This is a genomic window from Verrucomicrobium sp. BvORR034 (assembly GCF_000739635.1).
Classification (GTDB): Bacteria; Verrucomicrobiota; Verrucomicrobiia; order Verrucomicrobiales; family Verrucomicrobiaceae; genus Verrucomicrobium.
The window spans coordinates 1-56,847 of sequence record NZ_BATQ01000020.1; the positions used below are offsets into that span (position 1 = coordinate 1).

Sequence of the window (56,847 nt, forward strand, 5' to 3'; positions counted from 1 at the left end):
CGAAGCCTATGGCAAGCGGCCGGTGGAAACGGGGACCAACCCGGACCGGCAGCGGGCCAACACCAAAGAGGAAGATCCGACCGGGCTGCTCAACGAAGGGTTCCGCTACCGTGACATTGAGACCGGCGTGTGGCTGAGCCGCGACCCGGCGGGATTTGTGGATGGCCCCAACGTCTATGCGTACGTGCGGCAGAATCCTTGGACGAGCTTTGATCCGGAGGGGTTGGACACCAAAACTGTCACAAAGCCGGAGCAGCCGGCTCAGAGACAAGAGTGGGAAGTGTCCAAGACGAATGTTCCGACTATCGTATTGTACGACGGTTCGGACCAAGGTCAACGCAGGCAAGCCGCAGGAGGTGATCAGTTTAGAGACTCAGGTCGCTACTATACCACCAACTTAATCAATATCGGAGTAATTGTTGATTCGAAGGGCGATCCTGTCTTGGACAGGAACGGCAATGTCCAGCACCTTGCCAATCCGGAAATGATTACGAAAGCATTCCAAGAAACTGGGGCTACGCGAGTCTTCATCAACGACCACTCAACCTTTGCCTACTGGCCTACAAAGAAAGATCTAACTCTTGTCCAAGAGTTTCACAACAAACCTCTGACTCCAGAATCGCCGCATTGGAAAAGTTTGGTGAGCACTTTTCCATCTGATCGCAAAACAACGGTGGTACTTTGTGCATGTGATGGTGGGAACGGAGGAACGGGAGGGCCAGCGAAAGCATATCTCCAGGGCCTGTATGAGGTCGCGAAGCAGGCGGGAAAGAATGTCGAAGTTGTTGCTTATGGCCAAACCATGTATCACACTCCTTCAGGGGTCTCGGGCACCCCGATAGTGAATGGACGGATTGATCCGAAAGATCGTGAGAGGGGAAGCGAGTTTCGGGCTCCGCAGGATACGCAATAGCATTTACTTTCAAGACTATGAACTGTAAGCATTCAAGTTGGAATCCGTGTTGCGTCGTATTGCTGATGGCGGTTCTGATTGGGGCAGGGTGTTCTGACAATGCTGGCTCAGTCAAAAAAAACGCCGATACGAGTAGTGAAGAGCTTTTTCTAACCAAGTTTCTTTCCTTCAATGATCGTTTTAGCATCTCTGTTGAAGGGGGATACAAAATCGATGGAAAAATGGTGGGAATCGACTTCGTTAGACAGAGTGAAGAAAAGGAATGTGCCGAGCTAGTTAGATTTTTGAAGGGACTTAAGCAGGTAGCGGTAGTAGCAGAGGTTGACTCCAACACGGAATTGTCGCCTGGAACTGCCTCCACAATGACAATTACTTTCGAAAGCAAAGGTGAATCTAGGCAACTCTCGATCTTTGGGGATGATACTGTGGTGCGCCGAGAGAAGGTTAAAAGTATTGTCTTCCGGATTCAAAACCCGAACGCCCAGCCGCTGATTTTCCAGGTGCTATCTATCTGTGGCCTCAAAGAGGGGGAAAAAACGGTGCTCGAAGAGAAAGACGATAGTGATCCGTTTGGAGCGGTCGGTGCGTGACCTGAAGTGCAAGGAGGGAGGCTGGCGCAGTACAAATAGACGGGCAAGAATGGCACTGACTTAACTCCCCAGTTTCAAAAAATCCGACCTCTGCAGAGGCCAATTGTCGGGGAACCCTCCTGCAACAAGGCGCAGACCGCCACGACGCGGGGTTCTTTGCCATTTCCAAACGTTCACCAAAGGTGAGAGTTGGAAATGAGGCCAAAATGCTGTCCGTTGCCCATGCAGCAGGGGTTTGACGGCCAATGGTTCGATGTATTATGAAACATTGAGGTTAAGCCGCATTCTTTTTCCGGAATTGGCGCTGGGCCGGTGCGGAGTCTCCCTCATTTCGTGCTTGGGTTTGCTCATGAGTTGGTAGTTCTTGGGCCGTCGTTTCTTGCATCGCGGCTCTCGTCGATGCGGTCTCTCCAGGAATGGATTGTCGGCAATGCTTTGCAGCATTTCAGTCAGCCTCATTCGCGATTGGCGGGCGCTGGAGGGCTCCACATGTACCATTGCCACTGATCAAGCCGGCCTCTGGTCCTTTTGATGTAGTGTCAGAAGACGAGCTATTCCGGCGACTATAGCCAGGGCAAACCGCTCACGGTGACTGAGGGCGGGCGCACCACGGTCTATCATTATGACCTGGCCAGCCGGGCCGTGGCCCAGACCCAGCCCAATGGGTTGTGGCAGTACAACGCCTATGACGACCTGGGCCGGTTGGAATCGCGCCAGACCTACACCAGCGCCGACGCCCTGCAGGCCCAGTTCCTGTGGACTTATGATGCGGTGGGCAATGTCACCGTGCAGTCAGAACGCTGGCCCGGAGAGGGCACCCGTGGCGCAGCAGTACAAATAGACAGGCTATTTGTAAGAAAAGAAATTGACGATCCATCGTGAATGATCGACATCGTGGCATGGCGTCTCCCCGCTTCTTTGCCGATCCGATGGTTCCGGTTGCGTACTACCACTGCATTTCTCGGGTGGTGGAGAGGCGACTGGCGTTTGGGCCGGAGGAGAAAGAGCAGTTTGTGCGATTGATGCGGGCCTATGAGGGGTTCTGCCAAATGCGAGTGCTGTCTTATTGCGTGATGTCCAATCACTTCCACATCATGGTGGAGGTGCAGAAGCGGCCTGAAGGGGAGGTGTATTCGGATGCTTGGCTGTTGAAGCAGGTGGCGTTGATCTACTCCAAGCCGGCGGTGAGGGCGATCAAGGAGGCGCTCGAAACGTTTCGCAAGCAGGGGCATGATCAGTCGGCGGATGATCTCAAAGAGAAGTACCTGATGCGCATGTGGGATGTGAGCCAGTTCATGAAAGAGCTGAAACAGCGCTTTAGCTTGTGGTTCAACAAGAGGGAGAAACGCAAAGGGACACTCTGGGAGGAGCGCTTCACCAGCGTGTTGCTGGAAGGGGAGTTGGCGACGCTCTCGGTGATGAGTGCGTACATCGATCTCAATCCGGTGCGGGCGGGGCTGATGCAGGATCCCAAGGACTACCGTTGGTGTAGCTATGCCGAGGCGGTGGCGGGTGGTCGCAAGGCGTTGTCAGCCCTGGACACGATCACGCGGGAGCATCGGGCGCACGAGGCCAGTCTGCCGGTGGAGCAGAGGCGGATGCCCAAGCCCGAGAAGGTGCTTTCGGAGTATCGTGTGTGGCTCTTTGGCCAGGGCGAGGAGGTTCGAGATGGCGACGGGGCGGACAGTCAGGTGGTGCGCAAGGGCATCCGGCGTGAAGTGGTGGAGCAAGTTCGTGGGCAAAGTGGCAAGCTGACTTTGGCCGAGACGTTGCGTCATCGGGTGACGTACTTCACCGCTGGGGTGGCGTTGGGGCGGAGGTCGTTTGTTGATTCGTTCTTCGACGTTCACCGCGAGCAATTCGATCCGCGACGAAAGCAGGGCGCACGGCCGATGAGAGGCGGGAGTTTTGCAGGGATGTTCACGTTTCGTGCGCCACGGGTGGGGGTGGTGTGAGGCGTGGTTGGAGACCACGGCTTGAGACCGTCGGGGACAACCTGCTCTCGAGTTTCTGGTGACAGGTCCACCGGGAGCCGTTAGTTTTCCAGGCAGCTTCGAGTAAAAGAAGGAAGAGGCTGCGTTTGTAAGAGCGGAATCAAGGACAAGCCTATGAAGTTCAAATCAGTCCTATTGCAGGCGATGGCCATTTTCGTTTGCCTGGTGCTGTCAGGTTGCGCAGTGAGTTCCGCGCAGAGTCTTGCGGTCAGTGACGTCACCGTGCGTTCTGGATGGCGTCCGTTGTTTGATGCCGATCTGCAAGCTGCCGTCGAGGCTGCCATCATTCGCCATTTTGCAGAAAGCTCTGATGGCCCCAAAGTGACAAGTGTGGTTGGAGGCGGCTGGGTTATCAAGAAGCGCACCAAGGATGAGATCATCGTGCAAGGCCAGTTGAGGCTTGTTTGCAAGCAGCACGTTCAGGTGCCTCTTCTTTATGAGAGCCGATCCAACAAGGTGGTCGACCTGGGATTCAGGACGGTGTCCATTCGATTTGCTCGGCAGTAGGGGGGTGTGTCGGTGCGCCTGAATGCCTTGCATGGCCCATTGTATTGGGAACGGTGTCAACGGATCGACAATGCCAATGAGTTATCGAATTCTAGTTTTGGCGTGGTGCGCATTCACCGCAATCGTGCCAGGGCAATTCGGCATGGCGCAGTGCTGGAATACGGCCTATGGTTGGAGTGCCTGATGATGGAGCATATCATCAGTGGACGCCAATCCGTTGACTGACATGAACCTCCGAAGTTGCTTTCGCCTTGTGGGCGGTTCACTGCTGGCAGCAGGATGCATCGTCGCCTTGTATCTTTATCTCTTTCCCAATGAGAAAGACGCGATCTATCTTTTTGGACATTGGGTTGATGTCACATGGGGGTTGATCATTCCTGGTGCTTCTTTGGGTCTTCTGCTTCTTCTTTGTTCGTACAGCGGGAAAATAGGGGCAGGCGACAAATCTTGATGAGCATTTTAGGATGCGAGGGGAATCTGGGCTGCGCTTCAGCAGTAGGTGATTTCTGCGACCCGCTTCGGGGTCGGTGGGTATTTTTGATTCTACCGGAGGTGGCGGTCGCTACGCTCCCGCGACCTCCGGCTACCTTCTGGGATGCCTTCGGCATGGCCCGCTGCGCGGGAGACACAAGACATAAGACCTGAGTTTAAGATGAGAGGGGGGGCAGCTATTTAGATGGCCCGTCCTGTCGTGCTTTGATGGGTATGGGAAACTACAGCGCCGCTATTCCAGCATGATCAGCGCGGAACTCACATCTGGGGTCGCGGGTGGGCTGTCGTCGTTGACCTGGAAATTGTAGTCCACCAGGCCGCTGCGATCGATCACCTTGAACTGGTGGTTGGGCGGGAACAGGATCTCTTTTTCCTGAGGGTGTTTGGAGAGGAAGCTGATGTCGCGTCCGCCCTTGCTTTTGATGACGAACTGGTGGGTTCCCGGGAAGGGGCCGCCGGCGGAGGTGCTGGTGAAGCCGGCGTCCACAATGGTGGCTCCGCGCACGCAGGCTTTGTCTTTGCCGAGGGGCAGGTTGGTGCCGCGCAGCACCCGCCCATCGTACTCGGGCAGTTTGTTCATTCCTTGAACGGCCAGGTCGGTAATGGTCCGGGTGAAGGTGGTCATCGGGCGCTTGCCGCGAAGCTCCTCGTTGATCTGCACATAATCGCTCTGCGTGTAGGTGTGCAGGGCAATGAGTTCCTCCGTGGACAGGCGGTCCGCACGGGGATCCCAGCCGTTGGCGATGATGCGTTTGAACGTGGAGCCGAAGTATTCCGGAAACTTGGTCTCCGGACTCATGAGTTCCTTGTAGAGGGCGGTATTGCGGCAATCCTCGTATTTCTGGACCAGCTTCTGAGCGAGGGCCACGTGCTCTGGGGACACCTCTTCGTTCTCTTTCAGATTGAGCGCTCGGAGGATCTCGTGGGCGGCGATGGCGTTTTCCTCTGCGCCTCCCTTGAGTTGATTCCTAATGCTGGTCCGGAGGGCCAGGGCAGAATCGCTGAACGTCACGCCGGGATCGACTTGCTGCTGGTAGTCTGTTTCCAGCTTCTGCAGCATCCGGTCCGCCTTGTTGATGATGCGGTCGAGCTTGCGGGCGCTCAGTGGTTTGCTCGTTGAGATGTCCAGCTCGTCGAAGACCTTCTGCACGGCTTCAGCACTGCCCAGCTTGTCTTTGAGCGCCTCGGTCAGGACTTTCTGGTAGTGTGCTTCCTTGGGGGAGATGCCGCCCTTGTTCTTCACCCAGGCGACGAAACGTCCTCCGATACTGCGCTTCCCGAGATGGTCACGCAGGCCCCGGATGCGATCATCGGGTGGGGCACCGGTCGTCGTGCCAAAGTCAGTGGCACGGGTGGTGACGGCGGTGGCGTTGTTCATGGAGGCGAAAGCGAGAGCGGAGTCGAGGCTCTAGATGAGTGGGGCGTCATCGCCATCGTCAGCGCGGCCCTGATCGTCATGGTCACGGGGTGCCAATTCGGCGGGCTCGTCAGCGGCCCTCTGTTGGAGCTCCTTGGAGACGAGGGGGCGATCCTTCATGGACTCCCAGAATTTCTTTGATTCCTCGACCAGAGCTTCCTCCTCGGGCGTGAGGGGAAGGGGAGGGGTGCTGGGGGCGGTGATGTTCATGGTGGGTGGTGGAAAGATGCAGGGTTGAAAAGCGGCAGGCAAATTTTCTATTCCAGCGTGATCCAAGCCGATCCTACGCTGGCTTTCTGGGCGTCATTGCCCGTGTCGATCGACATGGAGTGATCGATCTCTCCGACCCGTCCGACCACCTTGAAGGTGTGGTTTGGCGGGTAAAGAATTTCCAGCTCATCAGGTTGATTTCACCACCTCGTCGCTGCCCAGCTTGGCTTTGAGGTCCTTTTGAAAAAGATTGTGGTAGTGCTTTTCTTTCTGAGAGAGGCCATCCTTGTTTTTCACCCAGGCAACGAACCTTCCTCCGACGCTGCGCTTTCCGATGTGATCCCTCAGCTCCTGCATGTTTTTGTCATGAGGGGCGATCGGGGTGGAATTCGAGCTCGAGTCGGATACCCGGGGAGACGTTGGTGAGGGCGTGAACATGACGGAGGGCAGGGTGAAAGGCTCGCACCTACACTCTCGCCGTCTGGCGGAGGGGGTTACGGGGAAAGTTGAGCGACTGACCCGCTGCGCGGGAGAAACAAGACTGCAAGACACAAGACGTGAGACCTGAGTTTTATTGAGGGGCGGGGGAGGCAGTTTCTTTCGCAAGAGCCTGTCTTGCCATATTCTGTCTTGTCGTATTCTGGCCAAGGAATAAGGGGAGGCTGACTTGGAGGTGTTGATGGCGGTGGGGAGAAAACGGATGCTGTCGGCTTTCCCACCTGATCTTCCTCTGCGGAGGTACCCAGGGTTGACTCGCTTAAGGCTCGTCCAACCACTGGGCTGTGGTAGAGATCCCCGCTGGGGATCAGCTTCGAACTTAGTCGGCCAGCTCCAGGTGGTTCGTTGGCGGCCACCCCAGTCGCGTGCCAGAGGTTCGTTCTGCCAAGGGACTTAGGATGAGACTGCCGGTCAGACCGCCACAACTCCTTCGGAGTAGAGGCCCTGACACCCGGTACCCGACGTAGGCTCGCTGGAAGCTCGCCAACGTCGGGCTTGTAGCCGCATCCTCTTCGAGGAAGAGCTTTCTCTGAACTACGGGGCAGCGTTGGATCCGTTGTGGCCACCCCAATGCTCTCGGTCGAAGATTTCGTTTTCACGCTCGACCGAAGGCTGCAACCCGTGCCAACAGGACAAGCATGGCTGCTGCTGTTGTCGCCATCCCGCCCGTGAAGACCCAGAACGACTTTGGAAGTCGATGTCGTCCCCGGCAAAAGTCTAGCAGTCGCGTTGCGTCTTCGATCATTTCCGTGCCCTTGTAGAGGAACTTTATCTGGACCGGCTCAACTCCATGTTTTCGAAGGAAGCAGCGTATTCCGAACATCCAGGCGGACCAAGCAAGGAGGATTGCCAGTATCGGTAGGAATGCGTAGAGGGGGAGCCCGGCGATCATGATATTGGCTGCCTCAACATACGGTTCAATTTGTCCCATCTCCAACGGTTCAAGCAATAGGCCAGTCAGATCCCAAGCTGGCTTTGTTGATGGTGCACCCTCCTGGATACAACTCGATGCGTGGATGCGTTTAGGCTGTTGAGGAAGCGGAATCCCTCTGTTCTCCTGACGGCGGTTGTGCTTGAAGCACAAACCGCCGCTCCTTGGGGAGCGGGGCTACACGTGATACAACTGCGCTCCAACCAAGAACCAAGCACTCAGCACCAAGAATCATTTCATCAAACCGCATTCGCGCACACACCGTCGCGCTCGAGGGCGGTGAGGTTGCCGAGGGTGGTGGTGGCGATGCCCATGAGGGCTTCATGGGTGAAGAAGGCTTGGTGGCCGGTGATGAGGACGTTAGGGAAGGTGGTGAGGCGCATGAAGACGTCGTCGGTGATGACCTCGCCGGAGTGATCGGTGAAAAAGAGTTTTTCCTCTTCCTCGTACACATCCAGGGCCAGGCCGCCGATGATGCCGCGTTTGAGCCCCTCGATGAGGGCCTGCGTGTCCACGAGGGCGCCGCGGCCGGTGTTGACGAGCAGCATGCCTGGCTTGAGCAAAGAGAGCTTGCTCTCGTTGATCAGGTGGTGGGTTTCAGGAGTCAAAGGACAGTGCAGGCTGACCACCTCGCTCTGGGGCAGGGCCTCCTCCAGGGAGACGTAGGTGCCGCCCAGCTCTTCCACCACGGGATTGCGGTACATGTCCACGGCCAGGATGCGGCAGCCGAAGCCGCGCATGATGGTGGCGAAGAGGGCGCCAATCTTGCCGGTGCCGACCACGGTGACGGTTTTGCCATGCAGGTCGAATCCCAGGAGGCCGCGCAGTTCAAAGTTGCCTTCGCGCACGCGGTTGTAGGCCTTGTGGAGATGGCGGTTGAGCGCCAGGAGCATGGCCACGGCATGCTCGGCCACGGCGTGTGGGGAGTAGGCAGGCACCCGCACGATGGAGAGCCCCAGAGACTTGGCGTGTTTCAGGTCCACATTGTTGTAGCCAGCGCAGCGCAGGGCGAGGTGCCGCACCCCGTGGGAGACAAGGCGGTCCAGCACGGCCTGATTTACCACATCGTTGACGAACACGCATACCGCCAGGTGGCCTTTGGCGAGATCCACCGTGGTCTCATCAAGCCGGGCGGCCAGAAAGGTGAACTCATGGGCCTGGTCCGCATTGGCCAGAGTGAAAAAATCCTCGTCGTAGCTTTTGCTGCTGAAGACGGCTGTTCTCATGGGGGAACCCTTACCGTACATCAGGCACATTGCCAGCGGTAAACCCTGATGAAGCAAGATGCGGGGCGGCTTGGCCAAGATGCGCGGAGCGACAGAGGTCCCGCTGGCGGATCATGGAGCACATGGAAGTGCTCGCCGTCACCCTCTTTCTCAGCCTGCTGCTGGCGGTGTTCTTTGTGGTGCTCTTTCTCGGCAGCCATCGGGCCTCCCGCCGCAGTGTGGAGCAGGATGCGCTGATGCCTCTCGATGATTCGGGCTCTCCGCGTCGTGCGCCTGCACCTGGAACCCACCCTCAAGCCCGAGGTTGATCCGGCTCCAGTCCCTTTTCTCTCATCATGAACGCCCCCACCAAGACCGTCGTTATCGAGTACGAAGACCGCACTGTGCGCCATTTCATGCTGGCCTCCGTCATCTGGGGGGCGGTGGCCCTCCTGGTGGGAGTGGTGGTGGCCTCGCAGCTCAACTACTGGCAGATGAACTTCGACCTGCCGTGGCTCACTTTCGGCAGGCTGCGCCCGCTGCACACGAATGCCGCGATCTTTGCCTTCGTGGGGAACATGATGTTCGCCGGCATCTACTACTCCACGCAGCGCTTGTGCAAGACTCGCACGGCGTCTGATCTGCTCTCGCGCATTCACTTCTGGGGCTGGCAGCTCATCATCCTGGCGGCGGCGATCACGCTGCCGCTGGGCTACTCGCGCAGCAAGGAGTACGCGGAGCTCATCTGGCCCATCAACATCGCGGTGGCGCTCATCTGGGTGGTGTTTGCCATCAACTTCTTCTGGACGCTGAAGCGGCGCAATGAGCCCTCGCTCTATGTCGCGCTGTGGTTCTACATCGCCACCATCATCACGGTGACGATGCTGTATGTGGTGAACCACCTGCAGATCCCCACCTCCTGGACGCATGCGTATCCTGTGTTTGCCGGGGTGCAGGATGGTCTGGTCCAGTGGTGGTATGGGCACAATGCGGTGGCCTTCTTCCTCACCACACCCATCCTGGGCATCATGTACTATTTCCTGCCGAAGGCGGCAGAGCGGCCCGTGTACTCGTACCGGCTGAGCATCATTCACTTCTGGTCGCTGGTCTTCATCTACATCTGGGCGGGGCCGCACCATTTGCTCAATACCTCCCTGCCGCATTGGCTGCAGATGCTGGGCATGCTTTTCAGCCTCATGCTCTGGGCCCCGTCCTGGGGCGGCATGCTCAACGGCCTGCTCACGCTCCGCGGAGCGTGGGACAAGCTGCGCACCGATCCAGTGATCAAGTTCTTCGTGGCTGCCATCACCTTCTACGGCATGGCCACCTTTGAAGGGCCGCTGCTTTCCATCCGTGTGGTGAACTCCCTGTCCCACTACTCGGACTGGACCATCGGGCACGTGCACAGCGGTACTTTGGGCTGGAATGGTTTCATGGCCGCAGGTCTCTTTTACTGGATGGCGCCGCGCCTCTGGGGCACCAAGCTGCACTCCGTGGCTCTGGCCAACTTCCACTTCTGGATTGGCCTGGTGGGCATTCTCTTCTACGTGGCCTCCATGTGGGTCTCCGGCGTCATGCAGGGGCTCATGCTGAATGCCACCACGGACGGCGGCACGGTACTGGCCTATCCGAACTTTGTGGAGACGCTCAATGCCATCCGCCCCCTCATGCTGCTGCGCGTGCTGGGCGGGTTGTTCTACCTCACGGGATTCCTCATCATGGGGTACAACCTGTGGCGCACCATCCGCAGCGGGCACCCCGTGGTGGAGAGCCGCGAGGTGCATGCGGAAGTTTCCTCCAACCAAGACCGCATGAGCTGGAAGGAGGTGGTGAACAACGATCCCGTCATCTTCACCGTGGTCGGCCTGGCCTTCATGTGCGCGTGGTTCTTCCTCCCCAGCTATGCCAACCTGGCGGCGCTGATCAGTGGTGTCATCCTCTGCTGGCTGGGCGTGCAGCGCTTTCAGGCCAGTGGCAAGTCCTGGGGCTACTGGTATGACCGGCTGCTGGAAAACTACCTGCCCTTCAGTGTGCTCACCCTGGTGGCGGTGGCGATTGGCGGGGTGATCCAGATCCTGCCCACGGTGACGGTGAACCGGGCGAAAAACGTGGAGGACCGCATCCAGAAGCCCTACACACCGCTGGAGCTGGCGGGGCGTGACCTTTATGTGAGCGAGGGCTGCTACAACTGCCACTCGCAGATGATCCGCACCATGGTGCCGGATGTGCTGCGCTACGGCGACTACTCCCGCCTGGGGGAGAGCATCTATGACTACCCCTTTCAGTGGGGCAGCAAGCGCACCGGCCCGGATCTGGCCCGCATCGGCGGCAAGTATCCCAACGTGTGGCACTACAACCACATGAAGGATCCGCGTGCCGTGAGCCCTGGCTCCAACATGCCGAACTACGCCTGGATGCTGGACAAGAAGACCGACATCAAGGCGCTGCCGGCCAAGATCGCCGTGCAGCAGCGCCTGGGGGTGCCATACCCTGCGATGAGCCGGGATGAGATCCAGCAGCAGGCCATTGAGCAGGGCATCACCATTGCCGCGGATCTGAAGAAGGCGGGTGCCTTTGCCCTGCCGGACTCCCAGATGGTGGCACTCATCGCCTATCTGCAAAAGGTGGGCCAGTCCGAGGCACCGGAAGAGCGCCCTGCTGAGACGCCATGGAATGAGAAACCCTTCCCCGTGGTGCCGGCCCTGCCGGACAAGCATCGCACAGCGCAGACCGTGCCCCAGAACAGCCAGCCCAACTAACCGCCCTATCATCCCATGTTCCGACGCATCATTCATGAGCACTGGCATGACCTCGTTCCGGTTATTGCCTTTATCCTGACGTTTGCCGTTTTCATCGTCGCTTTCATCCGGGCCCTGCTGGCGCGGAAAGAGCTGGTGGCCCACATGGCGGCGCTGCCGCTGGATGAGCCCCTGCTGGTGCCTGCCACCGAGTTGCCATTGGAAAAGCAGGATGAGGGGGCGGGGTGTTCCGACACTTGCCGCCGCTGTCCGGGGTGCCGTCGCAAAGAGGGCGGCCACTCGCATGAGTCCGCCCATTCCCATGCCCCTTCTCATCAGCACACGCCTACGCACTGAAGCCCATGTCCAAGTCCACTGAGGAAAACACGCCTGAACTCCGGCCGCATGTGTATGACGGGATTCAGGAGTATGACCAGAAGCTGCCGAACTGGTGGCTCTTCACCTTCTACATCGCGATTGCCTTCTTCGTCATCTACTGGCTGGCCTACTACCAGTTCCAGCTCATCCCCACGGATGAAGAGCGCATGCACGCCGCCATGGCGCAGATCGATGCCGCCCGGCTGAAGCAGCTGGAGTCCCTGGATGACGCCAAGCTCTGGGCGATGGCGAAGGATGTCAAGGCGATCGAGTCGGGCAAGGCCACCTATGCCGCCAGTTGCATGGCCTGCCATGGGCCCACTCTCGCGGGTGGTCCCGGGCTGCCGGGGCTCTCTCTGGCGGACAAGGTGTGGAAGCACGGCGGTCAGCCCTCGGAGATCTTGAAAGTCATCCGCAAAGGTTCGCCGGACGTGTCCAAAGGCATGCCCGCCTGGGAGCCGCAGCTGGGTCTGCCCCGGGTGCTGGAGGTGTTGGCTTACGTGCTGAGTCATCACCAGGAAGGCGAGACCTTCACGGTGGATCCGAACGACAAGCCGACCTGGATGGCCGCGGCCCCTGCCACGGGTGCCCAGTGATTTGTGGGATAACTGAAACAACATGAGCCGCTCCCTGCCCAACCTCATCAGCGTTACCACCATTGCCCCGGATGGATCCCGGCGCACGGTGCAGCCGGCCGATGTGCGGGGGCGGTACACCTTCTGGCGTCGGGTCACGGCGGTGCTGCTGCTGGCGGTGTACATCCTGCTGCCCTGGATCCCCATCAACGGCAGCCCTGCTGTGTTCCTGGATGTGGCCCACCGACGCTTTCACATCCTGGGTTTTGTGCTGGCGGCGGAGGATCTCTGGTTGGGGTTTTTCCTTGTCACGGGGGTCGCCTTCTCGCTCTTTTATGTCTCGGCCGTGATGGGCCGCGTCTGGTGCGGATGGACCTGCCCCTACACGGTGTTTCTGGAGCATGTTTATCGTCGCGTGGAGCGCTGGATCGATGGCGATGGCCCGGCCCGCCGGAGGCTGGAAGAGGCACCCCTGACCGTGGGGAAGGTGCTGCGCCGGGTGTTCAAGCACGGCATCTACCTGTTGCTCTCCGCCTTCATCGCGCATGTGTTCCTGTCCTACTTCGTCTCGCTGCGCCAGCTCTATGCCATGATGCAGGGGCCGCCTTCGCAGCACTGGCTGGCCTTTGGCGTGGTGGCGTTTCTCACCGCGTCCTTGTACTTCGCCTTCAGCTGGTTCCGGGAGCAGTTCTGCATCATTCTCTGTCCCTATGGCCGGCTTCAGTCGGCGCTCACGGATGATCACACGGTCAACGTGGGCTATGACAAGACGAGGGGCGAGCCGCGGGGCAAGGTGAACACCCCGGGCGCGGGCGATTGCATCAACTGCCAGCGCTGCGTGCAGGTGTGTCCCACGGGCATCGACATCCGCAACGGCCTGCAACTGGAGTGCATCGGCTGCGCCGCCTGTGTGGATGCGTGCGATGATATCATGGCCAAAGTGGGGCGCAAACCCGGCCTCATCCGCCACGACTCCCTGGCCGCCTTCAAAGGCGGGCGCACGAAGTGGGTGCGACCACGCACCGTGCTCTACGGGCTGCTGCTGGTCTGTGGGATGATCGTGTGCAGTCTCTCCCTGCTGGCGGTAAAGCCGGTGGGGGTTTCATTGAACCGGCTGACCGGCGCCCCATACTTCGTGAACAACGGGGAGATCCGGAACCAGTTTCAACTGCGACTCGTGAACAAGCGGCCCCAGCCCGCGGTTTACCGGGTGGCCCTGGCTCCAGATGCGCCGGAGGGCCTGCGTCTGACCGATGCCGCTGACGCGGTGCAGGTGCCTGCACTCGGCGAGGTGGTGAAGACCGTGGTGTTGACCCTGCCGAAGGACCAGTTCCGCGGGCCCATCAAGACGCAGCTCTCCATCTCGACCGAGCCAGACGGCCGGACGCAGGTGGCGCGGGAGCTGGAATTTCTCGGGCCAGATCCCCGACTGCAAAACGATGAATATCTCAATCCGCAAAACTATCTCCGCTAGGCCCTGGTTGCTGGTGGTGGCGGCCTTTGTGCTGCTCGTGACCATGTGGACGGGCCTCATCGTCGTGGCGGTGCGTCACGCGCCGCAGAGTGTGCCACTGTCCCCCGTCGTCCATGACCAGCATTGACACCACGGCAGGTGCCTTCGTGGCAGGTCTGGTGACCAGTCTGCACTGTGTGGGCATGTGCGGCCCGCTCGCCTGTGCCTGGGCCACCGGGCGGGGTGGGGCGTCGTCGAGTTTCCTGCGCAATACGGCCGCCTATCATGCGTGCAAGTTAGTTTCCTATGCCCTGGTGGGCGCGGTGGCCGGGGCGGTGGGCACGCTGCCGCTGCGACTGTTCCAGCATGGGCCGGGGCTGCTGGTGCCGTGGCTCATGGTGGCCATGTTTGCCTTCGTCGCCCTGGGGCTGGAGCGCTGGCTGCCCAAGCCTCTGTTCCTGACACGGCCCATGGCCCGCGTGCGCGCCTGGGCCGCCAACCGGGGCGGTCTGGCCCGCGCCTCGCTGTTGGGCATGGCCACACCGCTGCTGCCGTGCGGGCCGCTGTATCTCATGTTTGGCCTGGCGCTGGCGAATGGCTCCGCTCTGCGCGGGGCGGAGTTTGCCGCCGCCTTTGGCCTGGGCACGCTGCCGCTCCTGTTGCTGGCCCAGACGCAGTTGCGCCTCCTGAATCTCCGCCTCACCCCATTGCAGATGCGCCGCCTCCAGCGTGGGTTGGCCCTGTGTGCCACGCTGGTGATGGTGTGGCGTCTTCGCGACACGCTCACCGGGGCGGCGGAGGTGAGCTGCTGTCACTGAATGGAATGCCACCCTCTCGTCCCGGCTTGATTCATCATGAAACACGATACCGCCCCCCTCTGCCAGCACTGCGGCACGCCCGTGCCATCCCAGGCGCTGGATGTCCGGTTTTGCTGCGCCGGGTGTGCCTATGTGCATGAGCTGCTGGTGACGGAAGGGCTGGGCAAGTTCTATGAATTACGCGGGGGCACCGCGTTGCCACCGGTGGCCCCTGATGCCCTGCGGGCCCGGGATGATGAATGGCTGCAGGAGCAGGTGGCGGCGGCGGAGGCAGCCGCCGGACCCGGTGGGACGGCGCGCATGGATCTGGCCGTGCAGGGGCTCACCTGTGTGGGCTGTGTGTGGCTCATGGAAAAGGTCTTTCACAGCGAGCCCGGCGCGATGCATCTGGATGTGCACGTGGCCCGGGGCGAGGCGCATCTGGAGTGGCAGGCGGGCGGCTGGGATCTGCCCGCCTACGCGAGGCGGCTCCAGCAGTTTGGCTATCTGGTGGGGCCGGCGGGGGAGCGTGGAAACACCTCCGTGCAGTCCGCGGGGTTTGGCCGTCGGGTGGGGCTCTGCGGCGCCTTTGCCATGAATGCCATGGCCTTCTCCCTGCCGGGCTACCTGGGCATGCGGCCGGACTTCCTCTTTGCCTCCTGGTTTGACATCATCGCCGCCTGCTCCGCCACGCTCTCGGTCCTGGTGGGCGGGAGTTATTTCATGGAGCGCAGTGTGAACTCCCTGCGGCAGGGCATCCTGCACATGGACACCCCTATTGCCCTGGGCATCGGGCTGGCCTGGTTGGGCTCTATGGCGGGCTGGCTGGCGGGGGAGGCGGGGCTCAAGTACTTCGACTTCGTGGGCGTGTTTGTCTTTCTCATGCTGGCAGGGCGCTGGCTGCAGCAGGGCATGGTGGAGCGCAACCGCCGCCGCCTCCTGGCAGCAAGTGCTGTGCCGGGTTGGGTGCGGGTGGTGGAGGGTGCTGGGCTGGAGAAACGCACGGCGTTGGATGAGGTGGCGGTGGGGGACGTGTTGCGGATGCCTTCTGGCAGCATCTGTCCAGTGGGGGGTGTGTTGACCTCCTCTGAGGCCTCGCTAAGCCTGGAGTGGATCAATGGGGAAAGCGCGTCCGTGGAGCGCAGTGCTGGGCAAGCCGTGCCTTCGGGAGCGGTCAACATCGGTCTGGGTCCGGTGGAGGTGCGGGCCGTAGAGGCGTGGAAAGAGTCGCTGCTCTGCCGGTTGAACGCGGCCACCGGGCAGGAGGGATCTCGCGCGATCTCCAGTCGCTTCCTGGCCGGGTATCTCATGGTGGTGCTGACGCTGGGAGTGATCGGGGCGGCGGTGTGGTGGTTCACCGGGCATGGGATGGTGACCGCACTGCAAGTCATGATCTCCGTCTTTGTCGTCTCCTGCCCTTGCGCCTTGGGAGTGGCGGTGCCGTTTGCCGATGACCTGGCGGCGTCTCGCATGGTGCGATTGGGCGTGTTTGTGCGGGCGGGCAGCCTGTGGGCCCGGCTGCTTCAAGTGCATAAGGTGATCTTCGACAAGACAGGCACCCTCACCATGGAGAACCCGGTGCTGGCGAATCCCGCAGAGGTGACGGGTATGACACCCGCGGCCCGGGCAGCCCTGCGGAAGATTGTTTCAAGTAACCTGCATCCGGTGAGCCGCAGTCTCTTTGATGCGCTGGGGCCAGATGCTGCGTTCGATGATGCGGCGAGCGTGGACGGAATCGAGGAAATAGCAGGCCAGGGACTGCGCTGGACCGGCCTGGACGGCCGGGTGTGGGCGCTGGGGCGGCCGGGCTGGGCGGAGGTGGGGTCCCGTGCGGGAGAGCCTGTGAAGCCATCCGACGCGTGGTTCACCTGTGATGGCAGATGGCTCGCGGGATTCCGATTCACCGACTCCCTGCGGCCCGAGTCTGTGGAAGCGTGTGAGGCGTTGCGGCAGCGGGGTTGCAAGCTGTACCTGCTGAGCGGGGACCGGGAGGCCAAGGTCGCTGCGGTGGCCGGGCAGTTGCACATCCCTGTGACTCACTGGCAGGCGGAGATGACGCCGGAGGGCAAGGCGGCACGGGTGAGGCAGATGAACCACGGAGACACGCTCTACATTGGAGACGGGGCCAACGATGTGCTGGCGCTGGAGGCGGCGCTGTGTGCGGGCAGCCCGGTCACTGGGAGGAATTTCCTGGAGCATCGCGCAGACTTTTACTTCCTGGGGAACTGCCTCCGGTTCATGCCGGAACTCCTTCAAATGGCGGTGGTGCGCTCCCAGGCTGTGCGGAGAGTGCTGGCCTTTGCCCTGGCTTACAACGCTGTGGCGGTGGCCCTCTCGTTGTCAGGATGGATGAGCCCGCTGCTGGCGGCAGTGCTCATGCCGCTGAGTTCATTGGTTACCTTGGGGCTGGTGGGGGCGACTTTCCGCGCACGCTCAGGGACATTTGTGCCAAATCGGACGCAAGAACGGAGGGAAATGGAGCAAACGATGCGTCGCAGGACGGGTCCAGTTCCGATATCATAATAGGGGAAGACTTCCCCCCACCCACGGTCATGAAAACGTATCGTCACATCCTCGTCGGCATCGATTTTTCGCCCGCCTGTCGGGCAGCTCTGAGGACGGCAGTTCGCATTGCCTCCTCTCATGACACGCCTCTCACGGCGGTGCATGTGATGGATCCCACCCTGGCGGGGGCCATCAAAGAGGCCCACAATTTCAGTGATGAGCAGCTCTTCGCCGACATGAACGAGCGGGTGCAGGCCTTCATGACGCATGCGGAAATCGGCACCGAGATGGTGCAGACCCGTCTGGAAGTGGGGCAACCCATAGCGGTGCTGGGGGCGGCATGCCTGGAGCTTGGCGCTGATCTGCTCGTGTTGGGCTCCAGAGGGACTGAACACGGCCCCAACCAGGTGGGCACGGTCGCCTCCAAGTGCCTGCGAAAGGCACCGGCTGACGTGCTACTGGTTCGCACTCATTTGGACGGCCCTTTCAAGCAGGTGCTGGCCTGCGTGGACCTCTCTGAAACTTCTGCCAAAGCAGTGCGCAGTGCCCGCTGGATCGCGGAGCGGGATCACAGCAGGCTGGACTGCCTGTTTGTCTATCAGAGCGCGCTGGCACTCTCGCTGGACTACGGCGGTTTCGTACCGCCGCTGCCGGTGGCAGACACCGCGGTGGGCGACACCTGGAAGAAAGACCTGGATGACTTTGTGCAGCCTATTCTGCGCACCAGTGAAAATCTCGACTCCCGCAACATCGTGCTGGAGCGCGTGAACATCCGCGAGGCCATCGTGGAGCACATCAAGGAAACGAACACCGACCTCGTGGTGGTGGGTACGCGGGGCAAGAGCGACCTGCGCACCTTCTTCATGGGTACGACTGCCGAGAAAGTGGTGTCGCATGCGCCGTGCTCCATTCTGGCGGTGAAACCCGACGGATTCGTTTCCCCGATCGCCGCCACGACAGTGCTGCCGCCGGCCACGGTCCCCATGGCATGAAGTCCCCGGCCCGCGCTTCGCAACACTTGAAGGGCATCCGATCCTCGGCGAGGGTGGTGGCCGGAGAAAACATGAACGGTCACCAGTCTGAGAATGAGGGACAGCATCTGCGCGAGCTGGAGGAGGTGCGCGAGGCGCTCCGCCTCAGCGAAGAGCGGAACCGCGCCATCGTGGAGACGGCGGTCAATGCCATCATCACCATCAATGAGCGCGGCATCATCGAGTCTGTGAACTCCGCCACGGTGCGGATGTTTGGTTATGCCAAGGAGGAGATGATCGGGCGGAACGTGAGCATGCTCATGCCCAGCCCGTATCGCGAGCAGCATGACGGGTATTTGGGAAACTACCTCCGCACGGGCGAGCGGAAGATCATCGGCATCGGCCGGGAAACGCTGGCCCAGCGCAAGGACGGCACCGTTTTTCCCATGGACCTCTCCGTTGGGGAGGTGAAGCTGCCGCGTGGGCGGATCTTCGCCGGCATCATCCGCGACATCACGGACCGCAAAGAGCTGGAACAGCAGATCCTGGGCATCAGCGAGGAGGCGCAGCATCGCATTGGACAGGACCTGCATGATGATCTCTGCCAGCAGCTCGCCGCCATCGGCTGCCTGGCCAAGGTGGTGCTGCAGCGCCTGGAATCCACGCGGAGTGCGGAGTCTACCAGTGTGGCAGAGATCGTGAAACTCATCACCCAGGCCAACACGCGGGCGCGGGAGATGTCTCGCGGCCTGGTGCCGGTGGTGCTCGATTCTGAAGGGCTCATGGCGGCGCTCAATGAGCTGGTGGCTGGCACGGAGCGCATCTTTCGAGTGTCCTGCCGGTTCCGGTGTGATCCGCCCGTGCATCTGTACGAAAACAAGACCGCCACGCAGCTCTACCGCATTGCGCAGGAGGCGGTGGGCAATGCCATCAAGCACAGCCACGCCACCCGGCTGGAGATTCAGCTGGCGCAGCAGGGCGGCATGCTGCAGCTCACCATCCGGGACAACGGCATCGGCATTCCCGACCATTCGCCGCACAAGGGCACAGGCATGGGGCTGTACACCATGGGACATCGGGCGAAGATGCTGGGCGGCCAGCTCCACGTCGGGCCGGATGTCTATGGCGGCACGGTGGTGCAGTGCGAGGTGCCCATGCCCGATCACCATTCTCATTCATGAAGAAAAACAAAAAACGCGTCCTGCTGGTGGATGACCATCCCATCATGCGCCATGGGCTGGCCCAGCTCATCCGCGCAGAGGCGGATCTGGAGGTGTGTGGGGAAGGCGGCAGTGCGGCGGAAGGTCTGGCCCTCGTTGGCTCCTTGAAACCGGACCTGGTGGTGGCGGATCTCACCCTGCCGGACAAACATGGTCTGGAGTTCATCAAGGATGTGCAGTCCATGTACCCCGGCACGCTCATGCTGGTGCTCTCCATGCATGACGAGTCGCTCTATGCCGAGCGCGTGTTGCGCGCCGGGGCGCGAGGGTATGTGATGAAAGAGACTGCGGCTGACATGCTCGTGCTGGCCGCACGCCGGGTGTTGGACGGCGGCATTTATCTCAGCGACAAGATGTCCAGCCTCATGCTGGAGATGATGGCTGGTCACAGGAAGCCGGTGTCCAGTTCCGCGCTGGACCGGCTGACGGATCGCGAGCTGGAGGTGTTGCAACTCATTGGTCAGGGGCGGGCTACCCGGCACATCGCCGAGCAGTTGCATGTGAGCGTGCGCACAGTGGATGCCCACCGTGCCAACATCAAAGAGAAGCTGCAACTGGCAGATGGGGCCACGCTGGTGCGGTACGCGGTGCGGTGGATGGACACGCAGGCCAAGGCCTAGAGGATTCCTCTACGCCCGGATTGCCATTTTCATGCCCCATTCAGCCGTAGGGGCTACGAATTTACCCCGACCCAGGATGGGTGATCGTGGAGCGTCAACCAGACCGACGTACCATGAACCATCCTCTGAATCACCCCAGCCTGCTTCCCCAACTTGCCCAAAGTGATCTGTTCCTGAAATTCCGCGAGGCCTTTGAAGTGGCCACGGGACGTCACCTGGAACTGCAGCTTGTGCAGGATCAGAAAGCGACCCCTGATGAGCTGCCCTTTCCCGTGGTGCTGAAGGTGCCGGTGCAGGTGAATGGTCAGTCCTTCGCCGAACTTGTGCTCGATCCCGTACGTCTGTCTGATGGCGAGTATGCCAGCTTTGACAAGGTGGCCTTCACCCTGCTGGACGATGGCTGCGATGCTGCGGCGGTTCGCCGCGCCCAGGCGGTGTTTCAGGACATGCCTGCTCTCCCAACGAACCGGCTGGAGGCGCTGCGGACCATGGTGCAATGCTTCAGCACGCAACTGGGTGACCTGGCCTACCGGCTTTTTCTTCAGTGCGCGGACAATGAGCCCCCTGCCGTTCGCCGCGCGCGGCAGCACATCACCCAGCATCTGGCGCAGCCGCTGTGCCTGGAGGAAGTGGCCCGCCATTCGGGGGTGAGCCCGTTCCACTTCTGCAAGATCTTCAAGCGCTTCACCGGCCTCACCTTCACGGAGTATGTGAACCGTGCCCGGGTGGAGAAGGCCAAACAACTGCTCATCAAGCCCCAGTCCCGGGTGACTGAGGTGGCCTATGATGTGGGCTTCCAGTCCTTGTCACAATTCAACCGCAGCTTCCGTCGCGTGATGGACCAGTCCCCCACGGAGTTCCGCAGCAGCATGACGCCGGCGGAGAAGCGGCACATGCTGGCGGGGAAGTTCTAGGTAAAAATTATGAATTATGAATTATGAATTATGAATTATGAATGGGGAATGAGGGAGTGGCGTTGAAGATTAACCACAGAGGCACAGAGTACACAGAGATTGAAACTGAGGTTTAGACAGAATTAACAGAATTTACGGAATTGGGTTTAGCTTCCTTTGATGGGTGTTGTCACCCACGTCATGACTTGCCCCCCCAATTTTGTTAATTCCGTCAATTCTGTCTAAAAAATCATTCCTCTGTGCTCTCTGTGGTTAAACAAAAATACGCATCACCCCTTCGGCTTCGCAGCCTGCCAGCCTTGCTCTGCCTGGGCGGAGAGTTGTTTCACCAGCTCCGCTTTGGATGGATCGGGGGCGAGGTTGATGTTCTCCTGGGGATCGTTCTGGTGGTCGTACAGTTCCACGGCCACGATCTTGGTGGCGTCGGTGCGGTCCACCCAGCGGGTAAGGCGATACTTCTCTGTGCGCATGCTGTAGCCCATGACGGCCACGCCTGCTTCCTTGGCCCCACGGGGATACTGGCTGAAGGCGGCGGACTTCCAGGCGCGGGTGGGTTCGTTTAGCACGGGCACGAAGCTGGTGCCCTCCAGGTGGGCGGGCAGCGGCAGGCCGCAGAGTTCGGCGAGGCTGGGGTAGATGTCCACGAACTCCACGAGGGCGGCACTCTTCTGACCTGCGGATTTGAGACCGGGGACCGAGACCAGCAACGGGGCATTGGTGTCGTTCTCCACGGTGCTGTGTTTGCACCAGGAGCCATGCTCGCCCAGCTTCCAGCCGTGGTCGCCCCAGAGGACGATGATGGTGTTGTTTCTCAATCCCAGACGGTCTAGCTCGTCCAGCAGCCTGCCGACCTGGGCGTCCATGTAGCTGATGGCGGCATAGTAGCCATGCTTGAGCTGGCGGGCCAGGGCGTCTGGGATGGGGCCTTGCTGTGGGATGCCGGCGTAGTTGCGCAGTTCGCCAAAGTTGGTCACCGCATAGGGTGGGGCATCCTTGGCGGGTTGAGGATTGGGAGCCAGCTCAATCTGGGCGGGGTCATAGAGGTCCCAGTACTTCTTGGGCGCGACAAAGGGGAGGTGCGGACGAATGAAGCCCACGCCCAGCCAGAACGGCTGATTCTTGGCCGAGGCTTCGCGCAGAGCGGTCACGGCCATGTCGGCCAGGGCTCCATCGTGGAAGGCATTGTCCGGGCTGTCAGAGCTTTCAAAGGCCGGGCCACGTTTGGTCGCGTTGGGCTTTTTGCCGGCTGCTTTGGCCTGGGCTGTCAACTTCTTGCCCAGCTCCTGGTTTTCCGGCAGTCCGTACACACCGTGGGGCAACTGGGGCTTGGTCCATGGCACGCTCCAGGATGCAGGATCATCCAGGCTGCCGTGATAGAGCTTGCCCATGCCTTGGACGAAGTAGCCCTCATTCTTGAAATGCTGAGGCAGAGTCACCACATCAGGCAGAAATTTTCGAAAGTGGCGCTGCAGGTCATACACCTGCGTTGTGTCCGGCCGGGCTCCGGTGAGAAGACTGGACCGCGAGGGAGAGCAGACGGCCTGCTGGCAGTAAGCGTGCTGGAAGGTCACTCCGCTTGCCGCCAGGCGGTCGAGGTTGGGAGACTTGACGATTTTGCTGCCGTACGCCCCGAATTCCGGCCGCAGGTCATCCACGGCAATGAACAGAACATTAGGGCGGGCTTTGTCGGCTGCGGAGATCGAGGAAATAAAAACAAACAGGGCCACAAAGGGCGCGAAGACTTTCATGGTCAGGGGGCGGTTCAGCGGTTCTTTTTGAGAGTCAGGTTGATCTGCCGTACGTCCATGACGGACTTGCCGGATATCTCCAGGGCGCGGAGGGTGAGCGGGGCTCGCCCTTTCTCCAGATGGAGCGTGCCCAGGGCCAGCGGGCGGAATTCCTTCATGCGGGACTCTGCGGGTGGGCGGGGGATCGTGTCCTGGTTCGTGTAGAGCGGCGGGTCCCAGGCAGTGGCGACCTTGCCACTCAGCCGGCTCCGCTGGTGCGTGAGCTCGACGGTGGCTCCGGCATCCCCTTCAGGGCAGGTGTAGAGGATCTCCACCTCATACTCGCCGGTGGTATGCACCTCCACATCCCACGTCATCTTGTCCTCCAGTGTGGTCCAGTTGACGAAGTAGGAGCAGTTGGGCGCATTGGCGCTGCGTTTGACCCCTCCGAGAGGCGTGCCGTCACGGGCAGGGAGGGGAGTTCGTGGAAACTCTGCATAACCCACTGGGTAGGGACGCGGGTCCATGACGGCTCCCTTGGCCTGGCCCTTTTTCTTGGGGCCGCCAACCGCTGGTGCAGCGGCAGAGCCCAGCACGTCGGAGCGCCATTGTTGCACGGCCTGGCGCAGTTCCTCCGCCACGGTGGGCTGGGTGGTGGCCACGTCGGTCTGCTGTCCAGGGTCGGCCAGCATGTCGTACAGGCCTCCCTGCGCATCCAGCCGGTACTGCTGGCTGCGCACGCTTACATTGCCGTTCTGGTGGTTGAAGATCAGGCGCGGTGACCATTTGGGGGATTCGCCTTTGAGCAGCGGGCTCAGGTCCCGGCCATCCAGAGACTTGTCGCCCACTCGCGGGGCTCCCGTCAGGGCGCTGAGAGTGGGCAGCAGGTCGATGGCTCCAGTGATCTCCTTCACCACCCGTCCCTTGGGCAGGGTGCCCGGCCAGCGCAGGTAGCAGGCACTGCGCACGCCACCTTCATCTGTGCCGCCCTTTTTGCCCTTCATGCCGCCATTCCAGCGGACGGTATTGGGACCGTTGTCGCTGAAATAGACCACCAGAGTGTTTTCCTCGATCCCCAGTTTCTTGATCTGGGCCAGCACGCGGCCCACGTTCCAGTCGAGGTTCTCCATCATGGCCAGCACGCAGCGGGTCTCATCCAGGTCCTCCTTCGTGGCGTCGGTGGCCGTGAGGGCCAGCGGCTTGTCCTTGAACCGCTGCCAGTACTCCTGCGGCACGGCCCAGGGGGAGTGGGGCGTATTGTAGGGGATGTAGCAGAAGAAGGGGGAGTCCTTGTGCTGCTCAATGAACTGGAGGGCGTGGTCGGTGAGATCGTCAGCGATGAATCCCTTGCCGCGCACGGGCTGGCCATTGTGATCGAGCGGCGGGTCGAAGTATTCTCCCCAGTGGCCGGAGGTGAAGCCGTAATATTCATCGAACCCGCGGGCATTGGGGTGATAGGGCCACTGGCTGCCATTGTGCCACTTGCCAAAGGCCCCCGTGGCATAGCCTGCGGACTTCAGCGTGTCCGCCAGCGTCTTCTCTCCGAGGTCCATGCGCTCCTGACCGCTGGAGACCCCGCGCACGCCGGTGCGTGGATGATAGCGCCCCGTGAGAAACTCGGCCCGGGTGGGGGCGCAGACGGCGCAGACGTAGAAGCGGTCTAGGCTCACGCCATCCCGGGCCAGGGAGTCGAGATGCGGAGTCTGGAGATTGGTGTTGCCGCTGGAGCTGAGATCGCCCCAGCCCTGATCATCGGTGAGGATGACCACGACGTTCGGCCGCGGGGCTGCCGGGGCCTGGATGGCGAAGGTGACCACCTGAAGGGTGGCGATGAGGAGGGCGAGAAAGCGATGCGGGCGCATGGTCAGGAAGGGAGGGCGCGTGAGCCCTTGGGAACGATGTGACTCGCCGCTTCTTCCGCAAACTTGCCGTGAACTCTTGCCGCTCGTTGCTCAACCGCGGGCCACCGTCAGCACCCAGACCCGGGCCGCGCCCGCTTCTTGCAGGAGCACCTTGGCGCACTCACTGGCGGTGGAGCCGGTGGTCAGCACGTCATCGATCAGCAGGATGGTCTTGCCCTTGAGGCGGCCCCGTCTCGCCAAGGAGGGTTTCACCCGGAAGGCACGTTTTAAGTTGGCCAGACGTTCCCGGCGAGACAGCGAGGCCTGCGGGGTGGTGGCCCGGACGCGCTGTAGGGCATCCAGCGATGGGATGCGGTGAAGCTGCGTGAGGCGGGTGCAGAGTTCCCACGACTGGTTGTACTCGCGCTCACGCCGCCGAGCATGATGCAGGGGAATTGGCACGAGCAACCAGGACTCACGGTCGGTGGCAGCCAGGCGGGCATCCTGGAGCACCCGGGACAATAGACACGTCAGCAGACCGCGCAGATGCAGCTCCCGTTGATACTTGAAACGGTGGATGAGTTCTCGAACCGCCTCATCCGCCCGATAACCTGCGATCGCGAATTCGAAATGAAGATTGAGGTCCTGGCAATTGCCGCACTGGAAGGCATCACTGATGGCCCCGTGATAAGGCTCCCCGCATCGCGAGCAGAAGGGGGAGTTCACTTCCGGGAGGTTCTTCAGGCAGCCGTCGCAAAGCCAGCGGGAGGCCCCGGTCCGCCCTGCCTCGATCTGGCACTCGCACACCTCGCAGCGGCGGGTGTAGAGCAGATCCAGGAAGGCCGTCCACAGTCGGGGCAGAAGGGCAGGGCTCGACATCGCGCGCGGAGAAGAGAAGGATGGAGATCGTGGAAACTACTGCCACTGCTTCAGCCGTTCCGGGAACGGGCAGTCTTCACAGCTGGAGTCGTCCTCCAGGCAGTAGTCCTCATAGATCTGCAACAGGCCCTGCTGCTGGAAGAGGCGCTTTTGGAAGAGGTCGGCCGTGGTCTCCGCGCCGAAGAGGCGCAGGGAGGCACGGCGGACCTTCTGGTTGTCCAGCACAGCGGGCAGTTCCTTGTAGTCTGTCCAGAGACGTTCGTCCTCCGGCACCAGCAGGGGATAGGCGAGATTGGCCAGGATCTCCTGGGCCCTGGAGGCACCGATGAGCGCGAGGGCCTTGGCCGCCGGGGCGGCGAGCAGGGTGTAGTGCTGGCTCCAGTAGTCGTGCTTGAGATCCAGCAGGATCTTCACGAAACGCTTGCGGTCCCAAGCGGACACCTCCCTCAGCGGAGCAAAGACCTGCTTCCAGTTTTCCAGCACGGCGCTGAGCGCACCAAGACGACGCTGGGGATGGTTGCCCGGGCGGGCACCTGCGATCTGCCAGACGGGCTGGTTGGGCGGGAGCAGCCATTCCGCGTAGGCCTCGCGCTGCTTCCACCAGGTGGACCAGAGCTGACGCAGATAGGTACGGGTCTCCGGCTCGGTGTCTTCGTAACGGACGGATTCGAGGAAACTCGAGACGCCGAAAAGCAGGGATTCGCGCTCTGTCGCATCCCGCTTGAGCAGGGTGCGCAACGGCAGGCGCTGGGCCAGGATGGTGAAGGGGCGCTGGTTGTTCCGGTAGCCCATGGCTGCGGCCAGGCTCTGGTACACGGCCTGCTCCCGACCATGCAGGCGAACCAGGGCGTGCAGTCGCTCGGACTTCCGCTGCAGCCGGTACTGGGCGGCGGCCTCCAGCAGGCTGCCCACCGCGGCCTCCGGCATGTGTCGCAGCGGGGTGGAGCAGCGCCCCAGGCGGGCCTCGGCCAGGAGCTGGGGCCGGGCGTTGTTCTTCAACATATCGGGCGTCAGGCATACCTGCAGCACCTCCCGATGACCGGCGGTACGGGTGAAGACGCGTGCCTCCGGCTGATGGAGGAAGAGGTGCAGCGCCACGTGCTCGTAGTTGGGATTGGCCCCGTGGCCGTGGCGTTCCCAGTCGCGGGCGTCCGGGTCCAGTTCGATGTCGCCTTTCAGCGTCTTGCCATCCAGTTGCAGGGCACACCCGGTGAAGTCTGGACCCGCAGCATGATTCCAGATCCCGAAATCACGGATCGCCAGTCTCTGGCCGTCCACGGTGGTGAACTCGGTGCCAAACTCCCCGGCGTACCAGAGGCTCTGGAGGTCCAGCTCCGGCATGGACTGGCCCCAGTGCTTCAGCGCAGGGCGTTCCGCCACGGAATCACCGAGGACGGTATGAAAAAACTCACGGTAGCGGTCAGCGGGGGCGGGCATGGTTTTTCGAGAGAGGCGGCAATCTGTCGCGGGGTCGCCGGGGTACGCAACTGTGGCTTGAGGATTTGTGCATTTGGCGGAGGGGTGGGAGCCGTATCGGACAGAGGGATTTCATCTGCCCCGGCACCTTCTCCACCATGCCTTCGCCCCCGCTGCTTGAAGCCCGCTCACTCTCCAAGAACTACGAAGCCCGGCAGGTGCTCAGGGAGGTGTCAATAACGGTCCAGGCCAGGGAACGCGTGGCGCTGACCGGGCCCTCCGGCAGCGGCAAGACCACGCTGCTCAATTGTCTGGGTGGGGTGGATCGGCCGGATTCCGGAACGCTGCTCTTTGACGGCCAGGTGATGAGTGACCTGAACGGAAAGGCACTGGCCGAGCTGCGGCGGAGGTCGATCGGCACGATCTTCCAGTTCTTCCACCTGCTGCCCACTTTGACCGCGGCGGAGAATGTGGAGTTTCCCCTGCAACTGCTGGGGGTGAAGCATGAGGCGCGGCAGCAACGGGTGCGCGAGCTGCTGGAGCGGGTGGGCATCACCCACCGGGCGCAGGCGCTGCCCTCCCAGCTCTCCGGGGGCGAGATGCAGCGCGTGGCCATCGCCCGGGCGGTGGCCCACCAGCCCCGGCTGCTGCTGGCGGATGAGCCCACGGGCAATCTCGACTCCCGCAGCGGGGGCAATATCCTCGAACTCCTGCAGGAGGTCTCGGCCGAGCAGGGCGTGGCCCTGGTGCTGGTGACGCACAGTGAAGAAGCGGCCGCCATCTGCACCCGTCGCATTCATCTGAAGGATGGCCGGATTGTGGGGACTGAAGAAGCGCCCGTTGCCACACTGGGTACGACATCACCTGAACCAGCCGCGCCGCCGCGCTGAAGCACGCATGGATGGCCTGATCCTCCTTCTCCAGCGCTTCACCTTCCGCCACTGGCGGCAGGCGCCGCGCACCACCCTGCTGCTGGGGTTCACCCTGGCGCTGGGCGTGGCAGTGTTTCTCAGCATCCGCATGGCCAATCGTGCGGCGCTCTCCGGCTTCTCCAACTTTACTGAGCTGATCACGGCGGAGAGTGATTTCATCGTCCAGGCTACGGCGGGACCTCTGCCGGAGAAGGCGCTGCTGGACATCCGCGCGGCGATCGAGCCCTATGCGGCGGTCTGTGTGCCGGTCATCGAGACCACGGCCTCGCCGCCGCGCAAAGAAGGTGAGACGGCTGGCCTGAGTCAGCGGGAAACCTTTACACTCTACGGGCTGGACCTGGTGTCCCTGCAAAATGTGAGCACGGCCAAGGGCCAGTCTGAGACGGTGGCGGAGGGTGGGCTTGGGGCCTTGTCAGTCTTGGGCAAATCCAATGCGGTCTTCATCAGCTCCAGGCTCGCAGAGCGTCGGGGATTGAAGTCTGGTGGCTCATTGGAACTGGTGATGCAGGACCAGCGAGTGAGATTGGAGGTGGCGGGCATCATGCCGGACCGGGACAAGTCCGTGCGCGTGCCGGAGACCTTCCTCCTCATGGATCTGCCAGCGTTGCAGCGGCTGCTCGGCAGAGGAGGTCAACTGGACAGGGTGGAGGTGATCCTGGAGAAGGGAAAGCTCGGGCAGCAGGTGCGGCTGGAGGTGAATCGGGTTTTGGAAACTCAAGGTGACGGGCGATGGCGGGTGTCCACTCCGGCGCAGCGGCGGGAATCCGCCTCGGTGATGACGCAGGCCTTCCGGTGGAATCTCGGCATCCTTTCCATGCTGGCATTGGTGGTGGGGCTGTACCTGGTGTTTCAGGCACTGGATGGTGCGGTGGTGCGCCGCCGGGAGGAGATCGGCGTGCTGCGTTCTCTAGGTGTGGAACCTCGAACCCTGCAACACGCCTGGCTGCTGGAGTCGCTTCTCCTCGGGGTGGCTGGCGGGATCTTGGGGGGCTTGCTGGGTTGGGCAGGGGCGCTCGCTGCCGTGAAACTGGTGGGGCAGACGGTGAATGTACTGTACCACACCACTCACACGCAGGGGGTGTCTTTCACGCTCGAGGACCTGTGGATGGCGCTCGCATTGGGCATGGGGGCCAGTCTCGTGGCGGGCTGGTGGCCGGCCCGGCAGGCCGCCCGGACGCCCCCGGCGCAGTTGCTGACCCGGCATCTGCCCCAGCCGGTGGGCGGAGGGCGCTGGCGCAAGATTTGGCCCGGGCTCATCTGGGTGGCGCTGGCGGCCGCGCTGGCGACGCTGCCCCCGCTGCGACTGGAGGGCGGGGGACGTTTTGCCCTGACGGGGTATGGTGCGGCCATCTGCCTCGTGGTGGGGGGCGGGCTGCTGGCAGGCGGCGTGTTGCAGCTCATGGGTCGTTTCCTGCAACCGCTGGCCCGGTGGTCGGTTCCTGTTCGTCTGGCGGCCAGTCATTTGCGTCGGGCCTCCTCCCGGCACCGGCTCGCCGTGGCAGCATTGCTTTGTGCCGTGGCCATGACTTCAGGCATGGCGATCCTGGTGGGCAGCTTTGACCGCACAATGCGGGGCTGGATCAACCGCACCTTTCAAGCGGATCTCTATGTCGCCAGTGACGGGGCGCAGAGTGCCTCTTCACAGAATCGTATTCTGCCCGCCACCTGGCAATGGCTGCGCGACCAGCCGGAGGTGGAAGATCTCAATACCATCTGCTTCCAGCCCCTGCAACTGCCCGAGGGCGAGACCCTGCTGGCGGCGGGTGACCTGGGCTTCATGCGACGTCACTCAGACATGGCCTGGATGCAGAAGCCGGAATCGGAGGTGATCTACAACAAGGATCGCAATGCGGGCCTGTGTCTGGTGAGCGAGGCCTTCAGCGAACGTTTCCGCAAACGGCGGGGGGATGAGGTGCTGCTGCCCGTTCCGGGAGGAATGAGAAAACTGCGCATCGCGGGCGTGTACGCGGACTACGGCAACGAGCGCGGCACGGTGATCGTGGACCGGGTGCACTATGCGGCGTGGTTCAGTGATGATTCTGCGTCCCGTCTCGCGGTGCAGCTGAAACAGGGCGAATCACCGGAGAGTGTCCGGGCGGCCTGGTTGCAGCGTCATCCCGGCTTGTCCATCTTTACGAACGGTCACCTGCGCAATGAGGTGATGCGCATCTTCAAGCAGACCTTTGCCATCACTTATGCCCTCGAACTCATCGGGGTGGTCGTGGCCGTGGTGGGGCTGGGCATGTCCCTGGCCAGTGTGCTGCTGGAGCGCCGGGCGGAGCTCACGACCCTGCGCGCTTTGGGCATGTCCCGGGAGGCCATGGCGCGCGCCACCATGCTGGAGGGGGTATTCCTCGCCCTGGCAGGCACGGTGTGTGGCCTGGTGGTGAGTGTGGCTCTGGGCTGGGTGCTGGTGTTTGTCATCAACAAACAAACCTTTGGCTGGACCCTGCAGTTCACCCTGCCGTGGATGGCGATGACGGTGCTGCTGTTGCTGGTGGTGGGCAGTGCAGCGCTGGTGTCCTGGGCGACGGGAAGGTGGGGCGCAGACTTGCCGGCGGACAGGGAGGAGTGACTTGAGGGATCAAACTTCAAACTTCAAAATACAAATTCCAAATGGGGATGAGAACGATTCTGGGGCTTTGGGGAGTCTGGCTTGTGGCGGGTGCACTGGGGGCTCAGCAGCCGCTGTTAAAAACGGCGGAGGGCTTCGCGTTGCCTCAGCCAGGGAGGAGCTTTGAGTTTCCCAAGGATCACGGCAGCCATCCGGAGTTCAAGATCGAGTGGTGGTACGTCACCGGGCATTTGTTTGCCACTGGGGGGAGGCGCTTTGGTTTCCAGGCCACGTTCTTCCGCCAAGCTCAGGTCCAGGCTAAGGCAGGTGAGGAATCCACGCTGTATCAACACGGGCAGATGCATCTGGCGCACATGGCGCTGCTGGATGCTGGCAGCGGGAAGTTTCTGCATCAGGAGCGTCTCAATCGGGCCGGGTGGGATGCGGCGGCGGATGAGACCACGCTGGCAGTGCGGAATGGCAACTGGTCACTGAAGATGATCCGCCCGGTGGAGCAGGCCATGCAACTGCGGGGCACGGTGGCGGGCGAGGCGAAGTTTGACCTCGAACTCATTCCCGCCAAACCCCTGGTGTTCTTTGGCAAAGACGGCGTCTCCCGCAAGGCGGATGGGCCCACGGCCGCGAGCCATTACCTTACCTTCACCCGCTTGAAGACTCGCGGTGAGCTCCAGTGGGGGGATGAGAGGCTGGAGGTCACTGGCGACGCCTGGATGGATCACGAGATCAGCAGCAGTCAGCTGGATCCAGAACAATCCGGCTGGGACTGGGCGGCCATCCAGCTCAAGGACGGCCGGGAGATCATGGTGTATCGCATGCGGCGCAAGGACGGGGCGCTGGACCGGCACTCCACCCTGGCTTGGATCGATGCCACAGGGAAAGTTCAGCATCACAGTGTGGAACAGTTTGTCTGGAAGGAGCTCGGCCACTGGCGCAGTCCGGTGACGAAGGCCCACTACCCCATCCGAGCCGAGATCCAGACCGTGGACCCCGCTACGGGCAAGCCTCTGCATTTGAAACTCGTACCCCTGGCTGAGGCCCAGGAACAAACCGGTGCTATGGGCGGCACCGCCTACTGGGAAGGCGCCTGCCGCGTGCTGGATGCAATTTCAGGTGAGGAACTGGGCTCGGCGTTTTTGGAACTGGCGGGATACACGGGAGATCTGGCGGGGCAATTTCGGTAAGGGAGTCAGGGTGGGAGGAAGTTCGGGTTTGACCACAGAGGCACAGAGAACACAGAGGAATGAAACTGAGGTTTAGACAGAATTAACAGAATTTACGGAATTAGGGTTTAGCTGCTGGCTCCTGGTATTTCGTAGTTTTGAATCTCATTCTGTTAATTCCGTTAATTCTGTCTAAAAGATCATTCCTCTGAGTTCTCTGTGCCTCTGTGGTTGATCGCTTCTCACTTCTCACTTCTCCCTTGCCGCAATCTCACGTTTTTGAGAGGCTGGTTGTTCTGCCACCGTATCTCCCGGTGGAAAGTTTTTGCCCGCTGCCTGCCATGAACACGCTTTCTTCCCTGTTGGAGCATCCTTCCCGTCGTCAGTTCATCCTCCAGGGCTTGGCGGCCACTGGGGCGGCCTTGGTGGGAGGTCCGGCGGTGGCCGCGCCTTCGGCTACGGCTTCGCAACCCGTTTCGGAGTCGCTGGTGACCACGCTTTACGGCACGCTCGATGAGGCACAACGGAAGGCGTTGTGTTTTGATTTTGACCACGCGCTGCGGTCCAAGGTCGACAACAACTGGCACATCACCCCCAAGCCCATTCGGGACGTGCTCAACAAGGATCAGCAGGCGATGGTGCGGGAGATCTTCGACAAGCTGCACAGCGACGAGTACAAGGCCAAGGTCTGGGAACAGTTTGACCAGGATAACAAGGGGGACGGTGGCTTTGGAAGTGCCAGCATCGCCCTTTTCGGGGAGCCAGGGAAAGGCAAGTTCGAGTTCGTGCTAACGGGTCGTCACTGCACGCGCCGTTGCGATGGCAACAGCCTGGCGGGCACGGCGTTCGGTGGCCCCATCTTCTACGGGCATGCCGCCAAGGGTTTCAATGAAAAGCCGGATCATCCGGGCAACGTGTACTGGTACCAGGCCAAGCGGGCCAACGAGGTATTCGCCGCGCTGGATGGCAAGCAGCGGGAAATGGCGCTGCGGCCGGAAGGTCGCGGGGAGGCGGGCAATGCCACCGTGAAGCTGACGGGGCGCAAGACCGGCATCGAAGGCATTCCCATGACAGAGCTCAGCTCCGACCAGAAGGACCTGGTCCGCAAGGTCCTGGCGGATTTGCTCCTGCCCTTCCGCAAGGAGGATGCCACTGAAGCGCTTGGCTACATCGAGAAGGCGGGCTTTGATCACCTGCACATGGCTTTCTACAAGAACCAGGACGTGGGCAACGACGGCGTCTGGGATGTGTGGCAGCTCGAAGGGCCGTCCATGATCTGGTACTTCCGTGGCGATCCCCATGTGCATTGTTGGGCGCACATCAAGGATGGGGTGGCGTGAGGATTTTCTATTGCGCATCATTCCTGCATTGAACGATGCGCAATGCGTGCGAATCGAGTCATCTCCCAGTTGCCGTTGTGGCGTCTTCTGAATCCCTGCTCAGACTGTCCCTCTTGCTGTGCATTGCGTTCATGACGGGATGTGCTGGCACCGGCAGCCAGCCGCCGGACCAGTATGCTTGCAAATGGGAGGCACCATTTGGCCCTCAGTTCAACAGCATCGATTTGGCGAATGGAGTGGATGCCTGGGAAGCAGATCTTCTGGTCGGTCTTTATTTCTCAAAGTATGTGGGAGAATGCGGTGCTCATTCACCCGTGTTCAGGATGCGCAATAGATGGCATTCGAACGTCGTAGCAGGACCAAGAGGTCAAGCTTTGCCAGACATCACCGTGGACGCGAAAACTAGCGTTGTGCGGATGAAGAAGTGCCCTGACTCGAAGCCTCCTTGGCCTGAGCTTCGTGAGAGGATCTTCTTCCTTGACCGGTTGTGGCAGAGATAATCGACTCCTTAAAGGGCACTGAAATCGGATCTGTTCCGTTGCGATTAAAAATGCCGATGGACTTCCCCGGGATGTGAGAGCCTTGGCCTCCCTAAGCGGCGAGATTGGATCGCTACGCCAGTCCATCGCGGTAGATTGAATCCGAAAGCCCGATTCGTTCAGGGATATTCGTGGTGGGCAGGCTTGATGAGGCCGGGCCTTCAGCCCTCAATGAGTCTTTGATCTGCAAACCTTGGGCGATGCCCAAGGCTGAAATGAGGCCGGACCCTTCGGTCCTTCTGAACCTGTGATTCCGCCGACTGGAACCTAAATGTGCCAGGTCCGCGGTGACCCCAATTTGAAACCCATTGGCACTCGTAACAGCGGCGCCACCACGTTTCCTTGATGGGATTGATCCCTTGATTTCCCAGACATGATGTACAACGTGATCCATGTTCGTTTTACCTGTTTGGCTACAGAGCGTCGTGATGGCGCTTTCTTTCGTGCTTTCGACGGGTTGTTTCCTGACAGGCTGTAAGCTCCCTCAGCGCACCCCTCATTGTGCCTTTTCCGACGCTGAAACCATGGTGCCCTTTGGAGTGTGTCTGCTCGCGGCAGAGCACTATGTTGCCCACAAAGAGTGGCCTCTTTCACAGGCCGAGCTTGAGGCGCAAAGTGCCCAACTGTTGAAGGAACTGGAAAAGAGGTCGGATCTCGCTCCTGAAGAGAAAGAGGCCTGGGGAAGTTTCTTCAGTCACATCACTCGTCTAACTTTTCGCAGGCAAGGCGACTCTCTCAAGCTGCGCATCGAATTCCGCATCGACGGAAAGACGTTTCGCCGGACCGTCGTGTTGAAGCCGGGGGCCGAGGTGGACGCGATTTTGGAATCATCAGCGTAGGGAGTGGGCGCTCGTCAGCTTCTTCTTTCGATGACGGTGACACGTGGATTGACCGGGACGCAGGCCATGTCATGGTCCCGCCTCTTGAACGAGAACCATTCAACTGGACTATTCCCTATGAGCGACGGATTTCTCCACAAGTACTTTCTCAACAATGCCAACAAGCGGCTGCACAAATGGGTGCATTACTTTGACATCTATGAGCGGCATTTTGCCCGTTTTCGGGGCAAGTCGCCGGTGATCATAGAGATTGGCGTCTTTGGCGGCGGTTCACTGGCCATGTGGAAGGAGTACTTCGGTCCCGGGAGCCGGATCATTGGCATCGACATCAATCCGGAATGCAAAGCGCATGAAGGGGAGGGGATCGAGGTGTTCATCGGCAGCCAGGATGATCCCGCGATCATTGAGGCCATTTTTGCCAAGTATCCTCACGTGGACATCGTGCTGGATGACGGCAGCCATATGATGCAGCACATGATCCGTTCCTTTGAGCTGATGTATGACCGGGTCAATCCCAACGGGGTGTATATGGTGGAGGACACCCACACCTGTTACTGGAAAGAGTACGAAGGCGGTGTGGGGCGAGAAGGAAGCTTCATGGAATTCGTGAAGCACAAGCTGGACGAGATCAACGCGGTGCACACCAAAGGCGTGTTGCCCATTTCCGAGTTCACCCGTTCGACGGATTGCATCGCCTGCTACGACAGCATCGTGGTTTTCGAGCGACGACGTCAGGGCCAGCGCCAGGCACCGATCACGACGCCCATGTGAGTGGAAGCGGAGGGGGCGGTGGTGGTGAGTCAGAGTGTGCGCCGGAGCGGTGCTTTTTTCGCCGTTGTACGCGGCATCTTAATACAAGCGCATCGGGCAGGCGAAAGCGGCGCTTCACGCACGCACTCCACAGTTCCGCATGCGGGACCAGGCTTTTGGGAGTGGTGGGCAGGGGTGCATCTGGGAGCTTCCGATGTCGGAGGTGTGGCGAAGGCGGGGAGGTTGTCTTTCGGTGCTCGCAATGACGTCCACGGCAGGATGCCGAGAACAGCCCGCAGGATGCGTGCGCACCCAATACGTGGGCGCCATACGCATCTTGAGGTGCAAGGGAATCACGCGTTCCAGCGGCTGAGAGGCGAACGACGAGGAAGCCCATCCCTGAAAGGGATATGTAACACAGCCCAAGGTTGCCGAGCTGCAAGCGAGGCCACCTTGGGTAGAAAGGCTAAATCGGTCAGGTGTGGAAGCCAGAATGATTTTCTTCAATCTCTAGGTTTCAATGGTGCCCATGAGTGCCGATTTGGTGGGGTCTGTGTCGAACCCGTGGCGCTATGGCGTGAAGAGAGGAATGGGTTTCGTTGGTCGTGGCGGGGAGGTTATCATCGACCGTGGGCCCCGACGAACTTTGCTTTTGCCCAGGGCAAGAACCGCTTCGGCGTGACCGTCTTCCCTACTTGATGAACACTGAACCATCCTCCATCGGCCCCCTCTTGATCCGTCACGAAGGGCATACCGCACGTGAGCGCAGCACCTGCGGTTGGCGGGACCGGCTCATCAGCCATGAAGATGCCCCGCTCTCGCCAGCGGCTTGGGCGCATGCGGTGGATATCGATGGAGCCCGGCTGCATTATCACAGGCGTTCGACGGAGCTCTACTATGTGTTGGAAGGCAGCGGCCATGTGACGCTGGATGGGGTGGAGGAACCGGTGAGCAAGGGGTCTCTGGTTCACATTCCGCCGGGTGTGGTTCACGGTGCCCGTGGCAAGATGCGGGTGCTGGTGGTCGGCATCCCGGACATTGCCGAAGATGACTACTTCGAGGTTTCGGAGCCTTTGCCTTAGAGCCTGTTTGGACGTTCTGGCCAGCCAGCAGGTTCTTCGGCAAGTGACCGAGCAACTGGGCTTTGAGATTCGATTCATCCAGGGGCCGTGTGAACTCTTGTCCACGGCAGGGATATCACCTTGAGCCACTTTCGTTATGCCTTCCCGCTTGTTTCTCTGGTCTCTTGTCTCCGCCTTGGCGGGATTTCTTTTCGGGTTCGATACGGTGGTGATCTCCGGGGCGGAGAAGACCATTCAGCATCTCTGGGGGCTGAGCGCGGAGATGCATGGGCTGGCAATGGGGGCGGCACTCTGGGGCACTGTGGTGGGCTCTCTGGCAGGCAGTTGGCCCACTGACCGGTTCGGGCGGAAACGAACGCTCTTGGTCATCGGGGTTCTGTTTCTCATCGGGTCTGTATGGTCGGCCTTCGCGAACGAGGTCTATTCTTTCATGGTTGCGCGGTTTCTCGGTGGCATTGCCATCGGAGTGTCCACCGTGGCGGCCCCGCTCTACATCGCTGAGATCTCACCTCCAGAGAGCCGGGGCAGGCTGGCGGGCATGTTCCAGTTCAACATCGTGTTCGGCATTCTCGTCGCCTTCTGCTCGAACTACCTGCTTTCCGGGCTGGGCGATCACGCCTGGCGCTGGATGCTGGGGATCATGGCGGTGCCGTCTGCAATCTACACGGGGGCCTGTTTCCTCATCCCAGAGAGTCCGCGTTGGCTCCTGACCCGCGGCGCGGACCGTCGAGCGGGTCTGGCGGTGCTTCGTCAGGTGCACCCAAAGGCACCGGAGGCGGAACTAACTGCCATGGCTGACGTGATGACCGCGTCAGCCAGCGAGAACTCTGCATCCAGTCGGGGCTTTTGGTGCCGTGAAATGCGGACTCCCATCCTCATTGCGTTTCTGGTCGCCTTCTTCAACCAGCTCTCGGGCATCAACGCCATCCTGTATTTTGCACCCCGGATTTTTGAGCTCACGGGGCTCGGCCCCCAGGCCGCCCTCTTACAGTCGGCCGGGATCGGGGTGACGAATCTCATTTTCACCTTTGCTGGCCTCTGGCTGATTGACCGCGTGGGACGCAGAACGTTGCTCTACGTGGGCTCGTTTGGCTACATCCTCTCCCTGGGGTTGACGGCGTGGGCGTTTTACTCCGGCCACTATTCGATCGTGCCCGCGTGCATCTTTGCCTTCATCGCCGCTCACGCTGTGGGGCAGGGGACGGTGATCTGGGTGCTCATCTCGGAGATCTTTCCGGACCGCTTTCGTGCCATGGGGCAGTCGTTGGGGAGCTTTACCCACTGGATCTTTGCCGCTTTGCTCACCACGGTCTTTCCCCTGGCCGTCACCGCCTTCCATCCGGGCGCGGTGTTCCTCTTCTTTTGCTTCATGATGATCCTCCAGCTGGTTTGGGTGAAGCTGATGGTGCCCGAGACGAAGAACCGCTCACTGGAGGAAATCCAGCGGGATCTGATGGGAGGACAGAAGTCCTAAATCAGGCTGCCCTCGTTCGAGGAAATGGAATTGTGTCCCGGAAAGACCACCAGGGGAAGGTTGGCATCCGATTGAATGCAAGGACGTTAGCATGCGTCCATCTCAGTCAACCACAGGGGAATGTTGATCCTGTTCCGGCCGCAGACCAGCTTTCCCCTGCTTCAGACCCATCCCCTATGAAATCTCTCCTCACCTTAGGCATGGCCCTTGCGGCCACTATTCTGTTCAGCAGTTGTTATCACCACTACCCTCACCACGGTCACGACCATGGGCGTCGCGACTTCAATCGCGAGCGTCATCATTCGAAGAAAAATCACCATGACCATCACGACCGCTACTGAGAGGCCACCTGATCGAGAGGGACCCCGGCGCTCTTCGCAGCGCCGGGCGGAGGAAAGCTTCGTGCGCTGCCAAAAAAGCGTGGCGGGAACACCGTCAGGCTGTGTTAACATGGAGTGAATTTGGATTGGCAGTCATGAGTCGAATGAGGCTTGCAGTCATCGCCCTGGGAGTGTTGCTGGTGATCGGGACGGCGGGAGCGGTCCTGAAGTGGTGCCAGATGGAGGCGCGACCCCGGGTGACCATGGCGGAGATCAAGCTCTACAACTGCGAGTTTTCGGAAGGGCTTGCCAACACGGTGCGCATCCCCGGTGGCATGGTCTCTACCATTCAGATCAAGGAGAGCCCCAAGGTGCCTGTGAGGATTCTGGAGCTCAAACTGGATCCCGGAGCAGCCCGGCCCCTGAGCATCTTTTTCCACTCGGGCACCCCTTTGTCGACAGCAGCGAAAGACGGGGCGGTCAAAAACCAGCTCCTTTTTGACCAGGCTTCCAAGCACACGGAGCAGATGCTCGTGGTAGGGCCGCAGGGCGGCAAAATTGTCATCGAGCACCGGCACGAGCGCGGGCCGGTGCTCCTGACCTTTAAATAAACATTCCGGCGGGAACGGCCTACTGGGGCCGTGCCACCATGAGGCTGGTGTTGGCCGGCATGTTCAGGTAGCCGATGCCGAAGCTCAGTGGGCGGGGCCCCTGCTGCTGCTGAGCGCTGAGGAGGTCCGGCTGCTCGTATTCCTTGAAGATGTCCTGCACGCCCTGGTAGTTGCCGTAGAGGTTCACTTTCCAGTTCTGCTCGATGAGGCTGCGGTAAGGCACACCGCTGGGGTCTTGCACGATGCCGCGGCTCTGCACGAGGATGAAGTTGCGCACGTTGGAGAAGTAGGACTCGTGCATGAGGTACGAGGCGCTCTTCGCCAGCGTCGCCGGGCGGCCCAGGCTGGTGGCATAGCGCAGGAAGGGGCCGTTGGGTTTCAAGGCGTCGTTCGACAGGTTTTGCGTGAAGTAGTAAATCCGCTTGGGGCCGTGCGGACCATTGATGCGAATGAGCAGGCCGGGTGACGTGCTCTGGGCGGCCGCAGAGATCACTGGAGTGCCGTTGTCATCCAGCCGGGCAGCCTCGATGGACTCCACCACGTGACCGGTGCGGGCGATGAAGACCAGGAACACGGGTAGCACCCCGCGGAATCGGGAGGACTGCAGGTCCTGGCGCATCTCCTTGGTGATGAAATAGGAGAATTGCAGGACGGTATCGAGCGAGTTCCAGAGGCTGTCCAGACCCACGTCAATGTCCGCCTCTGTCACCGTTTCCCACGCAGGGAGGGGATCGCAGGCCTCCAGGCCGCACATCAGGTAGGTTTCTGAGTACGGGAAGAACACACTGGCGAAGAGAAAGTCCGGACCGCTGAAGGGGTAGAAAACGGCCGGACTGCCGCGGAGATCGCTCATCTCCGACTGCGCCCACTGATTGACGGGGCGGCCGTGACGCCACTCGAAATCCCGCCAGAGGGAGTTCATGCGCAGGGAATGGTTTTTCCAGGCAGCGGAGCTGCGGAGGTGGCCAAAAGCATCCTGCCCATTCATGGGCGGCATGCCGGCCAGGAACCGGGCGGTGTCATTGAGCGCTGCGGACGCCACCGGCACGGCAACACCTGTGGCTGTGGGAAACAATTCCCCATCTCCCGCCGGTTCTGCGCGGAGCACCTGGGTGCCCGTTCCGGTGGGTTGCGCCGGCTTGGAGCTGCCGCAATGGGTGAGGGTCAGGAGGGGGAGGGAGACCAGCAGGGTCCGGAGAAGAGGGAGTATGCAGGGACGCATCGCGCGCGAGACTAGCAGAGAACATGACAAGAGGAAGCGCAAAACCGTGCTTCTGCTCGCCAGCCCCGCCCGGGCATGCTACAGAGCCCCCGATGCCGCCTGCCCGTCTCTCTTTCACCGCCGCAACGGCCATCGTGGTGGCCAGCATGGTCGGCACCGGCGTGTTCACCAGCGTTGGCTTTCAGCTGGCGGACATCCCTTCTGGTTTTCCCATCCTCATCCTGTGGTTGATCGGGGGCGTGGTTTCCTTGTGCGGGGCGTTTTGCTATGCGGAGCTGGGGGCCATGATGCCACGGTCGGGCGGGGAGTACCATCTGCTCTCCCGTGCGTACCATCCGCTGGTGGGATTTCTGGCGGGGTGGATTTCCCTCACGGCTGGCTTCGCTGCTCCCATCGCGGCCGCAGCCAAGCTCTTTGGCAGCTACACGCATGGCATTGTGCCGGGCCTTAACGAGACCGCGCTTTCCGTGGGGCTGGTGCTCGTCATCATGGGGGTGCAGCTCTGCCACTTGAGGTTCATCGAGCGTTTCCAGCTGGGCTTCACCATCCTGAAGGTCACGCTGGTGATCTCGTTCATCATCGGCGCGTGCTGGCTGGGTCAGGGGCGTTGGGAGCTGCTGCAACCCCGCCCGGGTGACGGGGCTTATTTCCTCAGCAAGCCTTACGCAGTGGCCCTTGTCTTTGTCATGTACGCCTATGCCGGGTGGAACGCGGCCTCCTATATTGCTGGAGAAATCGAGAACCCGTCCAAAAACCTGCCGCGTGCGCTCATCATTGGGACATCGGCCGTGACCTTTCTTTATGTCGCCCTGAACGCGGTCTTTCTGGTGGGCGCGCCCTGGCAGGAGATGACGGGCAACATGCAGAGCGCCCTCATCGCCGGGCGGGCCATCTTTGGCCAGCGTGGCGGGGATGCCATGGGGACCCTCATCGCCTTCGGCCTGGTGGCGCACGTCAGCGCCATGCTCTTCTCCGGCACCCGGGTGCTCCGCGTGATGGGGCAGGACCGGCGCATCTTGCGCTCCATGACCTACACCAATGCGGTGGGTGCCCCCTGGCTGGCGGTGCTGGTGATCACCCTGGTGGTGCTCACCCTCATGCTGACCGGCACGTTCGACCAACTCCTGTTGTACATCGAAACCCTGCTGCTCGGCTGCTCCCTCCTGTGTGTGCTGGCCGTGCCGTGGATGCGCTGGCGTCAGCCCGGACTGGAGCGCCCCTTCCGGGTGCCGCTCTACCCGCTGCCTCCGCTCATCTTTGCCGCCGTGGTGGGCTGGATGCTGTTTTCCCTGGTGATCCGCCGCCCGGTGGAAACTGCGTGGGGCGCGGCCACCCTGGTGGTGGGTGTGGTGATTTATTTCCTCGATAGAGCAGGACGCCGACCGGAGCCCGGTGCAGAGCCATGAAGCTGGAGTTCCCGGTTCTCTGCCACGCCTGGCAAGGTCTCGTTCACGTGGTGAAGACGCAGCGGCACGCCCGCTGGCATGCGCTCGTTTCCCTGGCGGTCATTGGCCTCGGCATGGGGTTGCAGGTGTCCCGCCTGGAGTGGCTCGCGCTGATCCTGGCGATGGGCCTGGTGTGGTGCGCGGAAATATTCAACACCGCGCTCGAGATCGTGTGCGACATGATCACGAAAGACCCTCATCCCTTGATTGGCCTCGCCAAGGATGTCGCTGCCGGGGCTGTGCTCGTGGCGGCATTCACTGCCGCTGCAATGGGCGCGGTGGTGTTCGTGCCGAGGCTGTGGGAGATGTGGAGGTGACCTATTTGGATGCCCCAATTCAGGCGGAGCGCATGTGCCGGCATCGATGCGTGATTTTGCCTGATGATATGCCGAAATGGTACTCGATCCGCGGACGATACGGGTCGTTGTAGATCCATATTTCCGTGGCAAGGCGGTCATCTATCGGGCCATTTTAGTCCTTCGGCGGTCTTCGTCCGAAACCTGCTCAACTATGTCTGGCTCGCCTAGGATGCCGCGCAGTTGTCTGAAGGTTGAGGCAGCTTCCGTGCATTTAACCGCCGCATTGACCTTCTGATACCAAGGGCCCAACGGACCTTCGACCTGCTCGCTGAAGCCCTTCATATGCCTGTCGGATTGATCTGCCTCTGTGCGGTACGGTGGGAGTTGCCAGTCGTGGGCCTAACTCATTTCGGTGATGATTGCGTCGATAGGGTGACCGTCACGGACGACGACATACCCACGACGCATGGAGAGGGTTGATCGATTAAAGACGAATGGCCATAGTCGATCGCGTGGACTGAGCCGCGCAATCGCGGGGCTGAGCTCGGGATGTTTGATCCGAATCCACCAACGTGGCACATGCAGATGCCAGTAGCGACACAGCGCTGGGGTGGATTGATAGGCCGCCTGAAGCAAGTCATCCGCAGAGCGCAGTGCAAAATAGGGCTCTTCCGGGAGGTTTTGATTGTTGAGGCAGGGCATGCAAATGGCGTCGAGTACGGTTGGTTACAGGTTCAATGCGGCGCCTCATCGCAGCCTTGTAAAGTACTGAGGATTGGCACGAAACCATGTGCACAGTGCCACTGCTAGCTTCTTTTGCTGTCCGCCGAGTTGATCGGTCTCCTGCCGGAGATCGTCTTTGCCCTGAAGCATTGCGAGCCTCTCCTGGTCATCGTCATCGTTGAAGGGGTGAGTGCCATAGTAGCTGTCCATCTGGCGGCGGCGTTCTGCGGTATCGACAGGGGGTGGGCTGATGCCGAAGACCTTTTGAGCCGCAGTGGAGAGCACGCTTGCTGCTTCGGGGCATCCAATCAGATGGAAGTCTGCAATCTGCTCGGAGGTAAATGCACCGCTGGAGTTCCAGAAATACTGAGGCAGTCCTCCGTTGTTCAGTTCGGCCGTGAACCAATAGAACCTCACTGCCATCTTGCGCCCTTCATTGAGGCCAGGATAGCTGGATTGCCGCCATTCGGGCCTGACATCTTTATCGGAGAGATAGTCAAACTGACGGAAACCTGCCGGCTCCGCATCGAACTTCCGCCAACTGGGGGCAAAAAGGCGCATGAGGTACTCTAGAGCGAGGTGAGATGCCTGGGCAAGAGGGTATCTCCATTCGCCAAATATCAAAACCTTTGTACCTTCGTGTGAGAATCCTCATCTCCCGCCAGCGATGCGTGCTCTGGCCTACTTTAGTCGTGTGAAGTATTGGGGGTTCGCGCGGAACCACGAGCAGAGCCCCATCGCCAGAGCTTTTTCCAGCTGCCGGAGCTCTTCTGTTTCTTCCTTTAGACCGTCCTTGCCGCTCAACAGGGCGAGCTGATCATGGTCATGGTCGTGATCATCATCATCGTGATCGTGGTCATGATCATCATCGTCGTCGGAATGAGGTATATACGAGGCGTCGATTTGGCGGCGGCGCTCGGTGATGTCCACAGCCGGAATGGCGGTGCCAAAGAGCTTGCGGGTGGCACTTGTCAGGATGTTTCCTGCGCTTGGGTGTCCGATTTCAAAGAAATCCTGGATCTGATCCGACGCGAATTTGCCGCTGGCCTTCCAGAAGTAATGTGGGAGTCCGCCGTTGTTCAGCTCGGAGGTAAACCAGTAGAATCGCACCGCCATCCTGCGGCCCTCGTTCAAGTTCGGATAGGTTGCTTTTCGCCATTCAGGCTCAATGTCCTTGGCGAAGATGTAACTCAGTCGGGGTAGGCCCTCCGGTTGCCGATCAAATTTTTGCCAACTCGGGGTGAAGAATCGCATTGGAATGTGTCAATGTCGCCACTTCCCAGCCGGGGAGCAAGTCCCAATCGTGACTGGGTCAAGAGGGATGAATCCTCAAAACCTGCGTGCCTTTGTGCCTTCGTGTGAGAATATTCCCGTCCCATGTCGTCCCCTGGCTCCTACATTTCTGAACTAACCTCCCTTCTCGGCCCCTCCTGTGTCTCTGTTGAAGAGCCGGTGCTGGCGGTGCACAGCACGGACAAGTGGTTTGCCTCGGCCCGGCCGGACGTGGTGGTATTTGCCGAGAGCACAGAGCAGGTGAGCGCGCTGTTCAAGTTCGCCTCGGAGCGGCGCATCCCGGTGACGCCGCGTGGGGCGGGGGTGGGTTATGTAGGGGGCTGCGTGCCGTTGCAGGCGGGCATTGCGCTCTCTCTGGCGCGAATGAACCGCATATTGGAGATCAATGAAGCCGATGGCGTGGCCGTGGTGCAGCCAGGGGTGATCACGGGCGACCTCCAGAAGGCGGTGAAAGAGCGCGGATGGTTCTACCCACCCGACCCAGCGAGCCTCAAGGAATGCTCCCTGGGTGGCAACATCTCCACCAACGCCGGTGGACCGCGCTGCCTGAAGTACGGGGTGACGCGGCCCTATGTGCTGGGCTTGGAGGCGGTGATCCCTGACGGCACGATCTTGCGCGCCGGGGGTCGTTGCCACAAAAACAAAACCGGCTTCGATCTCGTGGGTCTCTTCACCGGCAGCGAGGGACTGCTGGGCGTGGTGACCGAGGCGACCCTGCGCCTCATTCCCCATCCGCCCTTGCGCGCGATGCTTTCCGTGGGATTTGCCACCTTTGCAGAAGCTGCCGCTGCCGTGCAGCGTATTCTCGGCAGTGGGCATTTGCCGTCCGCCCTGGAGATCACCGACAGCTTCACCCTCCGGGCCGCCCGCGACTATGTGGGTGACTCGGTGCCAGAAGGGGAGGCTCACCTGCTGGTCGAGGTGGATGGCCAGGAAAACACGGTCCCGCTTGAACTAAAGGTCATTGAGGACCTCTTGCGCAGTCTCGGGGCCGTCTCCATCAGCTCCGCGGTGGGCGATGCAGAGTGCGAAAAATTCTGGACCCTGCGCCGTGAGTTCTCCTACAGCCTGCGGGCCACGGGGCTGACCAAGCTCAATGAAGACATCGTGGTGCCGCGTGGTCGCCTGGTCGAGTTGGTGAGCTTTGCCTCGCAGCTTCAGAAGGAGAGCGGATTCCCAGTTGCCTGCTTCGGCCACGCCGGGGACGGCAACATTCACGTGAACGTCATGGTGCCAGACATGGAGGATCCTGAGCAGCGGGAGCGGGCAGAGGTGGCGTTGGACCGTCTCTTTCATCACGTGCTGGCATTGGGCGGGGCCATTACCGGTGAACACGGCATCGGTATCGCCAAAAAGCGCTGGTTCCCTGAGGCCATTGGAGCCGGGGCGCTGGAGGTGCACCGGCGCCTCAAGGCCGCACTTGATCCGCTTGGCATCTTGAATCCCGGCAAGTTCGTTCCATGATGGGGACGAACGGGGCGTGTGACCTTGGTCGCCCGGCCTATTCCCCCCTCAGCTTTTATTGTCTCTCGCTACTGCCAAATGGATTGCCCACAGGAAGATCTCGTTAGTGGACTGCTCAAGTCCTACCAGGAAGTCGGCGGCATCAATCACCTCGATTGTGCCAACCTCCCCTCCAAGCGGGTGATTGCGTCTCTGTGTGAAGATCTCCTGCAACTGCTCTTTCCCGGCTTCTTCGCAGAGGAGGCGGTGTCTACCGGGGAACTGCCACTCATCACCAATGAACTGGTGCAGAGCATTCGCGACCGACTGGCGGACGAGATGGAGCACAGCTTCCGCCTCGCTGATCCCAGCCGTACGGACAATCGCACCCGTGCCCATGAGCTGGCCTGCCAGTTCTTCAAGAAATTCCCCGTCGTCCGTCGGCTCCTGCAGACGGATGTGGAGGCGGCCTACGATGGCGATCCTGCGGCGAAGAGCTACGATGAGATCATCCTCGCCTACCCAGGGCTGGAGGCGATCGCCATCCAGCGGCTCTCCCACATCCTGTACCGGGCGGGTGTGCCTTTGATTCCCCGCATGATGACGGAGTGGGTGCACAGCCGCACGGGCATCGACATCCACCCGGGGGCGCAGATCGGTTCCCATTTCTTCATCGATCACGGCACGGGCGTCGTCATCGGGGAAACCTGTGTGATCGGCTCTCATGTGAAGCTGTATCACGGCGTCACCTTGGGAGCGCGCAGCTTCCAGAAGGATGAGGAAGGGCACATTGTGAAAGGCACCAAACGTCACCCAAACGTGGAAGACCACGTCACGGTGTACCCGAATGCCATCATCCTGGGAGGCGATACCACCCTGGGGGCGCGCAGCACCGTGGGGGCCAACGTCTTCCTGATGAAGAGCATCCCGCCAGACACTTTGCTGGTGATGGCAGATCAGGTGCAGCGTACCTATGACAAGACGGCCCGCCAGAAGCCCCTCTCGCCAGACGACCGGCCCGACATTGGCCTGTAACAAGGGTGTATCGTGTCACACCGCCGTCGCTTGCAATGGGCCAGATTGTGCTACCCTCTGCTTCAGATGATTCCCAAGGCGGCCCAGCGTCAGATGTGGTTTGAATTTTTGGAGAGGCTGGTCACGCCTGCCTCCACGGCAGCCGGGCAGGCTGAGGTGGAGTTGGAGCATCTCTGCGATCACGATCATCAGGGCGAGTTGGGCTCCGATGATATGGAGTCTGTGGCGGACGTATCTTCAGCCAACCGTTCCTTGCGCGGACGGGATGCCAAGCTGGAGACCGAATCCCGACGCTGGTTGTTGAGCCTGGGATTGACCGAAGGAGCTGGGAAGGTCCAGGTGGTCTGGAATGCCAAGCTGCGGAGCACGGCTGGCTATGCCCGCTGGCCTCAGTGGCTGGTGGAGCTGAATCCCCGGCTGGTGGAGTTTGATGGGCAGGTGGACCGGACCCTGAAACACGAGTTGGCGCACCTGATCGCCTATGCCCGGGCGGGACGGCGGCGGATTGAGCCTCATGGGCTGGAATGGCGTCAGGCCTGTGCGGACCTGGGCATACCTGATGAAAGTGCCCGCCACACCCTGCCTCTGCCGCGGACGAAGCAGCAGCGGAAGTTCGTTTACGCCTGCCCCGCCTGTCAGACGATTGTGGAGCGGGTGAAGCGTTTCCGCCGGCACACGGCGTGTCTGGCCTGTTGCCGCAAACACAACCGGGGCGCATTTGATCCGCGCTTCCAGTTTGTGCTGGTGCATCGGAAGGAACCGGGCGACGCCTGACCAGGCACGGGCTGACCCATGAAAAAAGCGGCGCACCTCCAATGAGATGCAGCCGCTTTAGAAGGGGGGCAGAACGTCGCTTAGCGATCAGTTTTCGTCGCCGAGAGGGTAAATGTCAGCACCTTCTGGCACTGCCCCGTTGCGGATGCTTTCCAGACGCTTGCGGCTGCCCCGGACGGAGGACGGCCGGTTGGCGAGGCGAGAGACGATTTCCGTCACGGTGGGAGCCACGAGGAGAGCGCCGGTGGCCAGAAGGGCCACGGAGGCGATATTCGAAGACTTGCGGGACATCCCACGACCGAAAAGCATGCCCAGAGCACAGCCCGCCGCTGCGGATGCAGTGGCAACAGCATAGGTGTTCAGTTCGGAGTCGTTCCAGCGCTGAGATGCAGGGGTCATGACGAAAACTATACGCTGGCAACTGCCAAAACGAAAACAGAAATTCACGTTTGAGGTTGAGGGCGATGGTCCTAGGGTGCTCTCCCTCACATTTACCGGGCTTGGCCCGATGTCATCCCGCCCTTACCGCCATGAGCACTGCTTCCAGTCCCGCCCGCACCTACGCCCTTGTTCTTGCCGGGGGAAGCGGCCAGCGGTTCTGGCCGGTCAGCCGGGATCGTTTGCCCAAGCAGCTCCTACGCTTGTTTGATGAGAAGACACTGCTGGAGCACACCATCAACCGCCTCGCTGGCGTGGTGCCCCGGGAGAACATCCTCATCCTGACCAATTGCCAGCAGGTGGAGGGCGTGCGGGAGGCCTTGCCTGATTTCCCGGCGGAGAACATCATCGCTGAGCCGGAAAAGCGCGACACCGCGCCGGCCATCGCTTTGGCGATCGCCTGGGTCGCGGCCCGGGATCCCCAGGCCACGATGATGGTGCTGCCCTCTGACCATCTCATTCAGGCCACGGACGAGTTTCAGCGGGCGTTGCGGACGGCTTGTGCAGCGGCGCAGAGCGGGGGAAATCTGGTGACGATCGGCATCAAGCCCACCTGGCCGTGCCCCAGCTACGGGTATGTGGAGCGGGGGACCCGGCTCGATGATCCTGCCGCAGGCGGTGTGCCGGTGTATGAGGTGGTGCGGTTCCGGGAAAAACCGAGCGCCAGTCTGGCAGAGCAATTTCTGGAGCAGGGGAACTTCACCTGGAACGCTGGCATGTTCTTCTGGACCGTGCCGACAGTGAGGGAGAATCTCACCCAACATTGTCCGGAACTGGCAGATTTCATTCATGCGCTGTCCACCGCGGAGGACTTTGACGCGACGATGAGGGAACGGTTTCCGAAACTGACCAAGCTCTCCATCGATTATGCGCTGATGGAGAAAGCGCCCTGTGTGTTGAACGTGGAGGCCACTTTCGACTGGGATGATGTGGGCAACTGGACCTCAGTAGGTGCCTACCTGGCCAAGGATCACGAGGGCAATCAACACAACTGCCTGCTCAACCAGATCGAATCCACCAACAACCTCGTCTTTTCCCAGACGCCCCAGCACATTGCGTTGCTCGGCGTGCACGATCTGATGGTCATCTCCACGCCAGATGCCCTGCTGGTGGCTCACCGCAGCCAGGCAGAGCGCATCAAGAAGCTGGTGGACGGGCTTCCTACGGATCTCCGCTAGGGCGGAGAGTTGCGTTCCACAGCGATTGAGGGCACCCTTTCCAGGCATGCGCACGCTCGGCATTGATCATGGCACGGTCCGCATTGGGCTGGCACTCAGTGATGAACTGGGCCTGGCCGCCCACCCTCTGAAGACGCTGGACACGAGTCCCACCGTCGAGCAGGAGATTGCCGAAATCGTACGGCAGAAGCGGGTCACCACCGTGGTGCTGGGGCTGCCCCTGCGCATGGACGGCCATCGTGGAGAGGCGGCCAGCCGGGTTGAGGCCTTCGCCGACCGGTTGAGCAAGGCGCTGCGGCATGAAGTGCCGGTAAAGTTCGTCGATGAGCGCCTCACCAGCGTGTCGGCGGAGCGCAGCCTGGGTCTGGAGGGCAAGCAGAAGACCAAGGAGCAGAAGAAGCTGGTCGATCAGGTGGCGGCCGTGGCCATCCTTCAGGACTATCTGAACACTCAGGCGGGTGGGGACGCCTGGCTCCTGCCGGATGAGCCTGACTTCCGCTGAGCAGGGTTGGTTGTTTCCTAATCATATTTGTCCCGCGCCACATGTCGTTTCGCCGGCTCAAACTCACCATCGCCTATGATGGCCGCCCCTGGAGCGGCTGGCAGTCCCAGGCGAACAGCGTCACGGTGCAAGATCAGGTGGAAACTGCGCTCCGCGATCTCACCGGTGCCCAGGTGAACGTGCAAGGCTCCGGGCGGACCGATGCCGGCGTGCATGCCGTGGCCCAGGTGGCTCATGCCGATGTGCCGGATGCGCTGAAGATGGGCCGGGATGCGTGGGTTCGCGCCCTTAACGTCCGCCTGCCCCAGAGCATCCGCATCATGGATTGCGAGGAGACGGCAGGGGACTTCCACGCCCGGTTTGACGCCGTGGGAAAGATCTACTGCTACCGCCTGTGGCGTGGGGAGGTGATGTCCCCCTTTGAGCAGGGGCGGGCCTGGCACCTGTACGGGGCGCTGGATCTTGATCTGCTGCACCACGGGGCCGGGATTCTCACGGGCACTCATAATTTCGCGAGACTTTCCGCGAACCGCGGAGGCATGAGCGAGGATGAGCGGCGGGAGGATGCGGACGGGCTGACCCGCACGGTGCGCCGCATCGACATCATCCCGGAGGGCGGGGTGCTCCGCATTGAGTTCGAAGGAGACGGTTTCCTCTACAAAATGGTCCGTCTCATGACGGGCAGTCTGGTGCATGTGGCCCGCGGGCGTGGAAGCCTGCAGTGGCTGAGCGATCTGGTCGTGGATCCCTCCGGGCTCAAGAGCAACCAGTGCGCCCCGGCGGATGGCTTGTATCTGATGAAGGTGTTCTACGCCTGAGCCGGCGGGGGCGTGTTGTACAGGCCCAGCGCCTGGAGGGCGGAGCTCAGCACATCGCCAGTCTTGTTCTCGTAGGGCCGCTTGGGCCGCAGCACGGGCCAGCCCCGGCTCTGGCCGATGGCCTCCAGCTCCGCATTGGGGTGCACGAGCACGCCGTGGCCGGCGAGCTCCAGCAGGGGCAGATCGGCAGCACTGTCGGAGTAGGCCCAGGAGTCCTGAAGCTCCTCCGGAGTCGCTGCCGCCACGGCGGGCACCGCCTTCTTCATGGCCGCGATCTTGGCCTCGCGCTTGTTGTTGCTGCCCAGCACAACGGGCAGTGCGGGCATGCGCTCGGCGGGTTGCACCTGGGTGGCGATGCAGTGGTCAAAGCCCAGCGCCTTGGCGATTTCATGGGCATACACGTCCGGACTGGCGGTGTTGAGGATGAGCACCCGTCCTTCTGCCCGATGCCGCGCTACCTCGGCCATCAGTTCCGGATAGGCCCAGGGGCGCACCACCTGCTGGGCAAAGACCCGCGCCTGCTCCGTGAGTGCCGCGCTGGAGAGTCCTTTCATATAGCCCATGAAGGCCCGCTTGGCTGTCACCGTGGGCAGTACCTTGGCCGCCCGGAGGAGCGCGATGGGCGCAAAGCGGAGCAGATAAGCTGTGCGGCCGCGATCCTGCTGAAGCATGTGATTGGCAAACAGCGCCTGGGTGTCAAAAGGCAGCAGCGTGTGATCGAGGTCAAAGAAGGCGAAGCTGGGCATCGCCGAAGGGTGGCGACGATGTGAAGGGAGTCAATGGGCGGGACTCAACAAGAGCGAAGGGATTGATTTCGGCGGCTGGGGGGCGTAACGTGTGTCATGACTGTGATGGAAACCATCGTTAGAGATTTGCAGGGCATGCCCCTTCGCAAGCTCGTCGAGGTGGCGAGGTACGTCCATCGTATGAGCGCAACCGACCGAGAGGAACGTGAAAAGGTTCTCAAGGAGACCTATGGTTCTCTGTCTGAGGACGATGGGAAATGCTTCGAAGATGCCCTGAAGAGTGCCAGAGAGGTAGAGGTCCATGGCTGATAGGGCTGCTGGAATACTGCTCGATTCGAGCGTCATCATTGCCCACTTTCGCCGCAAGCTGGATCTGTTTCAGCTGGTGCAACAAGGTGAGCCCCTATTCATGCCGTTGGTAGTCTTGGGCGAACTGTACAAAGGAGCTCAAAAGTCTGCCGACATTTCAAAAAACACCCGACTCATAGACGGCTTTCTCAAAGTGGTGGCGGTTCTGAACCCCGATGAGGAAACCGCAGCATGCTACGGGAGGCTGGCTGCTTACCTCGAAAGACAGGGGAAGAAGATCCCCGAAAATGACCTTTGGATCGCTGCCCTTGCAGTGGCGTTGGATATGCCCTTGGCCACGCGAGACGATCACTTTCTCCGAGTCGACGGGCTGGACGTACTTATGTGGTGACGTCCCCCGCCAAATGTCTCGCCGAATGATAGAAAAGTGCGTCGGGGAGCGTAATTTCCATCCGTACCCTCATCGCACGCGGGACGGAACAGGTTTCCCTAAAACCCGCTGATAATGAATTGCTTACGAATGGATCGCTTCAGCTCTTCCCGCCGCCGTTTTCTCCCGCAGGTACTGCCGGTGCTCATGGTGGCGCTGGGGTCGATGGCAGGAGTGGGTGCGGAACTGCCTCTGCCTGAGCATCCCGGTGCCGTCATCTACAAGAAGATGTGCCTGGATTGTCACGGGGCGAAGGGTGAGGGCGTGGCGGGCAAGTACGATGAACCGCTGCATGGTGATCGCACTCTGGAGGCCCTGGCCAAACGGATCGACCGCACCATGCCAGAGGATGAGCCGGAACTGCTGGATGCGGCGGGTTCTGCCCAGGTGGCGGCCTATGTTTACGATGCCTTTTATTCGCCGGCGGCCCAAGCTAAGAACAATCCTGCACACAAGGACCTGACCCGTCTCACGGTGGCACAGTACCAGACCTCCGTGGCGGATGTGGTGGGGCGTTTCCGCCCAGGTTCTGACCGCCCACCCGGCAAGGAACGGGGGCTGAAGGCGCGCTACAATGGCTTCATGCTGCCCCAGGCGGAGCCGGATTTTGTGGGTCCGCCTGTTGAGGCCAAAGAGGAGAAGAAAGACCGCCCCAAACATCGCTTTGAGCGGGTGGATGGCCAGGTGGCGTTTCAGTTCGGTGCTGACAGCCCGGACAAGGCCGTGATGGCCAGTGATGAGTTCCGCGTCCGCTGGGAAGGTGCTGTGATGGCCCCAGACACGGGGAACTATGAGTTTGTCATCAAGACGCAGAACGGAGCCCGTCTGTTCGTCAACAACAACGAGACCCCCATCATCGATGGGTGGGTGAGCAGCGGTCCGGATGTGCGGGAAGAGAAGAAGACCATCTTCCTGCTGGGCGGGCGGAGCTACACCTTCACGCTGGAGTTCTTCAAATACCGGGAGGCTGCAGCTTCCGTCGAGCTGATGTGGAAGACGCCCCACGGCGTGCTGGAAGTCATTCCCCAACGCTATCTCACACCCAATGGGGGCGGCATTCACATGGTGGTGAACACAACCTTCCCCGCGGACGATCGCAGCGAGGGGTATGAACGTGGCGCGGGTGTTTCCAAAACCTGGGAGCAATCCACCACGGATGCGGCCATCGAGGTGGCGGAGCATGTGGAGAAGAACCTGGACCGTCTGGCGGGTACCAAGGCTGGTGCAGGGGATCGCGTGGACAAGCTGAAGGAGTTCAGCCGCAAGTTCGCGGAAACGGCCTTCCGCCGTCCGCTCACGGAGGAGCAGAAGCAGATCTTTGTGGACGCGCAGTTTGCCAAATCGCCTACGCCTGAAGTGGCGGTGAAGCGGGTGGTCATGCTCTCGCTCAAGTCGCCTCGTTTCCTCTATCCCGATCTGAGCGAGCTGGAGCACCCGGATGACTTCACGGTGGCCTCCCGGCTGGCGCTGGAACTGTGGGATTCCGTCCCGGATGGTGGTCTCACCCGCATGGCGGCAGAGGGCAAGCTCAGGGATCGGAACAGTGTCGCCGCCGTGGCCCGCCGGATGATCGCTGACCCCCGCGCCAAGACCAAGCTGCGCGGTTTCTTCCACCACTGGCTGGAGCTGGATCGCGCCAGCACGATTGCCAAGGACGCCAAGACCTTCCCGGGCTTCGATGACCGGGTGCTGGCAGACCTTCGTGAATCGCTCTGGATGTTCGTGGACCAGATCGTGTGGAGCGAGAAGTCTGACTACCGTGAACTGCTCCAGGCGGATTACCTGTGGATCAACGACGCCCTGGCCAAGTTCTATGGCAAGGGCGATGCCGCTGCACCCACCTCGGAGTTCCAGAAAGTGAGCTTCACGAATGGGCAGCGCACGGGCGTGGTGACGCATCCCTACCTGATGGCTGCCTTTGCCTACAACAAGGACACATCGCCCATCCATCGCGGGGTGTTTCTCACCCGCAACATCGTGGGCATGTCCCTCAAGTCACCACCGATGGCGGTGGAGTTTGAGGACAGCCACTTCGACCCCACGCTGACCATGCGGGAGAAGATCACGGCGATGACAAAGGACAATGCCTGCATGGCGTGCCACTCCGTCATCAATCCCCTGGGCTTCAGCCTGGAGAACTACGACGCGATCGGCCGCTGGCGCACGCAGGAGAAGAACAAGCCGGTGGATCCCGCCGGGCACTTCGCCAATGAGCAGGGCCAGACCATCCAGCTCAATGGCGCCCGCGACATCGCCAGCTATGCCGCCAACAGCGAGAGCGGGCATCGCACCTTTGTCCGGCACTTGTTTCATCATACCGTGAAGCAGCCGGTGGCGGCCTTCGGTGATGACACGCTGGAAGCGCTGCGCGCCAAGTTCACCAAGGAAGGCTGCAACATCCAGAAGCTGCTGGAAGAGATCGCGGTGATCGGGGCCATGGATGACGTGCCACCGCCCGCGCCTCCGGCTCCCAAGCCGCAGCCCGCCCCGCCTGCCCCAACTCCGGCTCCACAGAACACGCCGCCGCCAGCACCTGTGGCGGCGCCACCTGCTCCAGCTCCCGTTTCACCCCCCACCCCCGCCAAATCATGAAAGCCCTGAACCGCCGCCAGTTCCTCCGCGACCTTGGAGTCTCTGCCGCCACGCTGCCGTTCATCGCCGGTCTGCCCAGTCTGACGGGCGCTCCGATGCCCCAGCGTCGTCAGCGGGTGGTGATCATGTTCTCGCCCAATGGCACCCTGCCGGCCGATTTCTGGCCGGACAAGGAGGGGGCGGACTTCGAGTTTAAGTCCATCCTCAAGCCGCTGGAGCCGTACAAGGACCGCACGCTCATCCTCAATGGCGTGTACAACAAGATCCGTGGCGATGGGGACCAGCACATGCGGGGAATGAGCTGCCTGCTCACCGCGAGCGAGCTGATGCCGGGCAACATCCAGGGTGGCTCCGACAAGCCGGCTGGCTGGGCGGGCAGCGTCTCGATTGACCAGGAGATCAAGAACTTCCTGCAAGGGCGTGCCGAGACGAAGACCCGTTTTGGCTCGCTGGAGTTTGGTGTCGCTGTGCCCAATCGCGCTGACCCGTGGACCCGCATGAGCTATGCCGGGGCCAACCAGCCCATAGCGCCGATTGATGATCCTTACCAGATGTTTGCCAAGCTCTATGGCAAGATGAAGGACAAGGACAGCCTCATCAGTGTGCTGGACGACGTCAGTGCTGACCTCAAGAAGATCTCCAGCAAACTGAGCGCACGCGACAAGGCGCTGCTCGACCAGCACATGATGCTGGTGCGCAACCTGGAGCAGGAGTTGCAGAACCCCGCGGCGGATGCGGCCCTGCAGCACCCCATGCCTGAGCTCGACCCCGGCATTGAACTGGTGAACGACAACACCCCGGAGATCAGCCGCATGCAGATCGACCTGCTGGTGAATGCGCTCTCCAATGACATGACTCGGGTGGCGACGCTGCAGTACATGCGCTCCGTGGGGCAGGCGCAGATGCGCTGGCTCGGTGTGGAGGACGGGCACCACTCGCTCTCGCACGATCCGGATGACAACAAGGAGTCCTACGAGAAGCTCAAGAAGATCAACAGCTGGTTCTGCGGTGAGCTCGCCTATCTGGCCAAGCGGCTCTCCGAAACGCCCGAAGCGGGCGGCGAAGGCAGCATGCTGGACAACACCCTGATCGTCTGGACCAACGAGCTGGGCAAAGGCAACTCCCACACGCTGGACAACATCCCCTGCGTGATCGTGGGCGGTGCTCCTGGCTTCAAGATGGGCCGCCATCTGAAGCTGGACAAGGTGGCCCACAACCGCCTCTGGATGACTCTGGCGCACGCCATGGGCCACCAGGACCTGAAGACCTTTGGCAAGGCCGAGCTCTGCGAGGGCGGGGCGTTGAACTTGGCGTAGAGGCGGCCCGGCGTTGCTGGCTTGCAGTGACTGCTGGTTTGGGATAGGCATGGGGAAAATTCTCCCCATGCGTTGTCCCTCTTTGTTCTGGTCAATCAGCGCGATTCTCCCGGTCGCCACCCTCTCTGCGAAGGAGTTCACTCCCGGTGAGCTCCTTCAGCTTGCCCGGGACCGGGCGGAGCAAGGCGATCTTTCCCAAGCCGACTCCACCCTCAGCGGCCTCCTTACTCGTCGGCCCGAGCAACTGGCTCTGTGGGAGAAGGTCATTCGGATGCAGACCCAATGGGGCTCGTTGGATGAAGCCTTCAAGCATGCGCGTCTGATGAACCTTCGATCCCAGCTCGGAGACGGCAGCGCCAAACCGCTGCCGTTGTTGATCGAGATGGAGGGGCGGCTGGAGCGGGAGCTGGATGCACTGCTGAGTTTGACGTCATCGGAATCCGACTACCCGGCCGGGCTGGTGGAACGCCTGAAGCTGACGGTCACCTTCACCCCGGAGAAGTCGGCCAAGGTGGTGGAGCACCTTTTCACCCTCCTGCGGGCGGGGGTTCCAGGCAATCCGAAAGCCGGGGACGCTGCTGCCGGGTTCCTGGTAAAACTGGGCGAAGTCCCCGAACTATGCGCCACCGTCTTGAGACTGGCCGAGGCGGCAACGCTGACCTCCCAGAGAGACTGGTGCGAGGAGTATGCGGTCAAGATGATTGGCTCGCGTGCCTGGGACCGCCCCGGATGCCTGGCACAGTTTCTGACCTGCTCACCGCTGACAGCCACGGTTGATCAATTTCTGGACCTGGAGCTTCCCCTGCGGTCCGAAGGGACGCTTTTGGGAGTGTTGGCGGCGGAGTTGCGCAACGATTCCAACACCGCCTGGCGCTGGGAGGCGCTCCAGACCCTGAAGGCACAGACCTCACCCCGCTTTGGCGTAGGACTGCTGCTGCATTTGATCGAGGGCAGGGCGGATGGAGAGTCGCTTCGTCAGTTTTTACAAGCAAATCAGAAGGACCTGGCCAGCCTGACAGACCGGGCGGCAAGCAACCTGCTGGCGGTCTTGAGGTCGCGTCACGAGACGCTTTCCAGCCCCTTGGATCCTGGCTTGAAGGCGCTGCTCGCCCCACTACTCGCGGCGGAGGAGTGGCAGATGAATGGTGTCCGGCTGGAGTGGAGACAGGCGGCGCGGATCGAGGAAATGAAACTCACCCCTGCGGCGGCCCGCAGCCTGGCTCTGGCGACCGTCCGGCGGCTGCTGGTGCATGATCCGGTGCTGGCCCGGGATTACTTGACCGATGCCGCGAGGTTGATGCGTGACAGCGATGGGCTCAACGAGTTGCTCATCGAGACTGCCCGTGAGCCGGAGTTGCTCGCAACGGTGCTCAAGCTGGCGGGGGGAACCCGTCTGGCCCTGGATTCCGGGTGGGAGCGGCGTTTTCTACTACTGGCGTGGACCAACGAGACTCTGGTGGGGCAGCCGGAGCGGCTCGCCATCGTGCTGGAGGCCACGGGGCTCCTGGGTAGTCCCCAGGAGGTGTTGCGCTGGTGGGAGGAGGGGATGGAGGCGGAGAAGGGGTTCTTCGCCACGGTGATCAAGGATGTTTCCAACAAGACCCGACGATCGACCGCCCTCGTTGCCGCATTGGAAAAGCGGCCGGAAGCGACTTTTGGCCGTGATTTGGTGATGGCTTTCCTGAAACCCAACGTGAAGGAGCAGTTGCTGCTGGCCGCGCGGAAACACCGTGCGGCGCTTGAGGACCTTCCGGCGGATCTCAAGGCGCGAATGGCGTCATTTCTGACGCGCTGGGTGGGCAGCGAGGTGCTGCTTGCCAATGCAGTGCCCGGCTTTGCCGAGGTGCTGAAGGTGAGTGTCACAGACCGCA

At 61.2% G+C, this 56,847-nt stretch carries 51 protein-coding genes and 1 pseudogene (1 of these 52 only partly in view); 39 read left to right on the forward strand and 13 right to left on the reverse strand.

Going from position 1 to position 56,847, the window contains the following annotated elements:
* From BV034_RS04380 to BV034_RS04400, 5 genes and pseudogenes are all read left to right on the forward strand, one after another.
* Positions 1–913: RHS repeat-associated core domain-containing protein (locus BV034_RS04380; RefSeq protein ID WP_265592616.1), on the forward strand; the 913-nt coding region annotated here is incomplete at its 5' end.
* 17 nt (positions 914–930) lie between these two features.
* Positions 931–1,503 carry a hypothetical protein gene (locus BV034_RS04385; protein ID WP_265592617.1) on the forward strand — a complete coding sequence of 191 codons (573 nt, stop codon included), beginning with the start codon at positions 931–933 and terminating at the stop codon, positions 1,501–1,503.
* A gap of 582 nt (positions 1,504–2,085) precedes the next feature.
* Positions 2,086–2,385: pseudogene (locus BV034_RS04390) on the forward strand (hypothetical protein); the annotation flags it as partial.
* Positions 2,386–2,402: 17 nt separating this feature from the next.
* On the forward strand, positions 2,403–3,458 hold the full coding sequence (locus tag BV034_RS04395) for a transposase (RefSeq protein WP_050024504.1): 1,056 nt from the start codon (positions 2,403–2,405) through the stop codon (positions 3,456–3,458).
* Between the two features lie 153 nt (positions 3,459–3,611).
* Positions 3,612–4,004, forward strand: a complete 393-nt coding sequence (locus tag BV034_RS04400) for a hypothetical protein (RefSeq protein WP_050024506.1) — start codon at positions 3,612–3,614, stop codon at positions 4,002–4,004.
* Between the two features lie 724 nt (positions 4,005–4,728).
* Here the strand turns inward: BV034_RS04400 and BV034_RS04405 are convergent.
* The 3 genes from BV034_RS04405 to BV034_RS04420 form a co-directional block, all read right to left on the reverse strand.
* Complete coding sequence (locus BV034_RS04405; protein ID WP_050024508.1) at positions 4,729–5,874, reverse strand: ADP-ribosyltransferase domain-containing protein; 1,146 nt, start codon at positions 5,872–5,874, stop codon at positions 4,729–4,731.
* Positions 5,875–5,904: 30 nt separating this feature from the next.
* Positions 5,905–6,123 carry a hypothetical protein gene (locus BV034_RS04410; protein WP_050024510.1) on the reverse strand — a complete coding sequence of 73 codons (219 nt, stop codon included), beginning with the start codon at positions 6,121–6,123 and terminating at the stop codon, positions 5,905–5,907.
* A 1,668-nt stretch (positions 6,124–7,791) separates the two neighbouring features.
* Positions 7,792–8,778 carry a 2-hydroxyacid dehydrogenase gene (locus BV034_RS04420; RefSeq protein WP_050024514.1) on the reverse strand — a complete coding sequence of 329 codons (987 nt, stop codon included), beginning with the start codon at positions 8,776–8,778 and terminating at the stop codon, positions 7,792–7,794.
* A 113-nt stretch (positions 8,779–8,891) separates the two neighbouring features.
* Between BV034_RS04420 and BV034_RS04425 the strand changes: the two genes are divergently transcribed.
* The 12 genes from BV034_RS04425 (at position 8,892) to BV034_RS04475 (ending at position 20,928) form a co-directional block, all read left to right on the forward strand.
* Positions 8,892–9,086 carry a hypothetical protein gene (locus tag BV034_RS04425; protein WP_050024516.1) on the forward strand — a complete coding sequence of 65 codons (195 nt, stop codon included), beginning with the start codon at positions 8,892–8,894 and terminating at the stop codon, positions 9,084–9,086.
* 27 nt (positions 9,087–9,113) lie between these two features.
* Positions 9,114–11,516: a cytochrome-c oxidase, cbb3-type subunit I gene (gene ccoN / locus BV034_RS04430; RefSeq protein WP_050024518.1), complete on the forward strand. Its 2,403-nt coding sequence runs from the start codon at positions 9,114–9,116 to the stop codon at positions 11,514–11,516.
* A 15-nt stretch (positions 11,517–11,531) separates the two neighbouring features.
* A complete protein-coding gene (locus tag BV034_RS04435; RefSeq protein WP_050024520.1) occupies positions 11,532–11,852 on the forward strand; it encodes a hypothetical protein in 321 nt (106 codons plus the stop codon).
* A 5-nt stretch (positions 11,853–11,857) separates the two neighbouring features.
* Positions 11,858–12,469 carry a cbb3-type cytochrome c oxidase N-terminal domain-containing protein gene (locus BV034_RS04440; protein WP_050024522.1) on the forward strand — a complete coding sequence of 204 codons (612 nt, stop codon included), beginning with the start codon at positions 11,858–11,860 and terminating at the stop codon, positions 12,467–12,469.
* A gap of 22 nt (positions 12,470–12,491) precedes the next feature.
* The gene (ccoG, locus tag BV034_RS04445) at positions 12,492–13,922 is read left to right on the forward strand and encodes a cytochrome c oxidase accessory protein CcoG (protein WP_050024524.1); all 1,431 of its coding nucleotides are present in this window, start codon (positions 12,492–12,494) and stop codon (positions 13,920–13,922) included.
* Positions 13,888–14,049 carry a hypothetical protein gene (locus tag BV034_RS35640; RefSeq protein ID WP_157210724.1) on the forward strand — a complete coding sequence of 54 codons (162 nt, stop codon included), beginning with the start codon at positions 13,888–13,890 and terminating at the stop codon, positions 14,047–14,049. The genes ccoG and BV034_RS35640 overlap by 35 nt, the downstream gene beginning before the upstream one ends.
* Positions 14,036–14,719 carry a sulfite exporter TauE/SafE family protein gene (locus BV034_RS04450; protein WP_050024526.1) on the forward strand — a complete coding sequence of 228 codons (684 nt, stop codon included), beginning with the start codon at positions 14,036–14,038 and terminating at the stop codon, positions 14,717–14,719. The genes BV034_RS35640 and BV034_RS04450 overlap by 14 nt, the downstream gene beginning before the upstream one ends.
* A 36-nt stretch (positions 14,720–14,755) precedes the next feature.
* On the forward strand, positions 14,756–17,221 hold the full coding sequence (locus BV034_RS04455) for a heavy metal translocating P-type ATPase metal-binding domain-containing protein (protein ID WP_050024528.1): 2,466 nt from the start codon (positions 14,756–14,758) through the stop codon (positions 17,219–17,221).
* Positions 17,222–17,250: 29 nt separating this feature from the next.
* Positions 17,251–18,195, forward strand: a complete 945-nt coding sequence (locus BV034_RS35645) for a universal stress protein (protein ID WP_050024530.1) — start codon at positions 17,251–17,253, stop codon at positions 18,193–18,195.
* Positions 18,192–19,355 carry a PAS domain S-box protein gene (locus tag BV034_RS04465; RefSeq protein WP_050024532.1) on the forward strand — a complete coding sequence of 388 codons (1,164 nt, stop codon included), beginning with the start codon at positions 18,192–18,194 and terminating at the stop codon, positions 19,353–19,355. Before BV034_RS35645 ends, BV034_RS04465 begins: the two co-directional genes overlap by 4 nt.
* The gene (locus BV034_RS04470) at positions 19,352–20,014 is read left to right on the forward strand and encodes a response regulator transcription factor (protein WP_050024534.1); all 663 of its coding nucleotides are present in this window, start codon (positions 19,352–19,354) and stop codon (positions 20,012–20,014) included. The genes BV034_RS04465 and BV034_RS04470 overlap by 4 nt, the downstream gene beginning before the upstream one ends.
* A gap of 113 nt (positions 20,015–20,127) precedes the next feature.
* The gene (locus BV034_RS04475) at positions 20,128–20,928 is read left to right on the forward strand and encodes an AraC family transcriptional regulator (protein ID WP_265592618.1); all 801 of its coding nucleotides are present in this window, start codon (positions 20,128–20,130) and stop codon (positions 20,926–20,928) included.
* Between the two features lie 269 nt (positions 20,929–21,197).
* Here the strand turns inward: BV034_RS04475 and BV034_RS04480 are convergent, their stop codons facing one another.
* From BV034_RS04480 to BV034_RS04495, 4 genes are all read right to left on the reverse strand, one after another.
* Complete coding sequence (locus tag BV034_RS04480) at positions 21,198–22,676, reverse strand: sulfatase (RefSeq protein ID WP_063768674.1); 1,479 nt, start codon at positions 22,674–22,676, stop codon at positions 21,198–21,200.
* 14 nt (positions 22,677–22,690) lie between these two features.
* A complete protein-coding gene (locus tag BV034_RS04485; RefSeq protein WP_050024537.1) occupies positions 22,691–24,517 on the reverse strand; it encodes an arylsulfatase in 1,827 nt (608 codons plus the stop codon).
* Between the two features lie 90 nt (positions 24,518–24,607).
* On the reverse strand, positions 24,608–25,375 hold the full coding sequence (locus BV034_RS04490) for a ComF family protein (protein WP_050024539.1): 768 nt from the start codon (positions 25,373–25,375) through the stop codon (positions 24,608–24,610).
* A 36-nt stretch (positions 25,376–25,411) separates the two neighbouring features.
* Positions 25,412–26,812 carry a DUF2851 family protein gene (locus tag BV034_RS04495; RefSeq protein WP_050024542.1) on the reverse strand — a complete coding sequence of 467 codons (1,401 nt, stop codon included), beginning with the start codon at positions 26,810–26,812 and terminating at the stop codon, positions 25,412–25,414.
* A gap of 137 nt (positions 26,813–26,949) precedes the next feature.
* Between BV034_RS04495 and BV034_RS04500 the strand changes: the two genes are divergently transcribed.
* The 9 genes from BV034_RS04500 (at position 26,950) to BV034_RS04545 (ending at position 38,413) form a co-directional block, all read left to right on the forward strand.
* A complete protein-coding gene (locus tag BV034_RS04500) occupies positions 26,950–27,681 on the forward strand; it encodes an ABC transporter ATP-binding protein (protein ID WP_050024544.1) in 732 nt (243 codons plus the stop codon).
* Between the two features lie 7 nt (positions 27,682–27,688).
* Positions 27,689–30,298 carry an ABC transporter permease gene (locus tag BV034_RS04505; protein ID WP_050024546.1) on the forward strand — a complete coding sequence of 870 codons (2,610 nt, stop codon included), beginning with the start codon at positions 27,689–27,691 and terminating at the stop codon, positions 30,296–30,298.
* Between the two features lie 47 nt (positions 30,299–30,345).
* Positions 30,346–31,479 carry a lipocalin-like domain-containing protein gene (locus BV034_RS04510; protein WP_265592619.1) on the forward strand — a complete coding sequence of 378 codons (1,134 nt, stop codon included), beginning with the start codon at positions 30,346–30,348 and terminating at the stop codon, positions 31,477–31,479.
* A gap of 320 nt (positions 31,480–31,799) precedes the next feature.
* Positions 31,800–32,798, forward strand: coding sequence for a DUF3500 domain-containing protein (locus tag BV034_RS04515; RefSeq protein WP_050024550.1), 999 nt, complete (start codon positions 31,800–31,802; stop codon positions 32,796–32,798).
* Positions 32,799–33,729: 931 nt separating this feature from the next.
* Positions 33,730–34,176: a hypothetical protein gene (locus BV034_RS04520; protein WP_265592620.1), complete on the forward strand. Its 447-nt coding sequence runs from the start codon at positions 33,730–33,732 to the stop codon at positions 34,174–34,176.
* 117 nt (positions 34,177–34,293) lie between these two features.
* Positions 34,294–34,947, forward strand: coding sequence for a CmcI family methyltransferase (locus BV034_RS04525; protein ID WP_050024554.1), 654 nt, complete (start codon positions 34,294–34,296; stop codon positions 34,945–34,947).
* A gap of 677 nt (positions 34,948–35,624) precedes the next feature.
* Positions 35,625–36,008: a cupin domain-containing protein gene (locus BV034_RS04530; RefSeq protein WP_050024556.1), complete on the forward strand. Its 384-nt coding sequence runs from the start codon at positions 35,625–35,627 to the stop codon at positions 36,006–36,008.
* Between the two features lie 136 nt (positions 36,009–36,144).
* Positions 36,145–37,482, forward strand: coding sequence for a sugar porter family MFS transporter (locus BV034_RS04535; protein WP_050024557.1), 1,338 nt, complete (start codon positions 36,145–36,147; stop codon positions 37,480–37,482).
* 484 nt (positions 37,483–37,966) lie between these two features.
* A complete protein-coding gene (locus tag BV034_RS04545) occupies positions 37,967–38,413 on the forward strand; it encodes a hypothetical protein (RefSeq protein WP_050024561.1) in 447 nt (148 codons plus the stop codon).
* Positions 38,414–38,432: 19 nt separating this feature from the next.
* On the opposite strand, the gene BV034_RS04550 is transcribed toward BV034_RS04545, so the two are convergent.
* Positions 38,433–39,635: a hypothetical protein gene (locus tag BV034_RS04550; protein ID WP_050024563.1), complete on the reverse strand. Its 1,203-nt coding sequence runs from the start codon at positions 39,633–39,635 to the stop codon at positions 38,433–38,435.
* 92 nt (positions 39,636–39,727) lie between these two features.
* On the opposite strand from BV034_RS04550, the gene BV034_RS04555 reads away from it, so the two are divergent.
* Together BV034_RS04555 and BV034_RS04560 are read left to right on the forward strand one after the other, a co-directional pair.
* Positions 39,728–41,041, forward strand: coding sequence for an amino acid permease (locus BV034_RS04555; RefSeq protein ID WP_050024565.1), 1,314 nt, complete (start codon positions 39,728–39,730; stop codon positions 41,039–41,041).
* The gene (locus BV034_RS04560) at positions 41,038–41,397 is read left to right on the forward strand and encodes a diacylglycerol kinase family protein (RefSeq protein WP_050024567.1); all 360 of its coding nucleotides are present in this window, start codon (positions 41,038–41,040) and stop codon (positions 41,395–41,397) included. The genes BV034_RS04555 and BV034_RS04560 overlap by 4 nt, the downstream gene beginning before the upstream one ends.
* A gap of 381 nt (positions 41,398–41,778) precedes the next feature.
* Here BV034_RS04560 and BV034_RS35650 read toward each other — a convergent pair whose 3' ends face one another.
* From BV034_RS35650 to BV034_RS04570, 3 genes are all read right to left on the reverse strand, one after another.
* Entirely contained in the window at positions 41,779–42,081 is a 303-nt protein-coding gene (locus BV034_RS35650; RefSeq protein ID WP_265592621.1) for a hypothetical protein, read from the reverse strand.
* 45 nt (positions 42,082–42,126) lie between these two features.
* Positions 42,127–42,663 carry a DUF4375 domain-containing protein gene (locus BV034_RS04565; protein WP_050024569.1) on the reverse strand — a complete coding sequence of 179 codons (537 nt, stop codon included), beginning with the start codon at positions 42,661–42,663 and terminating at the stop codon, positions 42,127–42,129.
* A gap of 120 nt (positions 42,664–42,783) precedes the next feature.
* Positions 42,784–43,356: a DUF4375 domain-containing protein gene (locus tag BV034_RS04570; RefSeq protein ID WP_050024572.1), complete on the reverse strand. Its 573-nt coding sequence runs from the start codon at positions 43,354–43,356 to the stop codon at positions 42,784–42,786.
* Between the two features lie 123 nt (positions 43,357–43,479).
* On the opposite strand from BV034_RS04570, the gene BV034_RS04575 reads away from it, so the two are divergent.
* The 3 genes from BV034_RS04575 to BV034_RS04585 all read left to right on the forward strand — a co-directional run bounded on the left by BV034_RS04575 (position 43,480) and on the right by BV034_RS04585 (position 46,647).
* Positions 43,480–44,859, forward strand: coding sequence for an FAD-linked oxidase C-terminal domain-containing protein (locus BV034_RS04575; protein ID WP_050024574.1), 1,380 nt, complete (start codon positions 43,480–43,482; stop codon positions 44,857–44,859).
* A gap of 78 nt (positions 44,860–44,937) precedes the next feature.
* Entirely contained in the window at positions 44,938–45,873 is a 936-nt protein-coding gene (gene epsC, locus BV034_RS04580) for a serine O-acetyltransferase EpsC (RefSeq protein ID WP_050024575.1), read from the forward strand.
* A 66-nt stretch (positions 45,874–45,939) separates the two neighbouring features.
* Complete coding sequence (locus BV034_RS04585) at positions 45,940–46,647, forward strand: SprT-like domain-containing protein (RefSeq protein ID WP_050024578.1); 708 nt, start codon at positions 45,940–45,942, stop codon at positions 46,645–46,647.
* A gap of 87 nt (positions 46,648–46,734) precedes the next feature.
* Here BV034_RS04585 and BV034_RS04590 read toward each other — a convergent pair whose 3' ends face one another.
* A complete protein-coding gene (locus BV034_RS04590; protein ID WP_050024579.1) occupies positions 46,735–47,046 on the reverse strand; it encodes a hypothetical protein in 312 nt (103 codons plus the stop codon).
* A 131-nt stretch (positions 47,047–47,177) separates the two neighbouring features.
* Here BV034_RS04590 and BV034_RS04595 point away from each other — a divergent pair, with 131 nt between their 5' ends.
* From BV034_RS04595 to truA, 3 genes are read left to right on the forward strand one after another with little or no spacing between them, the layout of a single operon-like run.
* Positions 47,178–48,263 carry a sugar phosphate nucleotidyltransferase gene (locus BV034_RS04595; RefSeq protein WP_050024581.1) on the forward strand — a complete coding sequence of 362 codons (1,086 nt, stop codon included), beginning with the start codon at positions 47,178–47,180 and terminating at the stop codon, positions 48,261–48,263.
* A 46-nt stretch (positions 48,264–48,309) separates the two neighbouring features.
* Complete coding sequence (gene ruvX, locus BV034_RS04600) at positions 48,310–48,765, forward strand: Holliday junction resolvase RuvX (protein WP_050024583.1); 456 nt, start codon at positions 48,310–48,312, stop codon at positions 48,763–48,765.
* A gap of 41 nt (positions 48,766–48,806) precedes the next feature.
* Complete coding sequence (truA, locus tag BV034_RS04605) at positions 48,807–49,583, forward strand: tRNA pseudouridine(38-40) synthase TruA (RefSeq protein WP_050024584.1); 777 nt, start codon at positions 48,807–48,809, stop codon at positions 49,581–49,583.
* Here the strand turns inward: truA and BV034_RS04610 are convergent.
* The gene (locus BV034_RS04610; protein WP_050024586.1) at positions 49,574–50,329 is read right to left on the reverse strand and encodes an HAD-IB family hydrolase; all 756 of its coding nucleotides are present in this window, start codon (positions 50,327–50,329) and stop codon (positions 49,574–49,576) included. The genes truA and BV034_RS04610 overlap by 10 nt on opposite strands.
* Positions 50,330–50,425: 96 nt before the next feature.
* Here BV034_RS04610 and BV034_RS04615 point away from each other — a divergent pair, with 96 nt between their 5' ends.
* From BV034_RS04615 to BV034_RS04635, 5 genes are all read left to right on the forward strand, one after another.
* Complete coding sequence (locus BV034_RS04615; RefSeq protein ID WP_050024588.1) at positions 50,426–50,638, forward strand: hypothetical protein; 213 nt, start codon at positions 50,426–50,428, stop codon at positions 50,636–50,638.
* Complete coding sequence (locus BV034_RS04620; protein WP_050024589.1) at positions 50,631–51,029, forward strand: type II toxin-antitoxin system VapC family toxin; 399 nt, start codon at positions 50,631–50,633, stop codon at positions 51,027–51,029. Before BV034_RS04615 ends, BV034_RS04620 begins: the two co-directional genes overlap by 8 nt.
* Before the next feature lie 129 nt (positions 51,030–51,158).
* Complete coding sequence (locus BV034_RS04625) at positions 51,159–53,660, forward strand: DUF1592 domain-containing protein (protein WP_050024591.1); 2,502 nt, start codon at positions 51,159–51,161, stop codon at positions 53,658–53,660.
* Entirely contained in the window at positions 53,657–54,976 is a 1,320-nt protein-coding gene (locus BV034_RS04630; RefSeq protein ID WP_050024593.1) for a DUF1552 domain-containing protein, read from the forward strand. Before BV034_RS04625 ends, BV034_RS04630 begins: the two co-directional genes overlap by 4 nt.
* 67 nt (positions 54,977–55,043) lie before the next feature.
* Positions 55,044–56,847, forward strand: partial view of a hypothetical protein gene (locus BV034_RS04635; RefSeq protein ID WP_265592622.1) — the start only. It continues 2,564 nt past the right edge of the window; only the first 1,804 of its 4,368 coding nucleotides appear in the window; the start codon lies at positions 55,044–55,046; its stop codon lies beyond the right edge, outside the window.

Bases quoted from the DNA above. Each gene is read 5' to 3' on its own strand.
- BV034_RS04385 (WP_265592617.1), top strand. From the start codon at position 931: ATGAACTGTAAGCATTCAAGTTGGAATCCGTGTTGCGTCGTATTGCTG.
- BV034_RS04395 (WP_050024504.1), top strand. From the start codon at position 2,403: ATGGCGTCTCCCCGCTTCTTTGCCGATCCGATGGTTCCGGTTGCGTAC.
- BV034_RS04400 (WP_050024506.1), top strand. From the start codon at position 3,612: ATGAAGTTCAAATCAGTCCTATTGCAGGCGATGGCCATTTTCGTTTGC.
- BV034_RS04405 (WP_050024508.1), bottom strand. From the start codon at position 5,874: ATGAACAACGCCACCGCCGTCACCACCCGTGCCACTGACTTTGGCACG.
- BV034_RS04410 (WP_050024510.1), bottom strand. From the start codon at position 6,123: ATGAACATCACCGCCCCCAGCACCCCTCCCCTTCCCCTCACGCCCGAG.
- BV034_RS04420 (WP_050024514.1), bottom strand. From the start codon at position 8,778: ATGAGAACAGCCGTCTTCAGCAGCAAAAGCTACGACGAGGATTTTTTC.
- BV034_RS04425 (WP_050024516.1), top strand. From the start codon at position 8,892: ATGGAGCACATGGAAGTGCTCGCCGTCACCCTCTTTCTCAGCCTGCTG.
- ccoN (WP_050024518.1), top strand. From the start codon at position 9,114: ATGAACGCCCCCACCAAGACCGTCGTTATCGAGTACGAAGACCGCACT.
- BV034_RS04435 (WP_050024520.1), top strand. From the start codon at position 11,532: ATGTTCCGACGCATCATTCATGAGCACTGGCATGACCTCGTTCCGGTT.
- BV034_RS04440 (WP_050024522.1), top strand. From the start codon at position 11,858: ATGTCCAAGTCCACTGAGGAAAACACGCCTGAACTCCGGCCGCATGTG.
- ccoG (WP_050024524.1), top strand. From the start codon at position 12,492: ATGAGCCGCTCCCTGCCCAACCTCATCAGCGTTACCACCATTGCCCCG.
- BV034_RS35640 (WP_157210724.1), top strand. From the start codon at position 13,888: ATGAATATCTCAATCCGCAAAACTATCTCCGCTAGGCCCTGGTTGCTG.
- BV034_RS04450 (WP_050024526.1), top strand. From the start codon at position 14,036: ATGACCAGCATTGACACCACGGCAGGTGCCTTCGTGGCAGGTCTGGTG.
- BV034_RS04455 (WP_050024528.1), top strand. From the start codon at position 14,756: ATGAAACACGATACCGCCCCCCTCTGCCAGCACTGCGGCACGCCCGTG.
- BV034_RS35645 (WP_050024530.1), top strand. From the start codon at position 17,251: ATGAAAACGTATCGTCACATCCTCGTCGGCATCGATTTTTCGCCCGCC.
- BV034_RS04465 (WP_050024532.1), top strand. From the start codon at position 18,192: ATGAAGTCCCCGGCCCGCGCTTCGCAACACTTGAAGGGCATCCGATCC.
- BV034_RS04470 (WP_050024534.1), top strand. From the start codon at position 19,352: ATGAAGAAAAACAAAAAACGCGTCCTGCTGGTGGATGACCATCCCATC.
- BV034_RS04475 (WP_265592618.1), top strand. From the start codon at position 20,128: ATGAACCATCCTCTGAATCACCCCAGCCTGCTTCCCCAACTTGCCCAA.
- BV034_RS04480 (WP_063768674.1), bottom strand. From the start codon at position 22,676: ATGAAAGTCTTCGCGCCCTTTGTGGCCCTGTTTGTTTTTATTTCCTCG.
- BV034_RS04485 (WP_050024537.1), bottom strand. From the start codon at position 24,517: ATGCGCCCGCATCGCTTTCTCGCCCTCCTCATCGCCACCCTTCAGGTG.
- BV034_RS04490 (WP_050024539.1), bottom strand. From the start codon at position 25,375: ATGTCGAGCCCTGCCCTTCTGCCCCGACTGTGGACGGCCTTCCTGGAT.
- BV034_RS04495 (WP_050024542.1), bottom strand. From the start codon at position 26,812: ATGCCCGCCCCCGCTGACCGCTACCGTGAGTTTTTTCATACCGTCCTC.
- BV034_RS04500 (WP_050024544.1), top strand. From the start codon at position 26,950: ATGCCTTCGCCCCCGCTGCTTGAAGCCCGCTCACTCTCCAAGAACTAC.
- BV034_RS04505 (WP_050024546.1), top strand. From the start codon at position 27,689: ATGGATGGCCTGATCCTCCTTCTCCAGCGCTTCACCTTCCGCCACTGG.
- BV034_RS04510 (WP_265592619.1), top strand. From the start codon at position 30,346: ATGAGAACGATTCTGGGGCTTTGGGGAGTCTGGCTTGTGGCGGGTGCA.
- BV034_RS04515 (WP_050024550.1), top strand. From the start codon at position 31,800: ATGAACACGCTTTCTTCCCTGTTGGAGCATCCTTCCCGTCGTCAGTTC.
- BV034_RS04520 (WP_265592620.1), top strand. From the start codon at position 33,730: ATGTTCGTTTTACCTGTTTGGCTACAGAGCGTCGTGATGGCGCTTTCT.
- BV034_RS04525 (WP_050024554.1), top strand. From the start codon at position 34,294: ATGAGCGACGGATTTCTCCACAAGTACTTTCTCAACAATGCCAACAAG.
- BV034_RS04530 (WP_050024556.1), top strand. From the start codon at position 35,625: ATGAACACTGAACCATCCTCCATCGGCCCCCTCTTGATCCGTCACGAA.
- BV034_RS04535 (WP_050024557.1), top strand. From the start codon at position 36,145: ATGCCTTCCCGCTTGTTTCTCTGGTCTCTTGTCTCCGCCTTGGCGGGA.
- BV034_RS04545 (WP_050024561.1), top strand. From the start codon at position 37,967: ATGAGGCTTGCAGTCATCGCCCTGGGAGTGTTGCTGGTGATCGGGACG.
- BV034_RS04550 (WP_050024563.1), bottom strand. From the start codon at position 39,635: ATGCGTCCCTGCATACTCCCTCTTCTCCGGACCCTGCTGGTCTCCCTC.
- BV034_RS04555 (WP_050024565.1), top strand. From the start codon at position 39,728: ATGCCGCCTGCCCGTCTCTCTTTCACCGCCGCAACGGCCATCGTGGTG.
- BV034_RS04560 (WP_050024567.1), top strand. From the start codon at position 41,038: ATGAAGCTGGAGTTCCCGGTTCTCTGCCACGCCTGGCAAGGTCTCGTT.
- BV034_RS35650 (WP_265592621.1), bottom strand. From the start codon at position 42,081: ATGCCCTGCCTCAACAATCAAAACCTCCCGGAAGAGCCCTATTTTGCA.
- BV034_RS04565 (WP_050024569.1), bottom strand. From the start codon at position 42,663: ATGCGCCTTTTTGCCCCCAGTTGGCGGAAGTTCGATGCGGAGCCGGCA.
- BV034_RS04570 (WP_050024572.1), bottom strand. From the start codon at position 43,356: ATGCGATTCTTCACCCCGAGTTGGCAAAAATTTGATCGGCAACCGGAG.
- BV034_RS04575 (WP_050024574.1), top strand. From the start codon at position 43,480: ATGTCGTCCCCTGGCTCCTACATTTCTGAACTAACCTCCCTTCTCGGC.
- epsC (WP_050024575.1), top strand. From the start codon at position 44,938: ATGGATTGCCCACAGGAAGATCTCGTTAGTGGACTGCTCAAGTCCTAC.
- BV034_RS04585 (WP_050024578.1), top strand. From the start codon at position 45,940: ATGATTCCCAAGGCGGCCCAGCGTCAGATGTGGTTTGAATTTTTGGAG.
- BV034_RS04590 (WP_050024579.1), bottom strand. From the start codon at position 47,046: ATGACCCCTGCATCTCAGCGCTGGAACGACTCCGAACTGAACACCTAT.
- BV034_RS04595 (WP_050024581.1), top strand. From the start codon at position 47,178: ATGAGCACTGCTTCCAGTCCCGCCCGCACCTACGCCCTTGTTCTTGCC.
- ruvX (WP_050024583.1), top strand. From the start codon at position 48,310: ATGCGCACGCTCGGCATTGATCATGGCACGGTCCGCATTGGGCTGGCA.
- truA (WP_050024584.1), top strand. From the start codon at position 48,807: ATGTCGTTTCGCCGGCTCAAACTCACCATCGCCTATGATGGCCGCCCC.
- BV034_RS04610 (WP_050024586.1), bottom strand. From the start codon at position 50,329: ATGCCCAGCTTCGCCTTCTTTGACCTCGATCACACGCTGCTGCCTTTT.
- BV034_RS04615 (WP_050024588.1), top strand. From the start codon at position 50,426: ATGACTGTGATGGAAACCATCGTTAGAGATTTGCAGGGCATGCCCCTT.
- BV034_RS04620 (WP_050024589.1), top strand. From the start codon at position 50,631: ATGGCTGATAGGGCTGCTGGAATACTGCTCGATTCGAGCGTCATCATT.
- BV034_RS04625 (WP_050024591.1), top strand. From the start codon at position 51,159: ATGGATCGCTTCAGCTCTTCCCGCCGCCGTTTTCTCCCGCAGGTACTG.
- BV034_RS04630 (WP_050024593.1), top strand. From the start codon at position 53,657: ATGAAAGCCCTGAACCGCCGCCAGTTCCTCCGCGACCTTGGAGTCTCT.